This is a genomic window from Streptomyces bacillaris (genome assembly GCF_003268675.1).
Classification (GTDB): Bacteria; Actinomycetota; Actinomycetes; order Streptomycetales; family Streptomycetaceae; genus Streptomyces; species Streptomyces bacillaris.
In genome coordinates this window covers 4,701,983-4,758,972 of the sequence record NZ_CP029378.1, presented here as the reverse complement: position 1 = coordinate 4,758,972, position 56,990 = coordinate 4,701,983, and the positions used below count along the sequence as shown (strand labels likewise).

Here is a 56,990-nt window from a genome sequence, read left to right as displayed (position 1 = left end):
GGCCTTGTCGAGGCTGGGCGTCTTCGCGCCCTTGGCGTCGGTGCTCTCCGCCGCCTCCGCGCCCTTACGGGCCTTGCGGCCCATGACCCGCTTGCCCGCGAAGCCCAGCAGGGCCGGGACGAGGGTGAGGGCGATGACCACGGCGATGGCGACCGTACCGGCGGCGGCGAAGCCCATCTTCGTCAGCATCGGGATGTTGACGACGGCGAGGCCCACCAGCGCGATGACCACGGTCAGACCGGCGAAGACGACGGCCGACCCGGCGGTGCCGACGGCCCGCCCGGCCGCGTCCTCGCGCTCGCGGCCGTCGGCCAGCTCGGCGCGGTAGCGGGAGACGATGAAGAGGGCGTAGTCGATGCCGACCGCGAGGCCGATCATCGAGGCGAGGATCGGGGTGGTGGAGCCCAGGTCCAGCACATTGGCCAGGGCCGTGATGAGCGAGACCCCGATGCCGACGCCGATGAGCGCGGTGACCAGCGGCAGTCCGGCGGCGATCAGCGAGCCGAAGGTGATGACCAGGACGATCGCCGCGATGACGACCCCGATGATCTCGGCGGTCCCGGTGTGCGGCATGACCTGGAGCGCGTCACCGCCGATCTCCACCTTCATCCCGCTGCCCTGCGCGTCCTTGCCCGCCTCTTCCAGGGCGTCCCGGGTCTGGTCGGTCAGCTCCATGGAGTTGACCTTGTAGCTCACCGAGATGTACGCGGTCGAACCGTCCTGGCTCACCGCCTGCGCCTCGAACGGGTCGGCCACCTGGGCGACCTGGTCGGAGCCGGAGCGCAGCTCCTTCACGATGCCGGTGATCTCGCCCTTGTTGGCGGCGTCGGTGACCTTCTCGCCCTCGGGCGCCTTGAAGACGACCCGGGCGGTGGCCCCGTCGGCACTGGCACCGGGGAAGCGCTGTTCCAGCAGGTCGAAGGCGCGCTGCGCCTCCGTACCGGGGATGGAGAAGGAACTGGAGGTCGCGGTGGACGCGGAGGCCGCACCGAATCCGGCGAGCGCCAGCAGCGCCACCCAGATCAGGGCGACGAAGCGGCGGCGGCGGAAGGTGAGCCGTCCGAGCTTGTAGAGGAAAGTGGCCACGGGGGCGTACTCCCGGTCAGGTCGTATGAGTGGAAACTGGGCGTGAGGTGCCGGCCCGACGACGAGAGCGGCGTGTCAGGTACGAGTGATGCGTCGGGGAGAGGGCCGTACGGTGGCGGAGCCCTGGGGAGGGGCCCTACCGGGGACGTCGGACTCCGGGGCCGGGGAGAGCCACGGAGCCGCGTGCGGTCAGACGCCGAGGGCGGGGAGCACCACGGAGTCCACGTAGTCGGTGAGGAACGCCCGGTCGACCGGGCGGTCCTCGATCAGCTGCCGGGCGGCCAGCGCGCCGATCAGCATGTGCGGGATGTACTTCAGCGCCGGGTTGTCCGCGCGCAGTTCGCCCCGGGCCACCGCCCGCTGGAGCATCTCGTCGAACCCGTTCATCTCCGGTTCGATCAGAAGCTCGCGCAGGGCCTGGAGCAGCTCGGGGTACTCGTGGACGGCATGGCTCAGACCCCGCATCAGCGCGGCGTCCTTCTCCATCTGGCAGTCGTCGGTCCGGCTCAGCACGGTGTGGAAGTCGCCGCGCAGCGAGCCGGTGTCGATGTCGGAGAGGTCTCCCGGCTTGTTGTGCCGGAGCGCCTTGGCGACCAGCTCGGGCTTGGAGCCCCACTGGCGGTAGAGGGTGGCCTTGCTCGACCGGGTGCGGGCGGCGATGGCGTCCATGGTCAGGGCGTCGTAGCCGACCTCGCGGAGCAGATCGAGGACGGCCTCGTACAGCTCGCCCTCACGCTCGGGTGTCAGCCTGGTGCGTGCCATGGGCCGACCTCCTTCGCTCACTCACGCGTATCCGTCGTTCCGGTCACGGATTATGCCGCTCCCGGTCCGTTCCGCTCACCATCGAACGAAACTGTTTCGTACAGCAGAACCGTACCCCCTTCCCCCAGCGAAACGAAATCGTTTCGCTTGTGGGCTGCACCACAAGTTGCCCCGGGCCCTGCGCGCGGAAAGCATTGGGGGGTGAGTGACGACGTCGCGTATCTCCGGTTCCCGCACCTCCACCAGGACATGCTCTGCTTCGCCGCCGAGGACGATCTCTGGGTCGCCCCCCTCGCCCCGGCGGGCCACCGGCCGGGGCGGGCCTGGCGGGTGACCGTCGACCGGACCCGGGTCAGCCACCCCCGCTTCTCGCCCGACGGCACCTCCATCGCCTACACGACCTGGCGCACGCTCGACCCCGAGATCCACCTCGCCCCGGTCGACGGCGGCCCGGCCCGCCGGCTCACCTACTGGGGCTCGACCGACGCCCGGGTCTGCGGCTGGACCCCCGATCCGCCCGACGCCACGCAGATCCTCGCCGTCTCCTCGCACAACCAGCCGTTCTCGTACTTCTCCTGGGCCTACAGCGTCCCCACCGACGGCGGCCCCGGCGGGCGGCTCCCCTGGGGCCCGGTCTCCGACATCGCGGTGGCCGACCTGGACGGCGAGCGCCGCACCCTGCTCCTCACCGGCACGCCCCCGCACGAACCGGCCGCCTGGAAGCGGTACCGGGGCGGGGCCATGGGCCGCCTCTGGCTGCACGGGGAGCGGCTGCTGCCGGACATCGACGGGCACCTGGCCTCCCCGATGTTCGTGGGGCGCCGGATCGCGTTCCTCTCCGACCACGAGGGCGTCGGCAACCTCTACTCCTGCCGGACCGACGGCACGGACCTGCGCCGCCACACCGACCACGACGCGTTCTACGCCCGGCACGCCTCCAGCGACGGCCACCGGGTCGTCTACCAGTGCGCCGGAGACCTCTGGCTGGTGGAGGACCTGGAGTCGCCGGACGCCACCCCGCGCAAGCTGGAGGTACGGCTCGGCGGGCCGCGCACCGGCCGCCGCTGCCACCAGGTGCCCGCCGCCAGCAACGTCGACTCGCTCTCGGTCGACGAGACGGGCCGGGCCAGCGCCGTCACCGTACGCGGCAGCCTCTACTGGCTCACCCACCGCGACGGCCCCGCCCGCACCATCAGCGACACCCCCGGGGTGCGGGTGCGGCTGCCGGAGATGCTGGGGAGCGGGGGCCGGGTCGCGTACGTCACCGACGCGGACGGCGAGGACGCGGTGGAGATCGCCTACCTCCCGCGCGCCAGCGGCGACCGGGCCCCGCGCCGGCTCGCCTCGGGGCAGCTGGGCCGCGTACAGGAGATGGTCTCCGACCCGGACGGGGAGCGGCTGGCCATCGCGTCGAACGACGGCAGGCTGCTGCTCCTGGACACGGGGGAGCCGGAGGAGACGGGGGCGGCCGCGACGACAGGGGCGGCCGACGGGGCCGAGATGGCTGAGGTGACCGAGGAGACCGAGGAGATCCGGGAGCGCCCCCGTACCGGCTCCACCCGGGCCGACCTCTACGCGGCCACGGGCGCCGCCGTCCCCGAGAGCATCACGGCGCCCGTCGACGAGCACCCCGGCCTCACCGAGCTGATCCGCTCGGTCAACGGCCCGGTCCGCGATCTGGCGTTCTCGCCCGACGGCGACTGGCTGACCTGGTCGCACCCGGGGATCGGCCGCTCGCTGCGCCAGATCAAGCTGGCCCGGATCTCCGGCCCCGGCGCCCCGGTGATCGTGGACGTGACCAACGGCCGCTTCGAGGACGAGAACCCGGTCTTCACGGAGGACGGCCGCTATCTGGCTTTCCTCTCCTGGCGGGGCTTCGACCCGGTGTACGACGTCCACACCGGGGACCTCTCCTTCCCGCTGGGCTGCCGCCCGTATCTGGTCCCGCTCTCCTCGGCGACCCCGTCCCCCTTCGCGCTCTCACCGGACGGGCGCCCGGCGGCGGGTGGCCTGGACCCGATAGACGTTCCGGAAGCGGGGAGTACGGGTGAAGGCTCCACGGTCATGGTGGAGTTCGAGGGCCTGGAGAGCCGGGTGACGCCGTTCCCGGTCTCCGCCTCCAAGTACTCGGCGCTGCACCCGGTGAGCGGCGGCGGTCTTGTCTGGCTGCGCTGGCCGATCTCGGGGGCGCTGGGCGAGACGTTCGCCAACCCGGCCGACATGTCGGGGCGGCCGACGCTGGAGCACTTCAACATCGCGAAGGCCCGGAAGACCGAACTGGTCGACCACCTCGACTGGTTCGCGGTCAGCGGCGACTGTTCGCGCCTGGTCGTGATGGACGACGGCGAGCTGCGGGCCGTCCCCGCCACCGAGCCGGGCGACGGCGACTCCACGGTCTACCTGGACCTGCGCCGCATCCTGCACGAGGTGGACCCGGGGGCGGAGTGGCGGCAGGCGTACGGGGAGGCGGGCCGGATCATCCGCTCCTACTTCTGGGAGCCGGACATGTGCGGCATCGACTGGGACGGCGTACTGGACCAGTACCGCCCGCTGATCGAACGGGTCGCCTCCCCCGACGAGTTCGCGGACCTGCTGCGCGAGGTGCTGGGCGAGCTGGGCACCTCGCACGCGTACGTCTCCCCCGCCCGCCGTAACGAGGGCCCGCCGCACTACCAGCGGGCGATCGGCCTGCTGGGCGCCAACCTGGTCTGCCGGGAAGGGTCTTGGGTGGTCCAGCGCATCCTCCCCGGCGACTCGTCCGACTCCAAGGCCCGCTCCCCGCTGGCCGGTACGGGCATCCGCGAGGGCGCGGTCCTGACGCATGTGGACGGCCGCCCGGTGGACCCGGTGACGGGCCCGTACCCGCTGCTGACGGCGGCCGGGGGCACCACGGTGGAGCTGACGTTCACCCCCGCGGGAGGCGGCCCGTCCCGCCGGGTGGCGATCCTTCCCCTGGTCGACGAGCGCCCGCTGCGCTACCAGGACTGGGTGGCCAAACGGCGTGACGTCGTACGGGAGTTGAGCGGCGGCAAGTGCGGCTATCTGCATATCCCGGACATGGGCGGCTCGGGCTGGGCCCAGTTCAACCGCGACCTGCGCCTGGAGGTCTCCCGGCCCGCGCTGATCGTGGACGTACGGGGCAACGCGGGCGGCCACATCAGCGAGCTGGTGGTGGAGAAGCTCACCCGCAAGATCCTCGGCTGGGACCTGACCCGTAACGCCCAGGCGGTGAGCTACGCCTCCAACGCCCCGCGCGGCCCGGTCGTCGCCCTGGCCGACGAGGCGACCTCCTCCGACGGCGACATGATCACCGCGGCGTTCCGGCTGCTGAAACTGGGCCCGGTGGTGGGCCAGCGGACGTGGGGCGGGGTGGTCGGCATGACCGGCCGCCACCGGCTGGGCGACGGCACGGTGATCACGGTCCCGATGAACGCGGCCTGGTTCGACACCTACGGCTGGTCGGTGGAGAACCACGGCGTGGAACCGGACGTGAAGGCCCTGCGCACCCCCCTGGACTGGGCGGAGGGCCGCTACGCCGTCCTCGACGACGCGGTCCGGGTCGCCCTGGACCTCCTCGCCGCCCACCCGGCCTCGACCCCACCCACGTACGACACCGCCCCGAACCTGCGCCGGCCGCCACTGCCGCCGAGGAGGTCCTGAGGAGGTCTCCCTGAGGGCCAGGGGCCCAAGGCGTCAACGAGGCGTCGTACGGCGCTCGTAGAGGGTCACCCGGCGGCCGCGGGTCTGGGTGTCGGTGACGATCCTGAAGTGGTTGCGCAGGACGGAGCGCTTCATCCGGTCCCGTTCGGTGGCGGGCGGGCGGGAGACGGCGGGAGCGTCCGTCACCAGGAGGATGCGGCGGTGGGTGAGCATCGCCGCCCGTATGCGGGCCGGTTCGGCCTCCACGCCCTTCAAGGTGCCGGACCGCTCCGGGGTGCGGGCCAGCGCTATGTCCTCCAGGCCGGAGAAGGCGTCCGGGGAGACCAGCCGGGTGTCGCGCCGGGCCGACGGGAAGAAGAGCACCGCGTCCCCGGGCCGCTTCAGCCGTCGTACGTCGTCGGCCGCCGCGAGGACGTCGTCGACCCGGCTCGCCGGGGAGCGCTTGGCGAGCGCCTGCGGGAGCAGGGCCACCGCCGCCACGGCGACGATCGCCGGAAGGAGCCACCAGCCCGCTCGCGGGAGCCGCCGTGACACCGTCCGGACCGCCACCCCGATCGCCGCGCCGATCAGCAGCGCCAGGCCCAGCAGGCTGAAGAGGACGTACCGGTCCAGGAACAGCGGCTGGATCAGGGAGAGTCCGGCGAGGCCGAGGTGGGGCACCACGAGCAGCGGCAGTCCGACGGCCGCCGCCGAGGGGCCGTCCGGCCGGTGCGGGGACCGTCGGTCCAGCAGTGCGCCCGCCCCGCCGACGGCCAGCAGGACCGCCGGGCCGATCAGCATGTGCCAGGTCAGCGGCGGTATCCACGACACCTGCGCGGACTGGCTCCGGCTGAACAGGACCAGCGGGAGCACACAGGCCACGGCGGCCACGGCGGCGGCCGCCCAGCGTTTCCCGAGTCCGGCGGACCCACCGGACCCGCCGCGTCCGCCGGGTTCTCTGGATTCTCCGGGTTCTCCGGGTTCTCCTGGTCCGCCGAGATCGTGGCCGCTCCGGCCGCCCCGGCCGCCCCGGCCGTTCCTCCCGCTGAGCAGCAGCGTCAGCAGATGGGCCGGGAGGATCATGAGCGAGAGCCAGTTCAGCAGGCCGCACAGCGCGACCGTCCCGCTGTACGCGATCCAGTGCACCGCCCTCCCCCGCCCCTCCAGCAGGGTGACCAGGAGCAGCGTGGAGACTCCGGCCCCGGCCGCCACCAACGCGTACGGCCGCCCCTCCTGGAGGTAGAACTGCACGGCCGGCAGCAGCCCCAGGGCCACTCCGCCGCCCAGCCCGGCCCATGGGCCCGCCAGCCGGTGGCCGAGGGCCGCCACGCAGGCGGCGGCCACCGCCGTGGCCACCACCGAGGGCAGCCGCAGCACGGTGGTGCCGGGGCCGAACAGCTCGAACAGGCCGTGCATCAGCAGGTAGTAGAGCCCGTGCACGACATCGACGTTGCCGAGCAGTTGCACGATCTCGGCCGTGGAGCGCCGGGCCACCTGCCAGGTCGCCGCCTCGTCCCGCCACACGCTGTTCTGCCGCGAGAGCCCCCACAGGCCGAGGGCGGAGGTCCAGAGCGCCGCTGCCGACGGGACGAGGAGACGGACAGTGCGAGCTGTGAACACGGAGGAGCTTCCCGGGGTGACGGCTGTCGTGCAGGGCAGGGCGGGAAACCCCTGCGGCCCCCCACCGACCCTGCATCGTACGCACCATTGTTCGATTGACGATCAAACGTGTGCCCCGGACCCGGCTCCGTACCACAAGTCCGTTACGACAATCCCCGTACGGCGATCCCGGTGCGGCAAGCTCCGTACAACAAGTCCGTACAGCAAGAAGGAGGCGCATCCGGTCACCCGGATACGCCTCCTGACGCGACGCGCACGCACGCGCACAGCGCAGCGCGCACGCGTCACACCTCAGCGACCGTCAACGGTCAAAGCGCTCCCGCGCCTGCTCGGCCGCGTCACGGGCCTGCTCCTGGGCCTGGCGCCCGCGCTCCTGACCCTGCTGGCCGCGCTCCCGGGCCTGGTCCTTGTCCTGACCGGCCTTCTGCTTGGCCTGGTCCGCGAGCTCCTGCGCCTTGTCCTTGAACTGGTCTGCGATACCCATGCTGTTCACTCCTGTGGGATGCGTGGGGTACGTGTGGGATGGCCCCCAGCGGGGCCGTGCCCAGCGTTGCACGCCCCGACATCCCGCGCATTTCGGACCGCTACCCACCGTGACGCCCGCCGTGAGGCCCCGCCGTGACGCCTCACCGCGAGCCCCCCTCCGCTACGTACGCTCCGCCCGCGCGTCCTGGTCCGCCGCTCCCCCGGCCCCCACCAGCCCCTTCGGCACGGTGTGCAGGCGCGGTTCGAAGCGCCGCATCTCGCGCTGGCCGCCGATCGCGATGACCGAGGGCAGATAGCCCCGGACCGACTGCATCCCGCGCAGCCACCACTGGGCGTACACATGCGGGGAGCGCCGGGCGATGCCGTCCACGATCCGGTCGACGGCCGGGCCGAGCGGGTACGTGCGGTTCATCGGCCACGGCAGCCGCTGCCTCAACTCCCGCATCACCTCGTCCTGATCGGCGCCGCGCACCATGTCCGTGTCGGTCCAGGAGAGGTATCCGACGCCCACCTTCACGCCCTTGTAGCCGACCTCCGCGCGCAGGCTGTGCGCGAACGCCTCCACACCCGACTTGGAGGCGCAGTACGCCGTCATCATCGGCGCCGGGGTGATCGCGGCCAGCGAGGCTATCTGGAGGAAGTAGCCGCGGCTCTCCATCAGCACCGGCAGGAACGCCCGCCCGGTGACCGCCCCGCCGATCAGGTTGACCTCGATGACCCGCCGCCAGGCGTCCGGGTCGGAGTCGACGAACGGGCCGCCGGCGGCGACGCCCGCGTTGGCGACGACCACGTCGACCTTGCCGAACCGCTCCTTGACCTCGCGCGCCACCCGGGCCATCGCCGCGTGGTCGGTGACGTCCGCGAACCAGTGGTCGCTCTCGCCGTGCAGCCGGTCGGAGACCTGCTTCAACTCGTCCGGCTCCAGGCCGACCAGCGCCAGCGTCGCACCACGCGCCGACAGCTTGCGGGCCAGCAGCTCGCCCACACCCCGGGCCGCGCCGGTCACGACGACGACCTGGCCCTCCAGACTCCGCCTGCTGCTCATGCGACATCCTCCTTCTCGGACGTGGCGGCCGTGTTCGCCTCGGTGACCTCGGTGGTCGCGACGTACCGGGTGGTCAGTTCCCTGAGCTTCGCCGTGACCGCCTCCGGGGCCTCCACCGGCGTCATGTGCCCCATGCCCGCCAGCTCGGTGAGCCCGAGGCCGACCGGGAGCGCAGCCGCGATGGCCCGCGCGTGGACCGGCGGGGTGAGCCGGTCGTCCGTACCGGCGATGACCGCCGTCGGCACCCGCAGCTCGCGAACCTCGGCCGTCACCTCCAGCTCCGCGAGCACCTGCCCCCATCCCACCCTCGCCCGGCGCGGGCAGGCGTGCACGATACGGGCGCAGGTGTCGACGCGGCCGGGGGCCGAACCGGCGCCCATGGTCGCGTACTTGAGGATACGTTTCGACACCGGATTGACCGGCCCCAGCGGCGCCTTCGCCCCCAGGATCGCGGTCGTCAGCCGGGTCCGGAACCCGCTCGGCCGCAGCGGTACGACGGTGGCCTCGGCGGTGAGCCGGCCGCTGCCGGTGGAGCAGAGCAGGACGGCGGCGGCGTGCTCGCGCAGGCCCGGGCGGCGGGCGGCGGCCATCAGCGTCATCCCGCCCATGGAGTGCCCGGCCAGCACCGCCTTCCGCCCGGGGGCGAGGGTGGCGGCGAGCACGGCTTCCAGGTCGTCGGCGAGGGCGTCGACGCTGTAGCCGCCGGGGCCGGGTTCGGGGGTGAGGCCGTGGCCGCGCTGGTCGTAGGCGATGACGCGGTGGTCGGCGGCGAGGTCCCGGATCTGCGCGGCCCAGAAGTGGGTGTTGCAGGTCCAGCCGTGGGCGAGGACCACCGCGGGGGCGTCCTCGGGGCCGTACAGCTCGACGTGGATGCGGGAGCCGTCGGCCGACGTGACGAAGAGTTCACTCGCGGGGACGGGCGGAGCACCGTCGCGGTGGAGGAGCCGGCTCATCGGACGGCCTCCTCGGCCGTGACGCGGTACGGGAGGGGACACACGGCGGCCTCCCCGGCTGTAACGCGGCACGGAAGGCAACGCGCGGCCGCCTCCGTACCCGTATCGCGCTGCGAAAGTCGGCTCATCGCGCAGCCTCCTCCGCCACCGCGTCCCCCGCGGCGACCGTCTCGCGCTCCCCGCGCCCCGGCTGCTCCGGTACGAGCCCGCTCCCGGTGAGCCGCCCCGCCTCACCGGCTCGCACGCCCCCGGCCGCGCCCGGCGTCCCGGTCGCCCGGATGACGTCGTACTCCGCGAGGTCCACCGTCCGCGTCTGGCGCCGGAACTCGCCCGTCGTGCCCGGCCAGACCGTGGTGTTGCGGCCCTCGGCGTCCAGGTACCAGCTGGTGCAGCCGCCGGTGTTCCACACCGTGCGCTTCATCCGCTCCTGGACCTTGTCGTTCCACGCGGTGACGGCGGCGGAGCGGGCGCCGAGCGCGGCCCGGCCGCCCAGCACGTTCAACTGGCGCAGATAGTCGGCCATGTAGTTCAGCTGGGACTCGATCATCAGGATCATCGAGGAGTTCCCGAGGCCCGTGTTGGGGCCGATGATCGTCATCCAGTTGGGGAACCCGGCGGCGGTCGCGCCGCGCAGCGAGTTCATCCCGTCCTTCCAGGTCTCCGCGAGGGTGATGCCCTCCTCGCCGACGACCCGTTCCGCGATCGGCATGTCCGTCACATGGAAGCCGGTGCCGAAGATGATCGCGTCGACCTCCGCCTCGCTGCCGTCGGCGGCGACGACGGTAGAGCCGCGTATCTCGCTGAGCCCGGAGGCGACCACGTCCACATTGGGCTGGGCGAGGGCCGGGTAGTAGGTGCTGGAGAGCAGGATGCGCTTGCAGCCGATGCGGTAGTCCGGAGTCAGCTTGGCCCGCAGCGCCGGGTCCTTGATGGCCCGTGCCATGTTGGCCTTGGCCAGCTTCTCCACCAGGCCCAGTTGGTCGGGGTGCTTGGTGAAGGCGCTCACCTGCAACTCCCGTATGCCCCAGAGCAGTCCGCGGCGGGCGGTGCCGGTCGCGGGTATCGCCCGGTGGAGCGCGCGCTCGGCCTTGCTGATGGTGCGGTCCATGCGCGGCATGACCCACGGGGGCGTGCGCTGGAAGAGCGTGAGCTTCGCCGTCCTCGGCTGGATGGCCGGGACGATCTGGATGGCGGAGGCGCCCGTTCCGACCATGGCGACCCGCTTGCCGGTCAGGTCGTAGTCGTGGTCCCAGCGGGCGGAGTGGAAGACCTTGCCGGGGAAGGAGTCGAGTCCGGGGATGTCGGGCATCTTGGGGTCGGAGAGCGGCCCGGTGGCGGAGATGACGACGTCCGCGCGCAGGGTGGTGCCGCCCGCGGACTCGATCACCCAGTACAGGTTCTCCCTGTCCCAGCTCATCAGCTTCACCTCGTGGTTCAGCCGGATGTGCGGGCGGAGCCCGAAGGTGTCCGCGACCCGCTCCAGATAGGCCCGGATGTGCTCCTGGCCGGAGAAGGTGCGCGGCCAGTCGGGGTTGGGCGCGAAGGAGAAGGAGTAGAGGTGGGACGGCACGTCGCAGGCGCAGCCGGGGTAGCTGTTGTCGCGCCAGGTGCCGCCCACGGAGTCGGCCCGCTCCAGGACGACGAAATCGGTGATGCCTTCGCGGCGCAGCCGGACGGCGGCCCCCAGGCCCCCGAATCCGGTACCGATCACCGCCACACGTACGTGCTCCTGCTGGGCCATGCTGCCGCCTCCCGCGGTACGTCACGCGACTCCGCCAGCAATCACTGGCATGGTTCGGAGAGTAGAGCAGGGCCGTACTGATGGGTAGGGGTCCGACCGAGGAAAGTTACTGGCGGTACAACATAGGGTGCCCCTGTGGCTGACGGACGCGAGCACCGCGAATACCGCATGGAGGAGCTGGCCAAGGAGGCCGGGATCACCGTGCGGACCCTGCGCTTCTACCGGGAGCGCGGCCTGATCCCGCCGCCCCGCCGCGAGGGCCGGATCGCCTGGTACGACGACCACCACCTGGCCCGACTACGGACGATCGCGGCCCTGCTGGAGCGCGGTCACACCCTCAACGGCATCGCGGACCTGGCCGCCACCTTCGAGAGCGGGCGCGATGTGGCCGAGGTGCTGGGGCTCGGCGAGCCGACCGAGGAGACCCCGGTCCGGCTCACCCCGGAGCAGCTCGCGGACTACTTCGAGGGCGAGGTCACCCCGGAGAACCTGGCCACCGCGCTGGACCTGGGCTATCTGGCCACCGACGGCGACGAGATCGTCCACATCAGCCGCCGCCTCCTGGAGGTGTCGGCGCAGCTCGTACGGGAAGGGGTGCCGCTCGCCACGGTGCTCTCCTCGGGCCGACGCGTCCGCGAGCACGCGGACGCCCTCGCCGAAATCTTCGTACGCGTACTGCATGCCCACGCCCAGGAGACCGAACCGGCCCAACTGCGGCCACTGGCCCGCGCGGTGGTGGACGCGGAGCTGTCGATGGCGCTGGACCGGAGGCTGCGCCGCGAGGACGGCACGCAGCCCCCGAAGGCCGGCTGAGCGCGCGGGACCACCACCCGTGGGCGACGGCCCGGCCTACCGCTCGTAGACCACCGTCACCGGCGCGTGGTCGCTCCACCGCTCGCCGTGCGTGGCGGCCCGCTCGACCCACGCCTTGACCGCGCGCCCGGCCAGCCCCGGCGTCGCGACCTGGTAGTCGATGCGCCAGCCGGCGTCGTTGTCGAAGGCGCGCCCCCGGTAGGACCACCAGCTGTACGGCCCCGCCACATCCGGGTGCAGCCGCCGTACGACGTCGACGTACGCGGCCTCCTCGAAGACCCGGGTCAGCCAGGCCCGCTCCTCGGGCAGGAAGCCCGAACTCTTCTGGTTGGCCTTCCAGTTCTTCAGGTCGGCCTCCTGGTGGGCGATGTTCCAGTCGCCGCAGACCACGACCTCGCGCCCGTCGGCCGCCGCCCGCTCCTTCAGCCCCTGGAGGTAGGGCAGGAAGGCCGCCATGAAGCGCTCCTTCTCCTCCTGCCGCTCGGTGCCGACCTCGCCGGAGGGCAGATACAGGCTGGCCACGGTCACGCCGGGGAGGTCGATCTCGGCGTACCGGCCGCTCGCGTCGAACTCCTCGGCCCCGGGCACACCGAACCCGCCGAAGCCGATCTGGGTCCGCTCCGGCGCCTGGCGGGAGTAGAGGGAGACCCCGGCGCGCCCCTTGGCGGCGGCGGGGGCGTGGACGGTGTGCCAGCCCTCGGGGTCACGGACCTCGGCGGCCAGCTGGCCGGGCTCGGCGCGGACCTCCTGGAGGCAGACCACATCGGCGTCGGTGCCCGCCAGCCATTCCACGAAGCCCTTCTTCGCGGCGGCGCGGAGGCCATTAACATTCACAGATGTAACAGTCAGCATCGGAAAACAGTACCTACCTCACCCGAACTCATAGATATACGATACTCAGCATGAACATCCGCCCGTGCCGCTTCGACCACCCCGACGCCGTCAAGCTCAACGACCAGGTCCAGCTCGAATATGCCGAGCGCTACGGCGACGAGGGGGACGTCACACCGCTCGACCCGGCCATGTTCGACCCGCCGCACGGTCTGTATCTGCTCGCCTACGACGAGCAGGAGCGCCCGGTGGCGACCGGCGGCTGGCGGACGCAGGACCGTAACCCGGAGGGGTACGAGGACGGCGACGCCGAGATCAAGCGGATGTTCGTGATCCCCGAGGGCCGTGGCCGGGGCCTGGCGCGCCGGATGCTCGCCGCCCTGGAGGAGGACGCCCGCGCGGCGGGCCGCACCCGGATGGTGCTGGAGACGGGTGACCAGCAGCCCGAGGCGGTCGCGCTGTACACCTCGTGCGGCTACACGGTCTGCGAGGTCAAGTTCGGCCACTACCGGACGTACGACAGCAGCATCTGCATGACGAAGCCGCTCCGGCAGCCGTAGCTCCCGGGGCGCTTCGGCGACGGGCACTAGCGCGGCGTGGCCAGCACCTGGGTCCAGTAGGGCCCGCGCGGCGAGTCCGCGATCCCCACGCCCACGTGGGTGAAGTCGCAGTTGAGGATGTCGTTGCCCTGCCCGGAGCTGCGGCGCCACTCCTCGACGACGGCGGCCGGGTCGGTGTTCCCGGTGGCGATGGTCTCGCCCACGGCGGACCAGAGGTAGCCGGAGCCGGTCACCCGGTCGCCCGTGGCCCGGCCCGTGGAGTCGGTGTGGCCGAAATAGGCCTGTTCCGCCATGTCCTCGGAGTGGTGCTGGGCGACCTCGGTGAGCCGGGGGTCGGTGGTCAGCTGCGGGCAGTGGTTGCGGGCGCGCAGGGTGTTGACCTCCGCCACCAGGCGCGTCTGCGGACGGGGCTGCGCCCGCGGTGCCGGGCTCGGGGAGGCCGCCAGGGCCGTGGTGGAGGGCGAGGCGCTCGGGGCGGCGGTGCTCGGCGTGGGCGACGGCGTGGGGGTGGGCGTCGGCGAGGTGGGCGGGGTGGCCGCCGTGGTGACCGGCCCGGGCGCGGGGAGCTGGGTCGTACCGCCTTCGGCGCGGGGCGCGGGCGGGGCGGGCGCGGAGGGCCACAGGAGTACGGCGATGGAGACGACGGCGGCCCCGGCGGCGACGAGCCCCGCCGCCTTGCCCGCCGAGAACGCGGCCGGGGCCACGGCCGGGGCGACAGCAGCGGCTGCGTGCTGGCCCCCCTCGTACAACGGCACCACCAGAGCCAGCCCGGAGAGCAGCCCCTCCGGCGGTACGAGCCCCGAGCTGCCGGCCGAGCAGGAGGCGCAGCCGCGTATGTGCCGGGCTATGCGCTTGCGCCACAGCGGCGTGGGCACCCCGTCCCAGTCGGCCACCAGGTCGGCCAGGAAGGGGCAGCGGGGCTCGGCGGCCAGCGCCCGGACGACCGCGCGCCCGACGTCGAGCTGGTTCTTCACCCGCTGGACGCGGACGGCGGCGTGCTGGGGCGGGAGCCCGAGGGCGTCCGCCAGCTCGGCCCGGGTCAGCTCACCGGTGGTTTCCAGCCACCAGAGCGAGAGCACATCGCGCTCCGCCTCGTCCAGCCAGCGGGTGGCCTCAGCGGTCTCGCGCCGCTGCCCGGAGAGCTCCAGCCGCAGGATGGTCAGATCGACGAAGTCGGCGGCCGGGTCGGCGGGCTCGTCGGTCTCCTCCAGGGCGGCGGGCCGGTGGCCGAGGACGGCCCAGCGGGTGCGGACCTGGTTCATGGCGATGGCCACCAGCCAGGACCGGAACCGGGTGGGATCACGCAGCGAGGAGAGCCCGGAGAGCGCCCGGAGCATGGTCTCCTGCACCACGTCGTCCACGTCCGGGTGGCCGTTGAGGGCACGGCCCACGACGTTGTAGACCAGCGGCAGATAGAGGGCGGCGAGCCGCTCCCCCGCTGCCTGGTCCCCGTCCCTGGCCGCGACGACCAGAGCGGTGACGTCCACGCCGTTCACGCTGTTCACCACGTGCTCACTTCCTCGGGCCGTACGGAGGACGCCGGGCGGTGCCTCCCGGGAGTGTGGGGCAGGTCACTCCCGGGGGTTTTGTTATCCGGTCCCTCTCCGGTGGTCAACCAGTATGCGGGGGCCTGACGGGTACCCCGCGGCGGGAGTGCCGGGTGCACCGGGTGAGTGCGGGGATGCGGGAGGGACATGTCGAGCCGAATGGAAGCCGGCGTCGGGCCGCCGGACGCCGAGGGCGCCCCGAGCGCCACGAGGCCAACGAGAACCACGAGCGCCCGCGACCTGCGTACGGCGCTGAAGGCGGGGGCGCCGGGGGACGCCGGGGCGCCGGAGGGCACCCCCACCCCCGCCCCCGACGCCTTCCCGGCCGCGCTGCGGGAGGCGCTGGGCCGACGCGGCCTCTCCCTGGAGCGGGTCAGCGAACGGCTGCGGGCGCGCGGGATCGGGGTCAGCCAGGCCACGTTGAGCAGCTGGCAGCGCGGCCGGAGCCAGCCGGAGCGGGCCCGTTCGCTGCGGGCGGTGGAGGTGCTGGAGGAGATCCTGGAGCTGCCGGGCGGGGCCCTGCGCTCGCTGCTCGGCCCGCGCCGCCCGCGCGGCCGCGTCGCACCGGCCCGGGGCGAGAGCGCGGCCCTCCAGGTGCTGGGCAAGGACTCGGTGGTGGAGAAGGCTCTCGGGGAGCGGTTCCGCCACTTCAACCAGGCGACCGGCTCGCTGCTGATCCACGACGTGGTGACGCTGGGCGAGCGCGGCACGCTCGGCAACCTCACCACGACCAATGTGCTGCGGGCCAGCCGCGCCGGGGCCGACCGCGCGCTGTTCGTCCTCAGCTTCGACGACGAACAGGCCGAGCCGCTCGACATACGCGTCACCAGCGGGCGGCTGGGCGAGGCCACGTACCTCAAGGGGCTGAAGTCCCTGGTACTGGAGATCCACTTCGGCCGGGAACTCGCCAAACTGGAGACGACGGTGGTGAGTTACGCGGTCGACGTGAGCCCGTCCCGGGAACCGGCCACGCACTACGAACGGTGGTCGCGGGCGAATCTGCACGAATATCTTCAGCAGGTCTTCTTCCATCCGGACGCGCTTCCCTCGGGCTGCCGACGGTACTTCCGGGACCAGGTGGGCTCCCCGCCCCGCGGGCAGCGACGCATTTCGATGAACGATCCCCACAGCACCCATGTGCTCGTCTCCCGCTGCAAACCCGGAGTGCACGGAGTGGCCTGGGATTTCGGCACACCGGAATGACGGACAACGGATGACGCATGGCAGTCGGCGGAAATGATGGAAACGGGAGACCGCCCAGGGTCAGTGGACGGTCTCCCGCGTATGCGGCACCTTCACCCGGTCGGGGCTACTTGGTGTTGAGCGTCAGCCCGTAGTACTTGAGGGCGTCGTCGAGCGGCTGGAAGTACGACGAACCGGGCGAGTTCACCTGGCCGTTGCACCGCTGGCCGATCGGCCCGCCGGAGGTCAGGCCCTGGGCCTGGTTGCCGGAGACGTAGGCGCCGCCGCTGTCGCCGCCCTGAGTGCAGACGGAGGAGCTGGCGAGGCCGGTCACGACGGTGTCGGGGCCGCCGTTCTCGTCGGTGTAGGTGACGCTGACGTTGTACGAGCCGACCTTGCCGCAGGTCCAGCCGGTGGTCTGGCCGGACTTGCAGAGCGCCGAGCCCTGCGGGGCCCGCTGGCTGCCCCGGACGGCGACGGTGCCCGCCTTGCCGTACGTGGTGATGTCCAGGCCGATGGAGTGGCCGGCGTCCACGGTGGCGATGCCCATGTCCACGCTGCGGGTGCCGAGCGCGAACCGGGTGTGGGTGCCCTTGGCGAACCGGGTCCCGTTGTACGCCAGTGCGGGCAGGTCCTCGATGCAGTGCCCGGCGGTGACCAGCACCTGCTTGCCGTTGCGGTCCTTGGCGCCGTAACCGACGGAGCAGAGGTAGCCGTTGAACGTCATGCGGCTGCCCGGCGGCACGACGGCCTGCGTCTCCAGCTTCTCCTGGCCCTGGACGACCCGTACGGCGTCGCCGTTGCTCTTCGCGGCCTTGAGGAAGTCACGGGTGGCGGCGTCGGACGCCCCGTTGACCTCGACGGTCACGGTGTCGGAGGCAAGGTCCACGGACCAGGCCGAGACGCCGGCCGGGGCGCTCTTGAGGGCCTTGGCGTCGAGCTGGGCCTTGATCCGGTCCAGCTCGCTCTCGCCGCGCTCGGGGACCCGTGCTGCGAGCCCCGCCGCCTTGACCTCCTTCGCGGCCTCGGCGTCGGCCGCGTTCACGACGAGCGTCCCGTCCTTGGCGAAGAAGGCCCCGAGGGTGGAGACCTTCTCGGCCCGCAGCTTCGCGAACCGCTCCTGCTGCCCGGCCTCCTTGTCGAGCCGCACCACGGCCGCCTGCTCACTCACGCCCAGGGTGGTGGCGAGAGCCCGGACCATCTCCGGCTGGTACCGCAGCGGCGCGGATTCCTCCGTACCGGCGTAAGCCCCTGTGGCGACTCCGGCCGACAGGAGGGCGCCGATGGTGGCCGCCACGATGTATCTGCGCGCGTTCTTCTTCTTTCCGTGCTTCACGCGGTTCCTTCCGCTACACGGGCGGAGTGTCCAGACAATGGGGGGGTGGCCACACCGCGCTTGGGGACGCGCGATGTGTTCCATGGACACTGCCCGGCGGCGATGACATGTTCCTGTCGCCGCGTCCCGAACTCTCGCGTAAACAGAACTCCCGCGACAAGGACCGGAGATGGGGCTCTTTTCTACAGAACTGGCCGAGAACTGTAGTGAAACGCGGCAGAAACAAACGGGCCCCTCCCTCACCGGGGACGACGACACCCGCCCCGCGCACCGCACGCCGGAGAAGGCCCGCACACACGCCCAGGCCGCCCGGGCACACCCGGACGGCCAGGAAAGGAACGCCTACGAGCTCCCGTCACCTGCGGCGGCAGACGACGGGACGACCACCGACCGGACCGGTCGGGCCGATCAGGCCGGCTGGCAGTACGCGATCGGCACGTCGAAGCTGAAGTCGCAGCCGTCACCGGCGAAGCTGGTACCGGCGAACCCCAGCGAGAAGAGCGCACTGAGCGCGAGAACCGTCAGGGACTTGCGGACGACGGACATGATTCCCCCTCCACACAACGGCAGGGTGGCCGCCCGGTCGAGGGCCGCCCCGGCAGCACGGCGGGCGCCGCGCGGCAGGGGAAGCGTAGAGCCGGCGGAGATCCGGAGGCAGAGGGCAGACGCAGAAATCCCGCCCGATCAATGTGATCGGACGGGATTTCCGTCAACCGCCTGCGAGCTGAATCGCGAGACAGTTTGTTGTTGTGGACCTGTGGGGATTTGAACCCCAGACCCCCTCGATGCGAACGAGGTGCGCTACCAGACTGCGCCACAGGCCCTTGCAACGAGTGAAACTCTAGCACCCTCACGGGGGTGCTTGGAAATCCGTTCCTCCGCTGGTCAGCGGTGTCGGAGTTCCGGGGGTCTCACTCGTTGGCCGCGCGGGGCCGGTCCTCGTCGTCGTACTGGTCGAAGAGGGGGGTCCGGCCCCGGTCGCGGGTGCGGCGGGACTGGTTGGTGCGCTGGCGCGGGGCCGGGTCCACCGTGGGGTGCGAGGTGCCCGTGCGGGTGGGCTCGGCGGTGCTGGAGCGGGCCGCGCTCCAGGTCTCCGGGTCGCCGACCTCGACGCCGCCGGTGGCCCGGGGGGCGACGGGGGCGGTGACATAGGTGGGCAGCGGTACGGGGACGGGCTCCCAGCTGTCGCCCTGGACCCGGTCGCGGTCGCGCTGCTGGTCCACCCACTCCGCGTGGTCCGTCTGCTCGACGAGGGCGCGGCGGCCGGCCTCCTGGGGGGAGACCGTGGGGGTGGGTTCCGGCGCCGGGTGGTGGGCTTCGGAGTCGTCGTCCTGCCCGGCGGGGGCCGAGGCGGCGGGCTGGTGCCCGCGGGGCCGGTTCTCGCGCAGCCGCTGCGCCGCGACCTCGGCCCGGCGGCGGTCCATGGTGAAGGCGAACCGGCGCCGCTCCTGGGCCCGCAGATGCACGATGTACGTGCTCAGCAGGACGGCGGGGACGGCGGGCGCCCAGAGGAAGCCGAGTCCGCCGACCGCCGCCACGATCGCGCCGAGGGTGAAGGCCAGGAAGAGGACGATCGTCGTCCGTCTGCGCCGTGCCAGAACCTGGGAGCGCTGGGCGCGCCGGGCCCGCTCGGCGTCGGCGGCTCCGGTGCGCGGTCGGCGCTGGGCCGGGGGGCCGCCGGCCGACGCGGGGCGCTCGCCGGACCGGCGGTCGTGCGCCTGACGGTCCGACGGCTGCCGCTGGTCCGGGGGCTGATGGGGCGTCCGCCGGTCGTGCGCCTGGCGATCGGAGCCCTGGGGGCCCGGGGCGCGCTCGGGAGCGTGCGCCGGGTCGTGCACCCTGGCTTCCGTATGCGCCGGAGGCGCGGCAAAGGCCCGGACGTCCACGGAATCCATACGGTCCGTCTCGGCGTCCGGGTCGACGTCGGGCCCCGCCTCCTCGGCGGTGCGCTCCCGCAGCTCCCTGGCGTACCGGCGCTCCATCGCCGCCCGTCCGGACAGCAGCCGGATGGCCGTGCTGAAGCGTTCCGTCGGACGGGCTTCGTTCAGCTCGTCCTGCCTGCGGAGCCACATCGGCACCAAGTAGGCGGCCCAGGCCCCGACGATGACTGCGTAGATGAGGCCGCTGCTGCTCACGCTCACACCGTAGAGGGGTTTACGCGGAGGCATCCGCCAATTGGCCCGGTGTGTCGCACGATCCGGCTGATATCACGGACTTTTTTTGTGATTGATCGGATCAACAGATGGCGACAGGGCGACCCATCGCGGTCATCCGGCGATCAAATTCGAACATTTATTTTATTCGGCCGGACTGTCCGGGCTCGGACCCGGACTCGAACCCGGGCTGGGGCTCCGACCCGGGCTCGGACCCGGGCTCCGGGGTGCCGTCGGCCGCGTCCGCCGCCAGCGCCGGAGCATCCCCTCGGGGACCTCCTCGGCCGTGAGCGCGAAGATCAGATGATCCCGCCAGGCCCCGTCGATATGCAGATAGCGCGGGCGTACGCCCTCGGAGCGGAACCCGAGCTTCTCCACCACCCGGCGGCTCGGCGCGTTCTCCGGGCGGATGCAGACCTCGATGCGGTGCAGCCCCACCGAGCGGAAGCAGTGGTCCACGGCGAGCGCCACGGCCGTCGGCATCACCCCGCGCCCGGCGACGCCCTGGTCGACCCAGTAGCCGATGTGGCCCGAGCACATCGAGCCCCAGGTGATCCCCGCGACCGTGAGCTGACCGACGAGCCGGCCCTCGTACTCGATGGCGAACGGCAGCATCCGCCCGGCGTGCGCCTCGGCGCGCAGATGACGGACCATCTGCCGGTACGTGGGCCGCTGTGCGACCGGGCCGCCGGGCGCGGGCGGCGGGACCGTGGCCTCCCAGGGGCGCAGCCAGTCGCGGTTGCGCCGGTTGACCTCACGCCACACCCGCTGGTCGCGCATCTTTATCGGGCGCAGGACGATCTCGCCGTCGGTCAGCGTCACCGGCCAGGTCGCGATGTTCAGCTCGGGCTCCCCGGTCGGGGGTGGTCTCCGCCTCGGAGCTGGTCGACCGCGTGCACCAGGAGCCGGGCGAGGACGGAGAGGCCGTCGCGGACCCCGCCGGTGGAGCCGGGCAGGTTGACGATCAGCGTGCGGGAGGCGACGCCCGCCAGGCCCCGGGAGAGCGCGGCGGTGGGGACCTTGGCGAGCCCCTCGGCCCGGATCGCCTCGGGGATACCGGGGATCTCGTGGTCGAGGACGCGGCGGGTGGCCTCGGGGGTGGCGTCGGTGGGCGAGATGCCCGTACCGCCGGTGGTGACGATCACGTCGTACCCGGCGGCCACGCCTGCCCGCAGGGCCGCCTCCACCGGATCGCCGTCGGGGACGACCTGCGGTCCGTCTACCGTGAAGCCGAGGGCGGTGAGCCCTTCGGCGATCAGGGGGCCGCCCTTGTCCGCGTACACCCCGGCGGAGGCCCGGTTGGAGGCGGTGACGACGAGGGCGCGGTAAGTGGGGGTGGGGGTGGGCTCGGGTGTGTGGGCGGCGGCGTGCGAGGGTGCGGGCGTGGCGGCGTGCGCGGGGGTGGCGTGGCCCGGCTCGTGTGCCGACTGCCCCTGCCCCGGCTCTCCGTGGCCCGGCGCGTGCTCCGGCGTGCGCCCCGGCTGTTCGTGGCCCGGCGCGTGCGCGGACTCCCCCGGCTGTTCGTGGCGCGGCGTCCCCGGGCCGTGCGGCGGCGTCATGCGGTCGGCCCCGCTGTCGGTCCTGTCGTCGGGGCTGCCGTCGGGCCCTCCGGTGCCGGGCGTCGGTAGTCGCCGGACTTGCCGCCCGACTTCGCCTCGACCCGTACGTCGGTGATGACCGCGCTCTTGTCGACCGCCTTCACCATGTCGACCACCGTCAGGGCCGCCACCGAGACCGCCGTCAGGGCCTCCATCTCGACGCCCGTGCGGTCCGTCGTCTTCACCGTGGCCGTGATCTCCACCGCGTCGTCGGCCACGCCCAGATCGACGTTGACCCCGGAGACGGCCAGCGGGTGGCAGAGCGGGATCAGGTCCGGGGTGCGCTTGGCGCCCATGATCCCGGCGATCCTCGCGGTGGCGAGGGCGTCGCCCTTGGGGACGCCCTCGCCCCGGAGCAGTTCGATGACGCGCGGCGAGACGAGGACCCGGCCGCTGGCGCGGGCGACGCGCGTGGTGACGTCCTTCTCGGAGACGTCCACCATGCGGGCCGCACCCGCCTCGTCGATGTGCGTCAGCCTGTTCTGCGTACTCAACTCACTCCGCCTAGCGGTAGGGGCGCCGATCGGCCCGGCCCGGAGAGGGTCCTCCGGAAGGCACGGCGGCAGATAGTACCGCCACCGGGTGGCCGTCAGCGGAGCAGGATCACGTCCGTCTCCGTGCCGGGCTCGGCGGAGGTGGTCTCCTCGGGCAGCACGATCAGCGCGTCCGCCTGGGCGAGAGCGGCGATCAGGTGGGAGCCGGAGCCTCCGACGGGGGTGACGGTGCCCGCCTCCTCGTCGTACCTGCCGCGCAGGAACTGGCGGCGGCCGGCGGGCGAGGTCAGCGCCTTGTCGGTGCTCAGCCGGGCCCGGACCGTGGGGCGGTGGAGGTCGTCCGTCAGGCCCATCAGGGCGCGGATGGCGGGGCGGACGAACAGCTCGAAGGAGACGTAACTGGAGACCGGGTTGCCCGGCAGGGCCAGCAGCGGGGTGTGGTCGGGGCCGATCGAGCCGAACCCCTGCGGTTTGCCCGGCTGCATGGCGAGCTTGCGGAACTCGATCCCGCTGCCCGGCTCGTCCTCGTCCCCGACGGAGGAGAGCGCCTCCTTGACGACGTCGTACGCGCCGACGCTGACGCCGCCCGTGGTGACGAGGATGTCCGCGCGGATCAGCTGGTCCTCGATGGTGGCGCGCAGGGTCTCGGCGTCGTCGGTCACCGCGCCGACCCGGTAGGCGATGGCTCCGGCGTCGCGGGCGGCGGCCGTGAGCGCGAAGCTGTTGGAGTCGTAGATCTGGCCGCCGGTCAGCTTCTCGCCGGGCTGGACCAGTTCGCTGCCGGTGGAGAGGACGACGACGCGGGGACGGGGCCGTACGACGACGGTCGAGCAGCCGATCGCGGCGAGCAGCCCGATCTGCGGCGGGCCCACGATCGAGCCCGCGCGCAGGGCCAGATCGCCGGGCCTGACGTCGCTCCCGCGCTCACGGACATGGGCTCCGGCCTCGACGGCCCGGTGGACGCGGACCTCCCCGGTGGCGCCCTCCGGTGCGTCGGAGTGGGCGCGCATGGCGGCGGCCGGGCCCTCGCCCGTACCGCCGTCCGTCCACTCGACCGGGACCACGGCCTCCGCTCCGGCGGGCAGCGGGGCGCCCGTCATGATGCGGGCGGCCTGCCCCGGCCCCACGACCTGGCCGTCGGCGAGCCCGGCGCTGCCCGCGGCGACGTCACCGATGACCGTGAGGACGGCGGGGAACTCCTCGCTCGCCCCCTCGACATCGGCGATCCGCACCGCGTAACCGTCCATCGAGCTGTTGTCGAAGGGCGGCAGGGCCACCTCCACGACGACGTCCTCGACCAGGACGCAGCCCTGGGCGTCGGGCAGCTGCAGCTCGATGGGTTCGAGCGGCCTCACCGTGGCGAGGATGTCGTCCAGATGCTCGTCCACCGACCAGATCGTGCTGCTCACAGCGGTTACATCTCCTCGGTGACGTACGTACGGAGCCAGGTCCGGAAGTCCGGCCCCAGGTCTTCACGTTCGCACGCCAGTCTGACAATGGCCCGGAGATAGTCGCTGCGGTCCCCGGTGTCGTAGCGGCGGCCCTTGAAGACGACGCCGTGCACCGGGCCGCCGATCTTCTCGTCCTGGGCGAGCAGCTGGAGGGCGTCGGTGAGCTGGATCTCGCCGCCGCGCCCCGGCTCGGTGTGTCGCAGTATGTCGAAGACGGCGGGGTCCAGGACGTACCGGCCGATGACGGCGAGGTTGCTGGGCGCGTCCGCCGGCTCGGGCTTCTCGACCAGGCCGGTGACCCGGACGACGTCGCTGTCGACCGTGGCGTCCGCGGCGGCGCAGCCGTACAGGTGCACCTGGGCCGGGTCGACCTCCATCAGCGCGACGACACTGCCGCCCTCGCGCTCCTGGATCTCCACCATGCGGGCCAGCAGCGGGTCGCGCGGGTCGATCAGGTCGTCGCCCAACAGCACGGCGAAGGGCTGGTCGCCCACGTGCGGGGCGGCACAGAGCACGGCGTGACCGAGGCCCTTGGGGTCGCCCTGGCGCACGTAGTGCATGGTGGCCAGGTCGCTGGACTCCTGGACCTTGCCCAGCCGGTCGGCGTCACCCTTCTTCTGAAGGGCCGACTCCAGCTCGTAGTTGCGGTCGAAGTGGTCCTCCAAGGGACGCTTGTTCCGGCCGGTGATCATCAGTACGTCGGAGAGTCCCGCCGCGACGGCTTCCTCGACGACATACTGGATCGCCGGCTTGTCGACGACAGGCAGCATCTCTTTGGGAGTGGCCTTCGTGGCGGGCAGGAACCGGGTGCCGAGACCTGCTGCCGGGATGACGGCCTTGCTGATCCTGGAGGGCGACTGAGTCATGCGCAGCACCATAACGGGTGCACACGCTCAGAAGATGAGCTGCCACTAAGTTTGCCCTTAAATATGCCCATACGAGAACTGTGTGAGTCTCTGGTGAACACCGAAAAGTCCGGAAAGAGCCCTGTACAGGTGCCCGGAAAAGCCTCTCTCCGGCGCGAACTGCTCGCCACCCGGGCCCTCCTGAGCACGGAGGACGTCACGGCGGCCGCCACGGCTCTCGCGGCCGGCGCCCTGGCGCTCCCCGAACTGGCCGACGCCCGGACGGTCGCCGCGTACGTCTCCGTGGGCCGCGAACCGGGCACCCGCGCCCTGCTGGACGCGCTGCGCGAGCGGGGCGTACGGGTGCTGCTCCCGGTGCTCCTGGCCGACAACGATCTGGACTGGGCGGTGTACGGGGGCGCGGAGCGCCTGCTGCCCGCCGGGCGCGGGCTCCTGGAGCCGGACGGGGACCGGCTCGGCCCGGCGGCCGTGGTGGAGGCCGACGCGGTCCTGCTGCCGGGGCTGGCCGTGGACGGGGCGGGGATGCGGCTCGGGCGCGGCGGCGGCAGCTACGACCGGGTGCTGGCCCGGCTCTCGGCGGCCCGGGCCGATCCGGCGCTGATCGTGCTCCTGTACGCGAACGAGGTGGTCGCGCGGGTCCCTGTGGAACCGCACGACCACCCCGTGGACGCCGTGGTCACCCCGGCCGGAGCCCGGCGCTTCACCGCCTGAGCCGCAGCTACGGCTCAGGCGGCAGCGTGCCGACAGCTACGGCTTCAGTGTCAGCGTGTCGACCGTGGACTCGCCGACCGCCTCCGTGCCGAAGGACCAGTCGAGCAGTTCGCCGTTGGCCCACTTGTCGGTCTGGTCGGTGTAGTGCGCGTTGAACGCGTGCCCGGAGGCGCCGGTGAGGTTGATCCAGCGGGACTTGTCCCAGTCCCCCACGTTGACGACCATCCGCATCGACGGCACCCAGACGACCTCGTAGCCGCTCGCCGCGTTCCAGCCGGTGGCGTTGACCGCCGCCTCGCCGCCGCCGAGGTTCCAGGGACCCCGGTTGAGCGCCCGCTTGAGCAGGTCGGGCCCTTCGGTGCCGAGGGTCTGGTTGGTCAGCGTCAGGCGGTGCAGCCGGCCCCAGCTCCAGGTGGAGATGTCCTTGCCGAGCTTGGCGGCCAGCTCCCAGCGCGCGTCCTCCAGCGCCCGGGCGAAGAGGTCGTCACGGTTCTCCAGCGCCTCCTCGCGGCCCCGGGAGGGCGCCTTCCACCACTCGTTCTCCTGGTCCTTGACGATGTCGCGGACCACCTGGAACCAGCGGTCCCCGCCGTCGGGCTGCGCGGAGTCGCCGTCGCGCTGGCCGCACTCCCGTACGAGCTTGTGCTGCTGGTCGACCGGGCCGCTGTTCCTGGCCGGCGGCACGTTGATGCAGTCGCCCTTGACCCGCAGCTCCTTGGGGAGCTTGTTGCCGAAGGCGAGCTTCAGGATGTTGCGCCAGACGCCGTTGAAGTACGCGGCGGCGGCCGAGTCGGGCTCCTGGGTGTAGTCCCAGCCCTCCAGCAGCTTCTGCGCCTCACGCACGCTCGGGTCGGAGATGTTGATCTTCAGCAGTTCGGGCACCAGCAGCGCGGCGATCTCGCTGGTGTTGTCCATCTGCATCTTCTGCATGTCGTCGGTCGAGACCTTCTCGCCGCCCTTGATCTTCTGGGCGATGAGGTCGTTGATCCGCTGACTGCGGGTGCCGTAACCCCAGTCCTTGGTCAGCAGGTGGGGGTACTTGCTCTCGTCGATCACGGCCTGGTTGGCGGTGACGATGTAGCCGCGCTCCGGGTTGTACTCGTAGGGCAGCTCGTCGAACGGGACCGGCTCCTTCTTCCAGCCGTACGCCGGGTCCCAGCCGGGGCTGGGCAGTGTGCCGTCGCCCTTGAGGCGGACCGGGACGGTGCCCGGCGCCTGGTAGCCGATATTGCCCTCGGTGTCGGCGTAGATGAGGTTCTGCGAGGGGACCTCGAAGTTCTCGGCGGCGGCCCGGAAGGTGGTGAAGTCCTTGGCCCGGTTGATCGCGAAGACCGCGTCCATGGACTTGCCCGGCTGGAGCGCGGTCCACTTCAGCGCGACGGCGTAACCGTCGGCGCGGTCGGGGGCGGAGTTGCCGACGGGGGCCTTCTGGCCGACCTTGTCCAGTTCCCTGCTGCGGTCGGATACCAGGGGTCCGTTGTTCGTCTCACGGACGGTGATCTTCCGGTCCTTGCCGCCCGCGACCTTGATGGTCTCCTCGCGGGTGACGAAGGGCTTCACCTTGTTGTCGTACAGATAGCCGTCGCCGGAGACCTTCTCCAGGAAGAGGTCGGTGACGTCCGCGCCGAGGTTGGTGAGGCCCCAGGCGATGTCCTTGTTGTGGCCGATGACCACACCGGGCATCCCGGAGAAGGTGTAGCCCGCGGTGTCGTACTGGCAGGACTTGGAGACCTCCCGGCAGTGCAGCCCCATCTGGTACCAGAGCGAGGGCAGCATCGGCGCCAGGTGCGGGTCGTTGGCCAGCAGCGCCTTGCCGGTGGTCGTGTGCTCGCCGCTGACGACCCAGGAGTTGGAGCCGATGCCGTTGCCGTTCGGGCCGAGCAGGGCGGGGATCTCGTCCAGGGTGTCGGCGAGCGCGGAGAGCTGGGTGTTCAGGCCCTCGGTGGCGCCCTGCGCGGTCTGGGAGCCGATGGTGTCGGACGGGGCGGCGTCGGGGTCGAACTTCCCGGTGACCGGGGAGACCGCGCCGCGGTCGACGATCGGCTGGTGCGTCTTGTACGGGTAGTCCGGGTACAGGTCCCGGATCTGGGCCTGGTCGAGCCGGCTGGTCAGCAGCGAACGGTCGATCTCGTCCTGCATGTTGCCGCGCAGGTCCCAGGCCATCGCCTTGAGCCAGGCCACCGAGTCGACCGGGGTCCACTCCCCGGGCTTGTAGTCGTTGGTCAGCCCGAGCGCCGCGTACTCGACCGAGATGTCCCGGCCTTCCTTGCCCTTCAGATACGCGTTGACACCGTCCGCGTACGACTGGAGGTTCTTCTTGGTCTCGCCGTCCAGGACCTTGTCGTACTCCTCCTGCGCGACCTTCCGCCAGCCCAGCGTGCGCAGGAAGGCATCGGTCTCCACCTGGCCGGAGCCGAACATCTCGGAGAGCCGGCCCGCCGTCATATGACGCCGTACGTCCATCTCCCAGAAGCGGTCCTGGGCGTGCACGAAGCCCTGGGCGCGGAAGAGGTCGGCGTCGGTGTCCGCGTAGAGCTGCGGAACGCCGTACGCGTCCCGCTTGACCTCCACGTCGCCGGAGAGGCCTTCGAGCGTGACCGTCCCGGTGGTCTGCGGGTACGAGGCCCGCACCGTCGAGACGGACCAGTAGGCGCCGAACCCGACACCCGCGACGAGCGCCAGCACCAGGACGAGCAGAAGAAGGCGGACTCGGCGCCCCTTCTTCCTACCGGGCTTCTTCGCGTCGGAAGGGGCGGAAGAGTCGGTTGTATTGGCGGGCATCGCTGTCCTTCGAGGGGCAGGGTGGTCCTGGGGGTGCAGGAGCAACCATAGGCGCAGCCGAGAAGCCACTCGGACGCGGTATAGGGATGCATCCATTTGCGCGTATCCCTCGTACGGGCACGCGAAGCCCCACCGGCCTCACCGGGCACACACGGAAGCCGTCACGGACGAACGCGCAAACCACCGGGAACGAACGCACAAGCCGTCAAGAACGAACGCCGAAGCCATCAAGAAAGCGTTAAAGATTAGGTAAGGTAACGAAGTACTGGCTGCCGGAGGACGATCCGGCCGGCGTACGCAGGGAAGGAACGGACCCTGACTGTCCACGCGCTCAACGAACTCCTGCTCGTCTGCTCGCTCGTCCTGCTCGTCGCCGTGGCGGCGGTACGGATCTCCTCGCGCAGCGGGCTGCCCAGCCTGCTCCTGTATCTCGGCATCGGGATCGCCCTGGGGCAGGACGGCATCTTCGACGTCAAGTTCGACAACGCCGAGCTGACCCAGGTGATCGGCTACGCCGCCCTGGTCGTCATCCTCGCGGAGGGCGGACTCGGAGCGAAGTGGAAAGAGGTCAGGCCCGTCCTGCCCGCCGCCGCGGTGGTCTCCACCGTCGGCGTCGGCATCAGCGTGGGCATCACGGCCGCCGCCGCGCACTACCTGGTCGGCCTGGAGTGGCGCCAGGCCCTGATCATCGGCGCGGTCGTCTCCTCCACCGACGCCGCGGCCGTCTTCTCCGTGCTGCGCAGGGTCCCGCTGCCGTCCCGGACCACCGGCGTCCTGGAGGCCGAGTCCGGCTTCAACGACGCCCCCGTGGTCATCCTCGTCGTCGCGTTCTCCGCCGTCGGCCCGGTCGAGCACTGGTACGTCCTGATCGGCGAGATCGCCCTGGAGCTGGCCATGGGCGCCGCCATCGGCATCACGGTGGGGTGGCTGGGCTCGCTCGGGCTGCGCCATGTCGCCCTGCCCGCCTCCGGCCTCTACCCGATCGCCGTCATGGCCATCGCCGTGATGGCGTACGCGGCCGGAGCCATGGCCCACGGCAGCGGGTTCCTGGCGGTCTACCTGGCCGCCATGATCCTCGGCAACTCCAAGCTGCCGCACTGGCCCGCCACCCGGGGCTTCGCGGACGGGCTGGGCTGGCTGGCCCAGATCGGCATGTTCGTGCTGCTCGGCCTGCTGGTCACCCCACACGACCTGGTCGACGACTTCTGGCCGGCCGTCGTGGTGGGGCTGGTGCTGACGGTGGTGGCCCGGCCGCTGTCGGTCTTCCTGAGCCTGGCGCCGTTCCGGCTGCCGGCCCGCGAGAAGGCGCTGATGTCATGGGCCGGGCTGCGCGGGGCCGTGCCCATCATCCTGGCGACCATCCCGATGGTCTCCGGGGTGGAGGGCAGCACCAGGATCTTCAACATCGTCTTCGTGCTCGTCATCGTCTACACCCTGATCCAGGGCCCCACCCTGCCGTGGGTCGCGGCCAAGCTGAAGATCGCCGACGACCAGGCCGAGGCCGACGACCTGGGCGTCGAGTCCGCCCCGCTGGAGCGGCTGCGCGGCCATCTGCTGTCGGTGGACATCCCCGCGAAGTCCCGGATGCACGGCGTCGAGGTCGGCGAGCTGCGGCTGCCGCCCGGGGCCGCGGTCACGCTGGTGGTCCGCGAGGAGCAGAGCTTCGTGCCCTCCCCCACCACGGTCCTGCGGCGCGGCGACGAACTGCTGGTGGTGGCGACCGACCCGGTGCGCGACCAGGCGGAGGCCCGGCTCCGGGCGGTCGACGAGGGCGGCAAGCTGGCCGGCTGGCTGGGCACGGGCAACAGCCCCGTACGGAAGGCCGGACTCGCGGACGACACCCCCCGCGCGGGCGCGCGCCAGCAGTAGGCATCACCTGTAGTACGCCCGCACCTCCCCTCCAGGCCTGCCCATCCCTATAGAACGCGTCCCTACAGAACGCATCCCTTATAGGACACTGATCACAGGCCCACCAGGAAGCTCTGTGCACATTCACAGGCGCCCAGGGCTTCCTGGCCTGTACGATAAAGGCACATTGATCGACCAACTCTGTCTGATGCAGAGCTGGCGCGACCGTATGGCGGTCGTGGTGTCTCTTCGCCCGGCGTTTCTCCGCCGCTGGCAGCGAGTCGCCCGGCATCTACCGCAGTTCCGCGCGAAGAGGACAGCTCTCGGCCGCTTCCGTCCGGCCCGCCCCACAAAGGCGCCAGGAAGCAGCGCTACCAGGCGGCAGAAAGGCAAGGACCGTGGCGACCACGGTCACCGACCGCCCCGGTTACGGGCAACTGCTCCGCACCCCCGGTGCGTGGACCTTCCTCCTTCCGGGCTTCGCCGCACGGCAGCCCTTCGCGATGCTGACCATCGGCATCGTGCTGCTCGTCCAGCACACCACCGGCTCCTACGGCAGCGCCGGGGCCGTGGCTGCGGTCGCGGGCGTCTCCATGGCGCTGGTGGCCCCGCAGGGCGGCAAACTCGCCGACCGGTTCGGCCAGCGGGCCGTGCTGCTGCCCGGCGTCCTGCTGCACGCCGCCTCCGGCGGTGCGCTGGTGGCCCTGGCGCTGGCGGACGCGCCCCTGTGGGTGCTGTTCGCCGCCGCGGTGCCCACCGGTGCCTCGGTCCCGCAGATCGGCCCGATGGTGCGGGCCCGCTGGGCCGCGATGCTGGGGGCCACCCCGGACCGGCCCGCCTCCCCGCTGATGTCCACGGCCGCCGCCTTCGAGTCGGTGACGGACGAGTTCACCTTCGTCCTCGGGCCGGTGATCGCGACCGCGCTCTGCACCGGCGTGCACCCGGCGGCCGGACTGATCACCGAGGCCGGCCTCACCCTGGTCGGCGGTCTGCTCTTCGCCGCGCAGCGCGCCACCGAGCCCACCCCCCGCCCCGCCGCCACGGCGGATCGGCCGCACACCTCGGCGCTCTCCGTGCCGGGCGTCCGGGTCCTCATCGTCGCCTTCCTGGGCATCGGCGCGGTCTTCGGCGGTATGCAGGTCTCGCTGACGGCGTTCACCCAGGAGATCGGCCACCCCGGCATGAACGGTCTGCTGTACGGGATCTTCGCCGCGGGCAACATGCTGGCCGGCATCGTCTGCGGTGCCGTCGCCTGGAAGAGCAGCCCGCAGCGCCGCCTCGTCGTCGGCTATGTGGCGCTGACCCTCATGGCCTCCGGCCTCTGGGCCGTGCACTCCGTACCGCTGCTGGCCGGACTCGGCCTGCTCGTGGGCCTCTGCATCGCCCCGGCGCTGATCAGCGGCTACACGCTGGTCGAATCGCTGGTCCCGGCCACCGCCCGTACCGAGGCCTTCACCTGGCTGACCGGCGCCGTGGCGCTGGGCCAGGCGGCCGCCGTGACCGTGGCGGGCCAACTCGCCGACGCCCGCGGTGCGAGCACCGGATTCCTGGTCCCGCTGGCCGGTACCGTACTGGCGCTGGCGACCCTGCTGGCCCTGCGCTCGCGGCTGGCACCGAAGTCCGCGGGCCGCACGGTGGCACGTGGGATCGGTCACCGCGAGCCGGTCACGGTGGACTGATCCCGCGGAATACGTCAGTATGGAGCGTCGTTAGCACTCATTGAGTGAGAGTGCCAGGAGGAGCAAGTGCCGACCTATCAGTACCAGTGCACCGAGTGCGGCGAGGGCCTCGAGGCGGTGCAGAAGTTCACCGATGATGCCCTGACCGTGTGCCCGAGCTGCGACGGACGCCTGAAGAAGGTGTTCTCTGCGGTCGGCATCGTCTTCAAGGGTTCCGGTTTCTACCGGAACGACAGCCGCGGCTCCTCGTCGAGCAGCACGCCGGCCTCGTCGACCTCGAAGTCGTCCGACTCGGGTTCGTCCTCGTCGACGTCGACGGGTTCGGACACGAAGTCGTCCGCCTCCTCGTCGTCGGCCCCCGCGCCGGCCTCGTCGTCGAGCGGTACGTCGGCCGCCTGAGCCCGCGTACGCCCCACCTGCACCACCTGCTTTTCACCGGACCCCGCCGAGACCACTCGGCGGGGTCCGGTCGTGTGTGGACCTCTGTGTGCACACACGGTGGGTCCGGTCGGCGGGTCCCTTCGCGTCTGTCCCGGAAATCGCTCCTCCGGATACGGTGATCACATGGCGAACGCACATACGGAAACGGGCTCCGGTACGGGTACCGAGGGTTCCGCGGAGATCGGTGTCATCGGCGGCTCGGGCTTCTACCCCTTCCTGGAGGACGTCACCGAGGTCACCGTGGACACCCCCTACGGCAAGCCCAGCGACTCGGTCTTCCTCGGCGAGATCGGCGGCCGCCGGGTGGCGTTCCTGCCCCGCCACGGCCGCGGCCACCACCTGCCGCCCCACCGCATCAACTACCGGGCCAACCTCTGGGCCCTGCGCGCCGTCGGGGTCCGCCAGGTGCTGGGCCCCTGCGCCGTCGGCGGGCTGCGCCCGGAGTACGGACCGGGCACGCTCCTCGTCCCGGACCAGCTGGTGGACCGCACCAAGAACCGGGTGCAGACCTACTACGACGGTGAGACCCGCGCCGACGGGACCGTGCCCGCCGTCGTGCACCTGGGCTTCGCCGATCCGTACTGCCCCGAGGGCCGTAAGGCGGCGCTGGCGGCGGCGCGCGGCCACGACTGGGAGCCGGTGGACGGCGGCACCCTGGTGGTCGTCGAGGGGCCCCGCTTCTCCACCCGGGCGGAATCCCGCTGGCATGCGGCGATGGGCTGGTCGGTGGTGGGGATGACCGGGCATCCGGAAGCCGTACTCGCCCGGGAACTGGGGCTCTGCTACACCACGATGACCCTCGTGACCGACCTGGACGCGGGCGCCGAGGCCGGTGAGGGCGTCTCCCACGAGGAGGTGCTCCGGGTCTTCGCGGCCAACGTGGACCGGCTCCGGTCGGTGCTGTTCGACGCGGTGGGCGGGCTGCCGGCGACGGGGAGCCGCAACTGCATCTGCGCCCATGCGCTGGACGGGATCGACACGGGGATCGCGCTGCCGTAGGGCAAGTGCCGCTGGATCACGGGGGAGGGCCGGTCCACCGGATCGGGTGACGGAGTTTTCCACAATCCCGGGGTTGTCCACAGGCCCCAGCGGGATGTGCGCGGATCGTGGATCGTGAGGGGAGTTCGGCCGGGACCTCCGGCCGGACTCCCCTCGTCGCGTCCGATCGCAGGTGAAGCCATGTCTCCGCCCTCCTTCCCCCTCCCCGACCACACCACTCCCCCAGGTGCCTCCGGCCGTGTGAAGCCGCCGCCCAGGCCCCCGGCGCCGCCGCCCGCGCCGTGCGGGGTGGGGCCGTTCGCGCCCCTGCGGGTGCGGGGCGGCGGGGCGTACCGGCTGCGGCGGATCCTGCGCAGGCGGCGGCGCACGCTCGCCACGGGGCTCGCCCTGGCGGGCGCGGCCCTGGCCACGACGGGCGGCCTGAGCAGCGCCGGTTCCGGCGCGGGCGCCCCGGAAGCGGCGGCCTCGGACACGGCATCCCCGAGCACGGGGGTCTCGGGGATGCCGGTCCCTGGCGCGGCTGCGCCCGGTGCGGCGTCCGATACGACGGTGGGGGCCGGGCGGCCGTCCGCTCGGCTCGTCTCCGCGCCGGTGCGGATCGCCGACGCGGCGACGGTACGGCTGCTGCGCCCGGGAGACCGGGTCGATGTGATCGCGGTCGGTGAGGCGGGCGACGACGCCCGGCTGGTCGCGCGGGACGTGCGGGTGGCCCGGGTGCCGGGCGGGGCCGCCGACGGGGGCCCGGCGCCCGACGGGGCGCTGGTGATGCTGTCGGTGGAGCGGTCCACCGCCACGGCGCTGCTGGGGGCGGGCGCTGCGGGGCGGCTGGCGGTGGCGGTGTCCGATGCGAACTGACGCGCTCTCAAGTCACCCGTGCGCATTACCGGATTGGACAGTTTCGCCTTCTCCCGCCTTAGGTGGCGGAGCAGTTTGCTCCCCTCACCGCACATGCGAAAGAAGGCTCACCTGTGAGCGAGAAGAAGGTCAGTCTCCTGGAGGGCTTCAAGGCCTTCCTGACGCGCGGCAATGTGATCGATCTGGCGGTGGCCGTCGTCATCGGCGCCGCGTTCACGAACATCGTGAACGCGTTCGTCAAGGGCATCATCAATCCGCTGGTCGGCGCGTTCGGCACGCAGGACCTGGACAGCTACAGCTCCTGCCTCCGGGGCCCGTGCACGACGGATCCGGCCACCGGCGAGATGGACGGGATCGAGATCCTGTGGGGGTCCGTGCTCAGCGCCGCCCTCAGCTTCCTGATCACCGCCGCCGTCGTGTACTTCCTGCTGGTGCTGCCGATGGCCAAGTACCTGGCCAGGCGGGCGCAGATGCAGGCCGCGAAGGAGGGCGTGCAGGAGACGCTGGAGGTCAGCGAGCTGGAGGTGCTCAAGGAGATCCGCGACGCCCTGGTCGCGCAGCGCGGTGGTGGCGGCGCGGCCGGTGTCGGCGGACCCGGTGTCGGCGGACCTGGTGCCGGGGGCGCCGGTGGGCCCGGCGAGAGCGGCGGGGCGCTGCCGGGCCGGGACTAGCTGCGGTAGTCCGCCGGTCACCGGTTCAGATGTGGTGGGGCGGCTTCTCGTCGAGGAAGCGGGCGAGGTCGGCGGCGCCGGAGCCGCCCGAGGGCCGCTCGCCCCATCCCCGGTCCGTGTCGTCCGCGGACTGCTGGTCCAGCGGATCGTCGAAGATCAGAACCGGCTTGGGCTTCGGTTCCCGCGGCGGCTGTACCTGTGGCTGCTGTGCCTGGGGCTGCTGCTGCTTCGCGTCTCGCGGACCGGGGGCGGGGGCGGCACTCATGGTTCCAGGGTACGGCCGTCGGCAGTCGGGTCCGGGCGACGGCCGTCGAGGGCGGCGGTCAGCGGTCCTTCGGGTCGAGCAGCCAGATGGCCAGCACGGCGAGGAACGACAGGCAGAGGAAGCCGGCTCCCCACCAGGCCGTGCCGGTGTTGCCCTCCATCCACTCGTCGATCAGCACGGTCAGCCCCCAGAGCTGGCCGACGACCACGGTCATCGCCAGCGCGAGGCGCGCCGTGAGCTTCGAGGAGCGCTCGGGTTCCTGGTCGGTGCCCGCGCCGGGGCCGGGCCCGGTGCGGCGGACGCGCGGGTCTCCGTACCCGCTGGTGGGGCGGATCTGGGGATACCGCTCATGGACGGGCCGGTTCAGCGCGGGGTCGGCGCTGCCCGGGTGGTACGTCGGGTAGTGGCTGCCCGGGGGCGGCAGCGGCTGCTCGGGGTGCGGGGCGTCGCTCATGCCCGCCCGCCCGGCGTCTCGGTGGCATCGGCGGTGGGGGAAGCCCCGGGGCCCGGTGCCCGGGGCGGGGCTTCGGCGCCGCCGCCGATGTCGGGGCAGCCGATACGGGCGGCGAGGTCGGGGCGCTCGCCCCCGAGCCGGCGGCAGAGACCCGCCTCGACGCTCTCACCGGAGCGGGTGGTCCCGATCGCCCAGATGCTGCCGTCCTCCTCCTCGATGACGACGACCTTCGGCAGTCCGCGCGGGGGCGGGCCAGCGGTCACCTCACCGGAGCGGGCGTCGAAGACGCCCTCGTGGCAGGGGCAGTACAGCTCGCCCTCCCGCCCCCGGTCCTTGCGCCACAGGACGGCGCAGGCGAGGTGGGTGCAGACGGCGGAGTAGCCGACGAGGGTGCCGTCGTCGAGCCGTACGGCGACGGCCCGGTCCTCCTCGCCCGGGTAGCGGAAGGCGATGGACTCGCCGGGCGGGAGCTGCTGGGCGATGCGTCTGGCCTCGGGGGCCTTGCCGTCCTCGTCGTCGCCGTGGCGGTGCAGGATGCCCGCGGCCACGCCGATGCCGCCGAGGGCGAGGCCGCCGGAGACGGTGGTGACGATCCGGAGGTAGTCGCGCCGGGTGGTGAGGGAGTCGGCGGCGATCCGGTCCTGGAGCGCCTCGCGCGGGTCTCCCCCGGCCGGGCGCTCGCCGCCCGGCTGCTGTTCGGTGACGCTCATCGGCGGACGTCCTTCCCGTTGATCTCGACGACGGGCAGCCCACCGGGGACCGGCCACTGCACCTTCTCGGCGGGGACGACCATGGCCACGCCGGTGCGGACCTCGGTCTCGCCGAAGACGAAGGTGTCGGCGACCTGGACGCCGGGGCGCTCGGCCTGGAGCTCCTCGACGGTCCCGTAGAAGAGGGCGCCGGTCGGGCAGACGGTGGCGCACATGGGGGCGAGGCCGTAGGCGGTGCGGTCGTAACAGAGGTTGCACTTCAGCTGGAGCTTGGCGCCGAGGTCGATCTTCGGTACGCCGAAGGGGCAGGCGTTGACGCAGTTGGCGCAGCCGATGCAGCGGGTGGTGTCGGCCTGCTGCACCACACCGTCGGCGGTCACCAGGATCGCGTCGGCGGGGCAGACCTCGGCGCAGGGGGCGACCGGGTCCTCGCAGTGCATACAGACGGTCGGAAGGGAGGCGACGGAGTGACCCTCGTCGGTGTAGTCGAGATGGATCATCGATTTGCCGCGGTGCGAGTCGCATTCGCGGCAGGCGGAGACACAGGCCTGGCAGCCGATGCAGCGCCCCGGGTCGATGAAGATCGTTCTGCCCATCATGGGCCTTCAGCTCCTCTCCGAGGTGCCACGGCCCTGGGGGGACGTGGGCGGCAGCGGGTCGGTACGCGAGACCTGGGTCTCCGGGTAGGCGACATGGCCGGGGGCGACCGGCGGGGCGGGGACCTCGTCGATCCGGTCGGCGTGCTCGATGCGGCAGGCGCACACCTTGTACTCGGGGATCTTGGAGCGGGGGTCGAGCGCGTCGATGGTGAGGGCGTTGGCCGCGGTGGGGACGGGCCAGTGGTAGGGGACGAAGACGGTGTCGGGGCGGATCGCCTCGGTGACCAGGGCGGGGAAGACCTCGCTGCCGCGCCGGGTCACGATCCGTACGGGCTCGCCGTTGCGGAAGCCGTGGGAGGGGTGGATCTCGGCCCAGGGGCGCGGGGTCTGCTCCACGAGGGCGCCGAGCCTGCGGGTCTGGTTGCCGGAGAGGAAGTGGGCCACGGTCCGGCCGGTGGTGAGCGACATGGGGAACTCGTCGTCGTACGGGTCCATCGGCGGGTGCCACTCGACGACCTGGAGGTGGATCTTCCCGTCGGGGTGGTAGGTCTTCCCGTCCTCGAAGAGGCGCGGGGTGCCGGGGTGGTCGGTGGAGGGGCAGGGCCAGGCGATGCCGCCGGTCTCCTCCAGCCGTTCGTAGGTGATGCCGTAGTAGTCGTTGACGGTGCCGGCGGAGGCGGTGCGGAGTTCCTCGAAGACCGCCCGGGAGTCGGGGAAGGCGAATTTGTCGCCGGCGCCGAGGCGGCGGGCGAGTTCGCACATGACCCAGGTGTCGGTGCGGACGCCGGGGGGCGGGTCCTGGGCCTTGTTGTGCTTGACCACCCGGGCCTCGGCGTTGGCCATCACCCCTTCGTCCTCGGCCCAGGTGGTGACAGGGAGGACGACGTGGGCGGCGGCGGCGGCGGTCTCGGAGAGGAAGAAGTCGAACTGGGCGTGGAACTCGGTGGCGTCGTACCCCTCCTTGACCACCCCGTAGTTGGGGAGGGAGACGAAGGGGTTGTTGCAGATGCCGATCAGGCCGCGGATCTCGCGGCGCCGCATCTGCCAGACCATCTCCATCATGGAGGTTCCGGCGGGCGGGAGTTCGGACTCCTCGATGCCCCAGATCTCGCAGATCTGACGGCGGTGCTCGGGGTTGGTGATGGAGCGTCCGCCCGGGAGGAGGTCGGACTTCTGGCCGTGCTCGCGGCCGCCCTGCCCGTTGCCCTGGCCGGTGATGGTTCCGTATCCGGCACCGGGTTTGCCGATGTGGCCGGTGGCGGTGCACAGGTTGATCACGGAGAGGCAGTTCTCGACGCCCTGCGAGTGGTGCTCGATGCCCCGGGCGTGCCAGGCCATGGCCTTCGGGGCGCGGGCGAAGGCGCGGGCGACCTGGACGATCTGCTCGGCGGAGACGCCGCAGATGGCGGCGGCGCGGGACGGCGGATACTCGGCGGCCTTGGCCTTGACCTCCTCCCAGCCGGTGGCGTGGGTGGCGAGGTAGTGCTCGTCGGTGAGCCCTTCGGCGATGACGACGTTCAGTACGGAGGTGAAGAAGGCCGAGTCGGTGCCGGGCTTGAGGGCGACGTGGATGTCGGCGGTCCGGGCGATGGCGGTCTCGCGCGGGTCGACGACGATGAGGCTCGCCCCGCGGTCCCGGGCTCCCCAGACGTACTGGGTCATCACGGGGAAGCACTCGCCCACGTTGGAACCGGCGATGAGCAGGCAGTCGGTGAGGAGGATGTCGGAGAAGGGGTTGCCGGCCCGGTCGATGCCGAAGGCCAGCTTGTTGGCACCGGCCGCGCTGACCATGCAGAGGCGGCCGTTGTAGTCGACGTGCCGGGACTTGAGGGCGACCCGGGCGAACTTGCCCACCAGATACGTCTTCTCGGAGAAGAGGCTGGCGCCGCCGAGGAGCCCGAAGGCGTCGTTGCCGTAGGTCCGCTGGATGCGCTCGATCTCGGAGACGGTGAAGTCGAGCGCCTCGTCCCAGGAGACCTCGCGGAACTCCTCGTCGCGGGAGCGGCGCATGAGCGGGGCGGTGAGCCGGTCGGGGTGGTTGACCTGCTGGTAGGCGTTGATGCCCTTGGGGCAGAGCCGCATCCGGTTGATGTCGTGGTTGCGGGGTTCGACGCCGAAGACCTTGCCGCCGCGGTCCACCCGCAGATACATCCCGCACTGGACGCCGCAGAAGCAGCAGTGGGTGGGGACGAGCGTCTCGCCGTTCTGGTCGGCGTGCCACTGGTCGGCCGGGATGCCACCGGCGTCGCGGAAGGCGCGGGTACCGGGCGGGGCGAGGGAGGGGTCGAGCGGGATGAAGGTGCGGCGGTCGGCGGCGGCTCGCGGTTCCGCGGTCACTTGAAGCCCTTCTTCACATGGGAGAGATAGGCACTGCCGCGCAGCACCCGCTTGCAGCGCGGGCAGTACTCGGCCCAGGCGTCGAAGTCGAGGCTGAGGTCGCGCATGGTGCCGCGCAGGTTCTCGACGTACGGGCCGGTGTCGATGGGTTCCTCGCAGCGGCGGCAGGCGAAGACCTTGTCGTCCTGGCGGCCGGTGTACTTGAACAACTGCATCCCGACCGCGGCCGGGCGCTGGACGATGTGGAAGAACTTCCCGAACGGGATGTAGATGAGCGTGAAGACGACCGAGGCCATGTGGAGGATCGCCAGGAACTGGTAGCCGCCGCCGTGCAGGAAGATCGACGAGAAGGTGAGCAGCAGCCCGGTCACGGAGATGACGATCAGCGCGATCAGCGGCACCAGGTCGTAGGCGAAGCGCTGGCCGGTGGAGGCGCCGCGGTCCTTCATCCGGCGCCAGAGGAAGTACGAGGCGCCGGGGATGACGAGCACGGCGGCGATGTCGAGACCGTGGAACATCAGCCAGCCGAGTAGGGAGAGCGAGTCGAAGCCGAGGATCTTGAAGCCCCAGATCCGCATCTCGTAGCCGGGCCCCGATCCGCTGCCCGAGGTGAAGGTGAACCAGCCCCAGGTGAGCGGGAAGGTGATCAACGCGGCGAGGATGCAGCCCCAGAAGATCAGCTGGTGGGCGGCCCAGCGCGCGTGGGACCGGGCGCCGAGGAACTTCTGGAAGCCGAGGTAGGTGGCGATCATCTCCGGCAGGGCGGTGGGGGCCCTGCGGAGGTTCTCGTACGAGAAGAGGCTGCGCCACCCCTGCTTGAAGAGGCGTCGGGCGCCGGGGGCGGAGATCCAGACGGTGTAGCGGTAGGCGACGCCGAAGGCGAGGAAGACCGTGGCGACGGCGTACGGGAGGAGCGCCGAGTCGAAGTTCCGCAGCATGCGGCTGCCGAGCACGATCGCGAGGATCAGCAGGGCTGAGACCACGGCCCCGGCCAGGCTCGCCCGGACGGTGACCGACCGGAGGCCGGTGGCGTTGCGGGACGCGCCCCCGGCCTCGGCACCCCCGGAGGGAGGCGGCTCGGCGGCGGGGGCGGAGGCGGGGGCGGGGGAAGCCGGGGTGGAGGGGGTTGCGCGGGCTGCAGGGGGCTCTGGCGGCTCGGTCACTCGGCCACCGTAGGGCGGTTTGCTGCACTTGGTTCTTTTTTGGGCGATAAGGGGGTGAGGGGGTCGCCCGGACAGATGCAGGGGGCGGGGTGGGGGCGCGTGCCGGAGGTGCGGGGGTGGGTGGGGAGGGGAGGGGGGCGGGGGGGAGCCCCCCAAGGAGGGTGGTGGGGAGGTTGGGGTGGGGACAGGCGCAGGGGCGGCGGTACGTTCGGGGCGTGGGTACGAGGCTGCGCCTGCTTGCGGGCGCCGAACCGAGGAGCGCGCCATGACCGCCGAGGAACCTCAGCCGCTGTCGCCGGATGCCCCGGGCCCCTCGGACGCCCTGAGCGCCTCGTCGCCGCATACCCCGGGCACCTCGGTGCCGGATGCGCCTGGCGCCTCGGCGGTGGATGCCCCGGGTGCCTCGGCGGTGGGTGCGCGGAGTGGCTCGGTGCTGGATGCGCTGACCGATGTGGCGGGGATTCGGGTCGGGCATGCGGAGGTGGCGGGGGCCGGGGCGTTGAGCGGGACGACCGTGGTGCTGGCGCCGGAGGGCGGGGCGGTGGCCGCCGTGGACGTGCGGGGCGGCGGGCCGGGGACCCGGGAGACGGACGCGTTGGACCCGCGCAACCTGGTGCAGCGGGTCGACGCGGTGGTCCTCACGGGCGGCAGCGCGTACGGCCTCGACGCCGCGTCCGGGGTGATGGGCTGGCTGGAGGAGCGGGGCCGGGGCGTCCGGGTCGGCCCTGAGCCCACCCAGGTGGTCCCCGTCGTCCCGGCTGCCGCCCTCTTCGACCTCGGGCGGGGCGGTGACTGGCGGGCCCGCCCCGACGCGTCGACCGGCCGCGCCGCAGTGCAAGCCGCCGCCGCCTCCGGCCCGGGGGCGCCGGTGGCCGAGGGGAGCGTGGGCGCGGGCACGGGTGCGGTGGCCGGGCAACTGAAGAGTGGCATCGGCACGGCGAGCGTGCGGCTCCCCTCAGGGGTCACCGTCGCCGCCCTGGTCGCGGTCAACGCGGCGGGCTCGGTGCTCGATCCCCGTACCGGAGTGCTGTTCGGGGAGTACGGGGCCGGGGAGCCGCCCGCGTACCCGGCGGCCGCGACCCATGCGGCGGCGGTGCGGCGGCTGGAGCGGGCCCGGGAGGCGAGGGAGGCGGCCGCCGGCGGGGTCCCGCCGTTCAACACCACGATCGCGGTCGTCGCGACGGACGCGGCGCTCGTCCGGGCCCAGGCGCAGAAGCTGGCGGGTACCGCCCACGACGGCATGGCCCGCGCGGTGCGCCCGGTCCATCTGCTGACCGACGGGGACACCGTGTTCGCGCTCGCCACGGGCCGGGTGGCGGTGGAGTCGGAGAACCCGGCCGCGGTCAACGAGATCCTCGCGGCGGGCGCCGACGTGCTGGCCCGCGCGATCGTGAAGGCCGTTCGCGCCGCCCGGAGCGTCCAGGGGCCCGGCGGCACCTTCCTCGCCTACACCGACCTCTATGGGCCGGGGGGCGGGCCGGGGGACGGGGGCGGGGGCAGCCCTGGCCGGAGCGGCGGCGCCTGAGGCCGAACCCGCACAACCGGCCCCGCGCCACCGGGCCCCTCGCCACCGAACCCCGCACGACCGGACCCCTCACCACCGGACCCCTCACCACCGGACCCGCTCCGGCCCTGCGCCACCGAACCCGCCTCCGCCTCGCCCCCACCGAACCCCGCTCGGCGGGGGCGCGCGGCGGTCCGGGGAGGGGCGCGCGGGCGCTCGACTCGCAACCGTGGCACGGGAGTTCACCCCCAACCACCCGAATTGCACCGGGAACAGACGGGGAACTTATCTCGTACGCCTTACGTTTTTACGAACCCCGGTCACGATGTCAGACCCAGGGACTACGTTAAGCACGCACCAAGTAACACGCGGCGACGGCCTGGAGACAGCACCTTGAGCGATCCGTACGAGACAACCGAGCAACACCTCGACCGACTCCTGCGACGCGCCCTCAACTCTTTCGACCTTCCCGACAGCACGGTCGACCTGCTCGGTTCGGCGCTGGCGCACAGCAGTTCGCTGTACTCCTCGCACCACAGCCCCGTCCTGCACCGGGAGACCTACCGCCACACCTTTCTCCTGGCCGACGGCTCCGATCTGACCCTGTGGGAGCTGGTGCACAGCGGCGGCCGAGACGAGCAGGAGTCCCGGCGCCACGAGTTGTACGCCGACGAGGGCGACGCCCACATCGCCGCCGCCCGGCTGGCCGGGAGCCTCTCGGACGCCCCCGCCTTCGGCGACGAGGCGGGCCGCGGGGACATGGAGACCCTGACGGTCCTGATGTCCGCTCCCCCGGCCCCGACACCCCGGACGTACGCCCCCGACAACTCCGCCGACCACGCCCGCCGGGTCCTGCGCCGCGCGGAGAACGGGGACCGGCCGGGCGAGGAGAAGGCCCGGCTGCTCCGGGCCGCCTTCGCCCACCACATCACCCAGGTCTTCGGGCGCCAGTGCGAAGTCGACGGCCAGAAGGCCGGGTTCACGCTCTACGAGCACGCGTTCCTGCTGCTGGACGGCAGCGAGACGAGCCTGTGGGAGGTCGAGCACACGGCGACCCCCGACGGCCGTCACATGTGCGAGGTGTACGAGGACGAGGAGACCGCCCGCGCGGCGATGGAGAGCCGCACCGGAATCTGCTGACCCGGGACGGACCCCGGACCGGACGGGCCCCACGAAGGGGCCGCCACCGCCATGAAGCCGTTGCCGGGCCGCCCCGCCACCAGACTCGCCTGGCCACCGGGCCGCCCACCACGGCACCCGCCCGGCCACCGGACCGTCACCCCGCCATCGCCGAGCAGGCCTACGGCCCTCCGGCTCAGACCTTCAGTACCGGCTCCGTCGTGAGCGGGGTGTCGTCGGGTGCCCCCGCCCCGCCCTCCACGTGGGCCTTCGGCCGGGCCGGCAGGGCGAACATCAGCAGGAAGATCACCGAGAGCACCCCGGCCACCCACCACAGCGACTGCTGGAAGGCGTCCACGAAGGCCGGGCCGATCTCCTGCGGTGCCAGCCGGTCACCGATCGCGCCGAAGAAGACCACCGAGACCAGACCGAGGCCGAGCGCGGTGCCCATCTGCTGCACGGTGTTGATCAGCCCGGACGCCGAACCGGCGTGCTCCTTGGGCACTTCGGAGAGGATCGCGTCGGTCAGCGGGGCCACGATCAGCCCCATCCCGACGCCCATGACGACCAGCGGGACCGCCATCTGCCAGGAGGTGATGGCCATGCCGTAGTGCTCGGCCTCCCAGAGGTAGATCAGCAGCCCGGCGACCATCAGGAGCGCGCCCGCCTGGAGGACCTTGCGGCCGAAGCGGGGCACCAGCTTCTGTACGGAGATCCCGGCGGCCACCGAGACGGCGACGGAGAACGGGATGCCCGTCGTACCGGCCCGCAGCACGCTCCAGCCCAGCCCCATCTGCATGTAGAGGGTCCAGACCAGGAAGAAGATGCCGAGGCCGACACCGAAGGTGAGCTGCACGGCGATGCCCGCGGCGAAGCTCTTGACCCGGAACAGGGACAGCTCGATCAGCGGTGAGCCGTCGATGATCGCTTTCTGCCGCTGGTGCCGTACGAGGAGGGCGAAGACGAAGAGGCTGCCCACCATCGAGACGTGGCCCCACAGCGGCCAGTCCAGCTCGTGCCCGCGGGTGAGCGGGTAGATGAGCATCAGCATCGCGAGCGTGACCAGGCCGACGCCGACGAGGTCCAGCCGCATGGCCCGGGGCGCCTTGGACTCGGTGATGAACTTCGCGCCGAGGATCAGCCCCGCGATGCCGACGGGCAGGTTGATCAGGAAGATCGGCCGCCATTCGAGGCCGAAGAGGTTCCACTCGGTGAGCAGCGCGCCCAGCAGCGGGCCGGAGACCGCGCCGAGGCCGACGACCGCGCCGAAGAGGCCGAAGACCTTGCCGCGCTCGTGCGCCGGGAAGGTGGCGTGCACGATCGAGAGCACCTGGGGCACCATCAGCGCCGCTGTCGCACCCTGGAGGATGCGGGCGGCGACGAGTATGTCGGAGTTGGGCGCGAGGCCGCAGAGGGCCGAGGCGACCGTGAACCCGGCGATGCCGATGAGGAAGAGCCGCTTGCGCCCGTAGATGTCGCCGAGCCGTCCGCCCGTGATCAGTCCGGCGGCGAACGCGAGGGCGTAGCCGGCGGTGATCCACTGGATCGCGGAGACGGAGGCCCCGGTGTCCCGGGTGATGCTGGGGATCGCGATGTTGACGATCGTGACGTCGACCAGGTCCATGAAGGCCGCGGTCATCACGATGGCGAGGGCGAACCAGCGACGCCGGTCGGCGGGGGCAGGGGCGGAGTTCGCTGCCGGGTTCGGCAGCGCTGCGGAGGAAGACATGGGAAGAACCTAGATCTCTTTTAGGTCTGATCCTGTCCTGTTGGGGTCGCATCCTGGTTTTCATGACCGACACCACCCCGGCACGCCTGCTGAAACTGCTGTCACTCCTCCAGACCCCGCGCGAGTGGCCCGGCGGGGAGCTGGCCGAGCGGCTCGACGTCACTCCGCGCACGATCCGCCGCGACGTCGACCGGCTGCGCGAACTGGGCTACCCGGTCGAGGCCTCGCGCGGCTCGGCCGGTGGCTACCGCCTGGTCGCGGGGGCCGCCCTGCCGCCGCTCGTACTGGACGACGAGGAGGCGGTCGCCATCGCCGTGGGGCTGCGGGCCGGGGCCGGGCACGCCATCGAGGGCGTCGACGAGGCCTCCGTACGGGCGCTGGCGAAGCTGGAGCAGGTGCTGCCCGCACGGTTGCGGCACCGGGTCTCGTCCCTGCAGAACGCCACGGTGCCGCTGGCCCGGGGCGACGGGTCCACCATCGATCCGCGGACCCTGACGACGCTCGCCTCGGCGGCCACCGGACAGGAGCGGCTGCGGTTCGCGTACCGCAGTGGCGACGGTACGGAGACGAGGCGGCAGGTCGAGCCGTACCGGCTGGTGAGCACGGGGCGGCGGTGGTACCTGGTGGCGTACGACCTGCTGCGGGAGGACTGGCGGACGTTCCGGGTGGACCGGGTCTCCGAGCCGTTCGCGACGGGCGCCCGGTTCACGCCCCGGCCGCTCCCTGGGGAGAGCGGGGGCGGGGCGGAGGACGCGGCGCGCTACTTCGCCCGGTCGATGGCGGGCAGGCAGCCGGAGTTGCGGCTCGATGTGTGGTTCGCGGCTCCGACGGAGTTCGTGGTGGCCCGGCTGCCGCCGACGCTCGGGGTGCCGGAGCCGGTGCCCGGGCCGGAGGGGGAGAACCCGGGCGGGGAGGACTCCGGGAGCGGCTGCCGGTTGCGCTCCTCCTGCACGGACTCGCTGGAGTGGGTGGCGCTGCGGCTGGCGCTGGTGGACTGCGAGTTCACGGTGCAGGGGCCGCCGGAGCTGGTGGAACACCTGGAACGCCTGGGCGCCCGGTTGACCCGCGCGGCGGGCGCGCCCCGTTGATGCGCGCGATGCGTGCAGCAGACGCACCCCGTTCATGCGCGCGGCGGGCGCGTCCCGTTCATGCGCGTGATGCGCGCGGCGGGCGCGCCCGGTTGACCTGTGACGCGCCCGGTTGACCTGTGAGGGGGGCGGTTGACCTGTGAGGGCGGCGGAGTGGCCCTGCGCGTCGGACCCCAAACATGGACGAGCCCCGGCGCCGGGGGGGGTGGGCGCCGGGACTCAGTTCCGGGGACCGGCCGCGGGGGCCGGTCGGGGTGACCGGGGTGATCCGGTCGGTCGGCCGGGGTGAACCGGCTTGATGGGGAGGCTAGCGGGTTATCCGCTCACGCCACAGCGTCAAAGCCCGTGTCGTGTGCCATTCGCTTCAATTCGAGCAGAGCGTGCTTCTCAATCTGACGGATCCGCTCCCGGGTCAGACCGTGCTGCTTGCCGACCTCGGTCAGCGTCCGCTCGCGGCCGTCCTCGATGCCGTACCTCATCTTGATGATGGAGGCGGTCCTGTTGTCGAGCTTGCCGATCAGGTCCTCCAGCTCCTCGCTGCGCAGCAGCGACAGCACCGACTGCTCGGGCGAGACGGCGGAGGTGTCCTCCAGCAGGTCGCCGAACTGGGTGTCCCCGTTGTCGTCGACGGACATGTTGAGGCTGACCGGGTCGCGGGCCCAGTCCAGGACGTTGCCCACGCGCTCGGCGTTGGTGTCCAGCTCGGCGGCGATCTCCTCGTGCTCGGGATCGCGGCCGTTCTCCCGGTTGAACTCGCGCTGGACACGGCGGATCCGGCCCAGCTCCTCCACCAGGTGGACGGGGAGCCGGATCGTGCGGGACTGGTCGGCTATGGACCGGGTGATGGCCTGGCGGATCCACCACGTCGCGTACGTGGAGAACTTGAAGCCCTTCGCGTAGTCGAACTTCTCGACCGCGCGCACCAGGCCCGCGTTGCCCTCCTGGATCAGGTCGAGCAGGGGCAGCCCCGCGCGGGGGTAGCGCCGGGCCACGGCAACGACGAGGCGGAGGTTGGAACGGATGAATATGTCCTTGGCGCGCTCGCCCTCGGCGACCAGCGCCTCCAGCTCCTCACGCGTCGCACCACCGGCTTCGCTCTCGGCCTCGCCGTCGAGGATCTGCTGGGCGTAGACGCCCGCCTCGATGGCCTGGGAGAGGTCGACCTCCTTGGCGGCGTCGAGCAGCGGCGTACGAGCGATCTCGTCCAGGTACATGCCGACCAGGTCGCGATCGGCGATCTCCCCGCCCACGGCGCGAACACTGCTTGCCCGGTCGGTCCCACCGGAGGTGGTGGACGAACGACGGGCGACGGCACGGGTTGCCATGCGTGCTCCCTTGCTGAGTAGGTCGCGACACCCTTCCGGGTGCCCTGCATCCGATGGAAACAACGACTGGAATCCGGACAGAATTCCCATGCCGCCCATTCATTTTCGCGATCATGCAGTACCCTGTCCGGCGCCGAACGGCGGGCGCCGGGTGCGAGTACCCCCGTAAGCGCAGGTCAGGGCCGGTTTCGCAGGCGTACCGGAGGCCCTGGCGGGGCCGGTGACAACCGATCCGGTGAGACGGCGCTCACCGGATGCCACACCCTTGGGGCAGAACGCCACGCCCGGATCGCCCCGGAGTCCCGGGCCTCCGGGGGCCACGGAACTCCCGGGGGCGCCTCGGGCGCTCCGACCTCGCGTCTACCCAGGAAGACGATCCGTATCGCCTCGGGGTTGCTCGCGTCACCCCCGGGTCCGGGTCACAGACGGGTCCTGGTCACCTCCAGGTCCGGGTCACACCCTCCGGCCTCGGCGGTAGGCCCTAGGTCCCGAGGCGGAGGTCCGTCCTCCGCCGACCGGGACCTCAGCCCGATCCGCCGGGCCGCCCGCGCCCCTACCGTGAGATCCATGACGGACACCCAGCGCAACCACGTGGTCACCCCGGCGGACAGCCACCGGAACGGGGACGGTCGTCGGAGCCCCGCACCCGACGCCCCGGGCACCCCCGAGACCTCCGGCGCCCCCGACACCTCGGGCACCCTCGACGAGGCCCTGGAGCGCATCCATCTTGCGGGGCCCGAGCGCGACGGCTGGCTCAGCAACCACGCCCCGATGGCCGTCGAGGCCTTAGTGCGGCGCGGGCAGGCGCCGGCCGTGCACCGCTGGCTCGACCAGTACCGCTCCAGGCTGGAGGACATGCCGGGCTCCGTCGAACCGGTGACCTCCGGGAACTGGCACGAGGCCCTCGGCGACATCGACCGCGTCGGTGACTGGACGGTGTTCTTCGAGCGGGAGACCGACAGCCGCCCCTGGCGTGCCGTCCTCGCCGAGTGGTGGCCCCGGCTGCTGCCCGGCATCGCGGGCGGCGCCACCCACGGGGTGATCCGGGTCGGCCACTCCGTAAAGACGCTGGTGGACGACGAGGAGACCGCCCCGCGCGTACGGGAACTGGCCCACGCCCTCGGTTACTGGGCCGCCCGCTTCCAGCCCCTGCCCCCGCTGGAACGCCTCGCCGGACCCGCCGACGCGGCCGGTGCCCTGGACCGGGTGCCGCTGATCGCCGAGCAGGACGGCGAGATGCTGGCCCGGCTCGGCCGGCTCACTGCCTTCCCCGACTGGCCCGGCGGGCTCCCCCAGGGGCCGGAGGCGGCCCGTACCGCACTCGAGGAACTCGTCACGGCCGCCACCCACCGTTACGCGACCCATGGGCACGCCTCACCGATCATGCTGGTCCACGCGGCTACCGCACCCAACGCGGTCCTGCGCACCCTGCCCGCGCTCCCCGACTCGCTGTGGGTGCCGAGCCTGCACGCGGCCTGGGCGGCGAGCGCCGCGGTGACCTCCGCCTACGGGCCGCGCGAGGGGGTGCCGGTGGCGGACCTCCGGAGCGGGCCGCAGGATCCGCAGGAGGTGTTCGAGCGGGCGGTGGCGCACGGTGACGACCACACGATCAAGTTCGCCGACACGGCGCTGGACGTGGGTGACGCGACCGCGCTCGTCGCCGCGGGGCGCGCGGCCGAGCTGAACACCCCCGTCTGGTGAACGCCCGGCCTCCGTCCGCCGCCCCGGTCCCGGCGGGCCGACCGCCGCCGCGCCGCGCAGCCCCGTCGACCCTGGTCGGACCGGGCCCGGGAGGGACCGCTTTCCCCGGACCGGACGCGACCCGACCGGGCCCGGGAGGGACCGCTCCACCCGGACCGGACGCGACCCGACCGGGCCCGGGAGAGTCCGCCTCCCCCGGACCGGACGCTCCCGGGCCCGCCTCCCTCGGACCGGACCATCCCGGACCGGACTCAGCCGAACTGCACCGAGCGCTTGGCCAGCCCCATCCAGAAGCCGTCGATGACGCTCCGCCCCCGGTCCAGCTCCTCCTCGGCGGCGCCCAGCGTCACGAAGAGCGGGGCGAAGTGCTCGGTGCGCGGGTGGGCCAGCTTTCCGGCGGGGGACGTGTGCTCGAAGTCGAGCAGGGCGTCGATGTCCTGGGCCCGCAGCGCGCGGTCGCCCCAGTCGTCGAACTCCGCCGACCAGCCGGGGACCCCGCCACCCTGGTGGCGCAGGGCGGCCAGGTTGTGGGTGAAGAAGCCGCTGCCGACGATCAGCACGCCCTCGTCGCGCAGCGGGGCGAGCTTGCGCCCGATGGCCATCAGCTTCTGCGGGTCGAGCGTCGGCATGGAGATCTGGAGTACGGGGATGTCGGCGTCCGGGAACATCTCCACCAGCGGTACGTAGGCCCCGTGGTCCAGCCCCCGGTCCGGGATGTTCTGGACCGGCGTACCGGCTCCGCGCAGCAGCTTGCGGACGCTGTTGGCCAGCTCCGGGGCGCCGGGGGCGTCGTAGCGCACGGTGTAGTAGTGCTCGGGGAATCCCCAGAAGTCGTAGACCAGCGGGACCGGCTCGACGGCGCCGAGCGCGAGCGGGGCCTCCTCCCAGTGGGCGGAGACCATCAAAATCGCGCGGGGCCGGGGCAGTCCGGCGGACCAGGCGGCGAGCTGGCCGGGCCAGACCGGGTCGTCCGCGAGCGGCGGGGCGCCGTGCGAGAGGTAGAGGGCGGGCATGCGCTCCGTGGTGACGGTCATGGCGTCTCCCCATCCACTGGACACTGGAATCGGATCGGATCCGATCATGGATCCGGAAGGCACTTGAGAGATGCTTGAGATTTCAAGTTCCTACCTCCGGAGACCTTAGCCCTATCTAGTTCAACTTTCAAGAAAAGGTCGTACAGTGGAGTACATGACCACGGCATCCCCCAGCGAGACCCGCTGGCTCACCGACGAGGAGCAGCGCGTCTGGCGTGCCTATCTGCATGCCACCACGCTGCTGGAGGACCACCTCGACCGCCAGTTGCAGCGGGATGCGGGCATGCCCCACACCTATTACGGACTGCTCGTCCAGCTCTCCCAGGCTCCCCGCCGCCGGATGCGGATGACCGAGCTGGCCAGGAACGCGAAGATCACCCGCTCCCGGCTCTCGCACGCCGTCGCCCGGCTGGAGAAGAACGGCTGGGTGCGGCGGGAGGAGTGCCCCTCCGACAAGCGCGGCCAGAACGCGGTGCTCACGGAGGAGGGGTACGCGATGCTCAGCCGGTCGGCCCCGGGCCATGTCGCCGCCGTACGCCAGGCGCTCTTCGACCGGCTCACGCCCGAGCAGGTGCGCAGCCTCGGCGACATCATGCGGGTGCTCGCCCACGGCCTCGAACCGGAGGGTACGGACGCGGACCTGCCCTGGCTCCGCTGAGCGGCGGAACCAGGGCAGGGAAACCGGGCAGGGGCCGCCTCAGTGGGCGACGACCGGGATCCGGAACTCGTCCTCGGCGCCCTCGGTGTTCCCGTCGGGGGCGCCGCCCGTACCACCGGCCGCGCCCGTCCCCGGCCGGCCGGTGTTGATCAGTACGGCCGCGACGGCGGCGGCGACGACCAGGATGCCGACCGCCCACCAGATCGCGCTGGCGAAGCCGTTGACCATGGCCTGGAGCTCCAGGAGCTTCGGGTCCGTGGCACGGGCCGCGTGGTCGGCGATGTACGCGGTGGTGGCACCGGCCGCGATGGTGTTGAGCAGGGCGGTGCCGATGGCGCCGCCGACCTGCTGCGAGGTGTTGACCATCGCGGAGGCGACCCCCGCGTCCCGCGGCTCGATGCCGTGCGTGGCCAGGGACATGGCCGGCATGAACGCCGTACCCATACCGAGGCCGAGCAGCAGCATGCCGGGCAGGATGACGGCCGCGTAACTGGTGTTCAGGTCCAGCTGGGTGAGGAGCAGCATGCCGACGGCGGCGACCAGGAAGCCGGGGCCCATCAGCAGCCGCGGCGGGACCCGGGTCATCAGCCGGGTGCCGATCTGGGTGGAGCCGGTGATCATGCCCGCGATCATCGGGAGGAAGGCGAAGCCGGTACGGACCGGGGAGTAGCCCTTCACGATCTGCAGGTAGTACGTCAGGAAGAGGAACAGCCCGAACATCGCGATGATCGCGAGCCCCAGCGAGAGGTAGACCCCGCCGCGGTTGCGCTCGGTCAGGACGCGCAGCGGCAGCAGCGGCGACCGTACGCGCGACTCGGTCACGACGAAGGCCAGCAGCAGGACAGCGGCGGCGATGAACATGCCGACGGTCAGCCCGTCCGACCAGCCGGCCGACTCGGCGCGGGTGAAGCCGTAGACCAGGGCGACCAGGCCGAGGGTGGAGAGGACGACGCCGGGGATGTCGAGCGGCGAGCGGTTACGGGCTCCGGACGGCTCGCGGATGACGAAGTACGCGCCCGCGGCGGCGATCACGGCGAACGGGATGTTGACGAAGAACGTCCAGCGCCAGTTCAGGTACTCGGTGAGGAAGCCGCCGAGGATCAGCCCGACCGCGCCACCGCCACCGGCGATGGCGCCGTAGATGCCGAAGGCCTTGGCGCGCTCCTTGGCGTCGGTGAACATCACGGCGAGCAGGGAGAGGGCGGCCGGGGCGAGCAGGGCGCCGAAGACACCCTGGAGGGCCCGGGAGCCGAACATCATCGCCTCGTTCTGGGCGGCCCCGCCGAGCGCGGAGGCCAGGGCGAAGCCGATCAGCCCGACGACGAAGGTGCGCTTGCGCCCCCACAGGTCGGCGATGCGGCCGCCGAAGAGGAGCAGACCGCCGAAGGCGAGGGCGTAGGCGGTGATGACCCACTGCTTGTTGCCCTCGGAGATGCCGAGGTCGGTCTGGGCGGAGGGCAGGGCGATGTTCACGATGGTCGCGTCGAGCACGACCATCAGCTGGGCGAGCGCTATGAAGGCCAGCGCCTTCCAGCGGCTGGGATCGGGAATCCGGGGTTCGGCTGCCTTGGACAGCGGTTCGGCTGCCTCGGACAGCGGGGTGTCAGCGGTTTTTGACATGGGAGTAGCCACCTAGGGACTGACGGGAGCGCCGGGAACGGCGTGAGCGACGGATGCGTACGTAAAAGGACGTGGAAAGCGACGTGGGAAGTAGCGACGTGGGAAGTAAGGCCAGCGGCCCGCGACTTACGGACTACGGGCTACGAGTTACGAGTTACGGAACCGGAGTGGGCGTCAGTCGCGGCGCCTCAGGTTCTCCAGGGTCGCCGCCGATCCGGGCAGCTCCGAGCGGGCCGGTGCCTCCAGCCCGTCCAGGAACAGCTGCAGATGGCGGTGGGTGAAGCGGTCGATGTCCAGGCAGGCGATGCCGGGCAGCGGCCGGGTGAGCTGGGAGAGGGCGACGAGCACGTCACCGACGGCGATGTCGGTGCGCAGCCGCCCCGCTGACTGGGCGCGCGACACGAGCCCTTCGACGGCCTCTTCGAGACGGTCGCGCTCGGCGAGCAGATCGGGGTGGTCCCGGTCGAAGACGCCGGAGAGCATCGGGCACAGGGCGCCGATCCGTTCGTCGGCGGCCGCGTGCACGAAGCGGCTGAGCGCGGCGAACGGGTCGGCCTCCGCGGCGACGGCCTCCTCGGCCCTCCGGGTGGTCCGGGAGGTGACCGCGAGCACGACCTCATGGGTCAGGGCGGCGCGGTCGGGGAAGTTCCGGTAGAGCGTGGCGTTGCCGACGCCCGCACGGCGTGCGACGTCGTCGAGCGGCACGTCCGGCCCGAACTCGACGAACAGCTCGCGCGCGGCCGCGATGATCCGCTCGCGGTTGCGCAGCGCGTCGGCCCGCGGCTTGGGCGTACGGCGCGGGGCTGCCGCCTGTGCGGTGGTGGTGTCGGCGACGGTCTCCACGACTGCGGCCTCCCCTCTCTCCGGCGGGACGGTACGTAGCTGAACGATGCGTAGCTGGACGACCCCCACCCGTAACCGGGGACCATCTCCCCGCTTCAAGGGGACACGGGTGCAAACGGGGAACGGCTCCCCGCTTATTTCCACCCAGCGATGTGACCTGAGTCACATCACTCCACGGCGAAAACCCACCGATCGGCGCACCCAGCGAGCGCCCCGGGACCGCCCGGCAGAGGCTGATCGCCAGAGCGCAGTCAGGGTCGGCCGGCTGCCGCGGACCCCGAAGGCGCCTCTATGCAGCAGCCCCGCCACCGGATACGCAGTCACCGCCGCCCCGTCGCCCTGGCCGGGGTGACCGCCCTGGTCATAGCGGCCATGGCCTCGGCGAGCACCACGCTCCCCGGCACCGGCCGGGCCACGGCGGGTCCGGCCGCCACCACCGAGGACTCCGCGGTCGCCCCGTGCCGGATCGCCGCCGCCATGGGCGTCCAGATGTCGCTGGGCATGCCGACCCCGCCCGGTTACGCCCGCTCCACCGGCGAGGTCAGGGCGCTGAACCTGATGATCGACTTCCCGGACGCGGAGGCGACGGAACCGGCGGAGGACCGGCTCGCGGAGTTCTTCCCGCAGACCTCCGACTGGTTCACGACCAGTTCCTACGGCCGCCTCGACTACCGCCCCGAGGCCCCCGTCAAGGAGTGGCTGCGGATGCCGCTGCCCTTCGCGGAGTACGGGATCGAGCGCGGCTCCCCGTTCGAACCGGGCTACCGGCAGCTGGTCGAGGACATCGTCGCCGCGGCCGACCCGAAGGTGGACTTCTCCACGTACGACCTGGTCAACGTGCTGGTCACGCCGAACGCGGGCCCCTCCGCCCTGGACACCGTGCTCTCGGTGACCTTCTCCGGCAACGGGGACGCCCCGCAGGCGGACGGCGTACCGCTGGCCAACACGTCCTTCGTCTACAGCCGCCAGGACGACGGCTCGGGGTCGTACGCGCAGACGGGCTACCGCGTCCTGCCGCACGAGAACGGCCATGTCTTCGGCCTGCCCGACCTCTACACGATGGAGGGCGGCGGCTCCGTCGGGCACTGGGACATCATGTCCGAGGACTGGGGCGCCAACAACGACTTCCTGGGCTGGCACAAGTGGAAGCTCGGCTGGCTCGACAACGAGCAGATCAGCTGCGCCTCCCAGCCCGGCGTCAGCGAACACACCCTCGGCCCGCTGGCCACGGCGGGCGGCACGAAGCTCGCCTTCGTCCCGCTGAGCGCCCAGTCCGGCTACGCCGTGGAGGTCCGTACGGAGGCGGGCAACGACGAGGCGGTCTGCCGCCCCGGGGTGCTGATCTACAAGGTCAGCTCGGACGTGGACACCGGCCAGGGCCCGGTCTCCGTCGCCGACGCCACCGAGGACAGCGGCGGCTGCACCCGCCGCCCCAACGTCCACGCGGAGCTGTCGGACGCCCCGTTCCGCCCCGGCCAGACCTTCACGGACCGGGCGAACGGCGTACGGATATCCGTACTGGACGAGGACGGGAACGGGAACTACCGCATCCGCGTCACCCGCCCCTGACCGCGCCCCTGACCTGCCCCGCTCCGGACGCGCCCCGACCCGTTCCGGCTCTCACTCCCCCGCCCGCCCGACGACGGTGACGCCGCCTCCGTGCCGCACGGCGAGATCCCCCGTACGGAACCAGCCGCCGTCGAACGCCTCGGCGGTGGTCTCCGGGTCCCGCCAGTGGCCACGCGGGGCCGACTGCCCGCGCACCCACAGCCGGCCCCGCTCCCCGTCGGGGACCGGCTCGCCACAGGGCCCGGTGACCCTGAACTCGGTTACGGGGGTGGGCTCCAGCTCGTACGGAACTCCCTCCCCGCCCTCCGTCTCCGCCGACACGACGGAACCCCCCACAGCCATCGCCCCGTAGACAGCGGCCAGGGCAACGGGGCAGGAGAACGGAAACGCGACCGGGGTCTCCGGAACGGGCCCCAGCCCCGGAACGGCTCCCCGCGCCAGCGCGGCGGCGGCAGCCCGGTAGCGGGCATCGAGCGCGGCCCCGGCCTGGGCGAGATGAGTGGTCACGGCCCCCTGGGCACCACCCCCGTAGAGGATCACGGAGTCGTCCTCCGGCCGGGGCTCGACGTCCGGGGGCGCGGCCCACGGATCGGGCGCGGGAAAGTCCGCGTACCGCTCGACGTGCACCCCGCCCGGAAGCCGCCCCTCCGCCCGGCCCTCCCGGAACAGCACCACACGCACCCCATCCCGCCGAGCCGCCCGCTCCCCCACCCGTTCCAGCCACTCCCCGTCGACGAGCAGCACCCCGGGCGCACAGTCGTCGAGTACGGCCCCGAGCGCGTCCCCGTCGACCCGCCCGTCCCCCCGCACGTCGAGCGGCACGGCGACGAGTCCGGCCAACTGGGCGCCCCAGAAGGCGATCTGCCACTCCGGAAGGCTCCGCGTGCCGACGACGGCCCGGTCCCCGGGGCGCAGCCCGTACCGCTCGCTCATCCGGACGGCCAGCGCGGAGGCGGCGGCGAAGAACTCCCCGTACGACCAACGCCGTTCACCGTCGACGAGAAAGACGGAGTCCCCGTAGGCCCACGTCGTCTCCACGAACTCCCGCAGCGTACGAGGCCCGTCGGCATACTCCGGCGTTCCCCCCTCCCCCCGCACGACGGCGAAGGGCGCCCCGGGAGCGGTGAGCCGGGAGACGATCCCCTCCCGCCCCTCCCGGTCGGAAGGCCGGCCGGTCACGGGCAGGGACGGCTCGGTGTGCGGCACGGGCGACGGCCTTTCTCACGCTGACTCGGCGGGGCGGAGGCTACACGGGCAGCGACACCACCGGACCGTCCGGCACGGGGCCGGGGAGCGGGAAGCGGGCCGTCAGCGTGTAGTGCCCGGAAGGATACGGGCCGTGGGCCAGCACGCCGCCGACGACGACGATCCGCTCGGCAAGGCTGCGCAGCCCCAGCCCGGGCCCCACTCCCGGCCCACCGGCAACGCCCCTGCCACCCTCCTCGCCCTCCCTGGAATCCCTGGAATCCCCGGACTCCCCGGGACCCCTGGAATCCTCGGAACCCCCGGCCGCCGTGGGCGCAATCGGCCGTTCCGCCCCGCACACCCCGTCGTTCGTCACGGTCAGCACCACCTCCCCCGGCGGTGCGTCCACCGCTATCCGGCAGACGCGGGCGCGGCTGTGCCGCAGCACGTTGGCGGACGCCTCCCGGACGGTCGTGGCCAGGACCGTCTGGAGGAGCGGGGGCAGCGCGACGCCCGCCGGTCCCTGTTCCGCCTCGGCGCGGACACCGGCTGCCTCCAGCAGGCCGCGGACGGACTCGATCTCCGTGTCGAGGGAAAGGCAGTGGTAGCCGTGTGCCACCCGCCGGGCCTCCTGCTGGATCTCCCGCATTCCGGAGAGCGCCTCGGCCAGCCGGCTGCGGGCCGACTCCGGTGTGCGGTCCATCAGGCGCAGGGCCAGCTCGCACTGGAGGGTGATCGCCAGGAGCCGCGGCCCGAGCAGGTCGTGCAAGTCGCGGGCGAAGCGCACCCGTTCCCGTACGGCGATGCGCCGCCGGAGAGCGTCGGCCGCGGCTGTACCGGCGTCTTCCGCCGCCCGCGCGGACGGTACGTGCAGGGCCTGCGCCATGTCGTCCCCTTCCGGGAGGAGTCTGCCTCCAGTGGTGGTGACAGAGCCTCACCGGCCCCGCTATCACTCGGCTATACGAGCCCCGCCGCCCGCGCCCTCCCCGGTGGTACACAGGGCGCCGGAGTCGCAACGGCCCCCCTCGTCGGGAGGGCCTGGACGGACAACGGGGGTACCCATGCAGAGGATCGTGCTGGCCGAGGACATGCACATGATCCGGGTGGCGCTGGCCGCGCTCCTGGAGATGGAGGAGGACATGGAGGTGGTCGCCCAGGTCGGCCGCGGCAGCGACGTGGTGCCCGCGGTGATCCGGACGGAGGCGGACACGGCGGTGCTCGACATCGACATGCCGGAGATGGACGGCATCACCGCCGCCGGTCTGCTGCGGGACCAGGTGCCCGGCTGCCGGACGCTGATCCTCACCGGTGTCGCCCTGCCCGGCCAGCTGTGGCGGGCACTGGACGCGCAGGTGAGCGGCTTCCTGCCGAAGCACGCGTCGCCGGACGAACTCGTCGAGGGCGTCCGCAGGGTGGGCGCGGGCCGCCGGGTCATCGACCCCGAACTGGCCATGTCCGCCTGGGAGATCGGGGACAACCCGCTGACCCGGCGGGAGGTGGAGGTGCTGGGGCTCGTCGCGGCGGGGGCGGAGACCGGACAGATCGCCACCGCCACGAACCTGTCCGTGGGGACGGTCCGCAACTACCTCACGACGATCGTGAACAAGCTCGGCGCCCGCAACCGCATCGACGCCCTGCGCACGGCCAGGGAGAACGGCTGGCTGTGAGGCCGGCCGCGGCGGACCGGGACGCCCTCCCCGGCGTATAGGGCCTTTATCGGAACGCGCGCTGTACTCCCGCCATGCCAAGGAGACCACGTGCGCGGAAGCAGGGCCCGGTGGAGCCGGAGGAGGCACCCTCCGGCGGGCCGCCGCCGCACGCGCTGCACGCCCAGGACCGCACCGCGCCGCACTGGGCCCTGGACTACGCGCACCGGCTCGCCGAGCGCCACCCGCCCCACCACCGCATCCTGATCCAGACCAGCATGTCCCCGAGCGGC

At 72.2% G+C, this 56,990-nt stretch carries 50 protein-coding genes and 1 tRNA gene (2 of these 51 running past the window's edge); 19 read left to right on the top strand and 32 right to left on the bottom strand.

Annotated features, from left to right (window positions below; translation table 11 throughout):
* Together DJ476_RS20650 and DJ476_RS20645 are read right to left on the bottom strand one after the other, a co-directional pair.
* Window positions 1–1,086, bottom strand: the beginning of a protein-coding gene (locus DJ476_RS20650) for an MMPL family transporter (protein ID WP_112491256.1). The gene continues 1,245 nt to the left of window position 1, outside the view; the window shows 1,086 of its 2,331 coding nt (coding positions 1–1,086); the start codon lies at window positions 1,084–1,086; its stop codon lies off the left edge, out of view.
* A gap of 189 nt (window positions 1,087–1,275) precedes the next feature.
* Complete coding sequence (locus DJ476_RS20645) at window positions 1,276–1,848, bottom strand: TetR/AcrR family transcriptional regulator (protein ID WP_019762286.1); 573 nt, start codon at window positions 1,846–1,848, stop codon at window positions 1,276–1,278.
* Between the two features lie 201 nt (window positions 1,849–2,049).
* Between DJ476_RS20645 and DJ476_RS20640 the strand changes: the two genes are divergently transcribed.
* A complete protein-coding gene (locus DJ476_RS20640) occupies window positions 2,050–5,508 on the top strand; it encodes a S41 family peptidase (protein WP_112491255.1) in 3,459 nt (1,152 codons plus the stop codon).
* A gap of 33 nt (window positions 5,509–5,541) precedes the next feature.
* On the opposite strand, the gene DJ476_RS20635 is transcribed toward DJ476_RS20640, so the two are convergent.
* The 5 genes from DJ476_RS20635 to DJ476_RS20615 form a co-directional block, all read right to left on the bottom strand.
* A complete protein-coding gene (locus DJ476_RS20635; protein WP_112491254.1) occupies window positions 5,542–7,107 on the bottom strand; it encodes a glycosyltransferase family 39 protein in 1,566 nt (521 codons plus the stop codon).
* A gap of 301 nt (window positions 7,108–7,408) precedes the next feature.
* On the bottom strand, window positions 7,409–7,591 hold the full coding sequence (locus DJ476_RS20630) for a hypothetical protein (protein WP_070203610.1): 183 nt from the start codon (window positions 7,589–7,591) through the stop codon (window positions 7,409–7,411).
* 162 nt (window positions 7,592–7,753) lie between these two features.
* Window positions 7,754–8,638, bottom strand: a complete 885-nt coding sequence (locus tag DJ476_RS20625) for an SDR family oxidoreductase (RefSeq protein ID WP_103421121.1) — start codon at window positions 8,636–8,638, stop codon at window positions 7,754–7,756.
* On the bottom strand, window positions 8,635–9,591 hold the full coding sequence (locus tag DJ476_RS20620; protein ID WP_103421122.1) for an alpha/beta fold hydrolase: 957 nt from the start codon (window positions 9,589–9,591) through the stop codon (window positions 8,635–8,637). The genes DJ476_RS20625 and DJ476_RS20620 overlap by 4 nt, the downstream gene beginning before the upstream one ends.
* 124 nt (window positions 9,592–9,715) lie before the next feature.
* Window positions 9,716–11,332, bottom strand: coding sequence for a flavin-containing monooxygenase (locus tag DJ476_RS20615; RefSeq protein ID WP_112491253.1), 1,617 nt, complete (start codon window positions 11,330–11,332; stop codon window positions 9,716–9,718).
* Between the two features lie 168 nt (window positions 11,333–11,500).
* Here DJ476_RS20615 and DJ476_RS20610 point away from each other — a divergent pair, with 168 nt between their 5' ends.
* Window positions 11,501–12,145, top strand: coding sequence for a MerR family transcriptional regulator (locus DJ476_RS20610; protein ID WP_029394932.1), 645 nt, complete (start codon window positions 11,501–11,503; stop codon window positions 12,143–12,145).
* A 36-nt stretch (window positions 12,146–12,181) separates the two neighbouring features.
* Here the strand turns inward: DJ476_RS20610 and DJ476_RS20605 are convergent, their stop codons facing one another.
* Entirely contained in the window at window positions 12,182–12,997 is an 816-nt protein-coding gene (locus tag DJ476_RS20605; protein ID WP_103421124.1) for an exodeoxyribonuclease III, read from the bottom strand.
* A 50-nt stretch (window positions 12,998–13,047) separates the two neighbouring features.
* On the opposite strand from DJ476_RS20605, the gene DJ476_RS20600 reads away from it, so the two are divergent.
* Complete coding sequence (locus DJ476_RS20600; protein ID WP_112491252.1) at window positions 13,048–13,536, top strand: GNAT family N-acetyltransferase; 489 nt, start codon at window positions 13,048–13,050, stop codon at window positions 13,534–13,536.
* A gap of 26 nt (window positions 13,537–13,562) precedes the next feature.
* Here the strand turns inward: DJ476_RS20600 and DJ476_RS20595 are convergent, their stop codons facing one another.
* Entirely contained in the window at window positions 13,563–15,044 is a 1,482-nt protein-coding gene (locus DJ476_RS20595) for a sigma-70 family RNA polymerase sigma factor (RefSeq protein ID WP_112491251.1), read from the bottom strand.
* A gap of 198 nt (window positions 15,045–15,242) precedes the next feature.
* Here DJ476_RS20595 and DJ476_RS20590 point away from each other — a divergent pair, with 198 nt between their 5' ends.
* Window positions 15,243–16,286 carry a helix-turn-helix transcriptional regulator gene (locus DJ476_RS20590; protein WP_112491250.1) on the top strand — a complete coding sequence of 348 codons (1,044 nt, stop codon included), beginning with the start codon at window positions 15,243–15,245 and terminating at the stop codon, window positions 16,284–16,286.
* Window positions 16,287–16,392: 106 nt separating this feature from the next.
* On the opposite strand, the gene DJ476_RS20585 is transcribed toward DJ476_RS20590, so the two are convergent.
* The 9 genes from DJ476_RS20585 to galU all read right to left on the bottom strand — a co-directional run bounded on the left by DJ476_RS20585 (window position 16,393) and on the right by galU (window position 24,163).
* Window positions 16,393–17,601, bottom strand: a complete 1,209-nt coding sequence (locus tag DJ476_RS20585) for a S1 family peptidase (RefSeq protein WP_112491249.1) — start codon at window positions 17,599–17,601, stop codon at window positions 16,393–16,395.
* 408 nt (window positions 17,602–18,009) lie between these two features.
* A complete protein-coding gene (locus DJ476_RS34590) occupies window positions 18,010–18,147 on the bottom strand; it encodes a hypothetical protein (RefSeq protein ID WP_157841099.1) in 138 nt (45 codons plus the stop codon).
* Window positions 18,148–18,351: 204 nt separating this feature from the next.
* Window positions 18,352–18,425, bottom strand: a tRNA-Ala gene (locus DJ476_RS20580).
* 87 nt (window positions 18,426–18,512) lie between these two features.
* The gene (locus tag DJ476_RS20575; RefSeq protein ID WP_112492576.1) at window positions 18,513–19,736 is read right to left on the bottom strand and encodes a gephyrin-like molybdotransferase receptor GlpR; all 1,224 of its coding nucleotides are present in this window, start codon (window positions 19,734–19,736) and stop codon (window positions 18,513–18,515) included.
* Between the two features lie 162 nt (window positions 19,737–19,898).
* Entirely contained in the window at window positions 19,899–20,576 is a 678-nt protein-coding gene (locus DJ476_RS20570; RefSeq protein ID WP_240676592.1) for a GNAT family N-acetyltransferase, read from the bottom strand.
* Between the two features lie 17 nt (window positions 20,577–20,593).
* Window positions 20,594–21,037: a molybdenum cofactor synthesis domain-containing protein gene (locus DJ476_RS35700; RefSeq protein WP_103420970.1), complete on the bottom strand. Its 444-nt coding sequence runs from the start codon at window positions 21,035–21,037 to the stop codon at window positions 20,594–20,596.
* A 272-nt stretch (window positions 21,038–21,309) separates the two neighbouring features.
* Window positions 21,310–21,846, bottom strand: coding sequence for a cyclic pyranopterin monophosphate synthase MoaC (gene moaC, locus DJ476_RS20560; RefSeq protein WP_112491247.1), 537 nt, complete (start codon window positions 21,844–21,846; stop codon window positions 21,310–21,312).
* A gap of 95 nt (window positions 21,847–21,941) precedes the next feature.
* Window positions 21,942–23,255: a molybdotransferase-like divisome protein Glp gene (gene glp / locus DJ476_RS20555; RefSeq protein ID WP_070203598.1), complete on the bottom strand. Its 1,314-nt coding sequence runs from the start codon at window positions 23,253–23,255 to the stop codon at window positions 21,942–21,944.
* Between the two features lie 5 nt (window positions 23,256–23,260).
* Window positions 23,261–24,163 carry a UTP--glucose-1-phosphate uridylyltransferase GalU gene (gene galU, locus DJ476_RS20550; protein ID WP_112492575.1) on the bottom strand — a complete coding sequence of 301 codons (903 nt, stop codon included), beginning with the start codon at window positions 24,161–24,163 and terminating at the stop codon, window positions 23,261–23,263.
* Between the two features lie 93 nt (window positions 24,164–24,256).
* Between galU and DJ476_RS20545 the strand changes: the two genes are divergently transcribed.
* A complete protein-coding gene (locus tag DJ476_RS20545; RefSeq protein WP_103420871.1) occupies window positions 24,257–24,874 on the top strand; it encodes a 5-formyltetrahydrofolate cyclo-ligase in 618 nt (205 codons plus the stop codon).
* A gap of 36 nt (window positions 24,875–24,910) precedes the next feature.
* Here DJ476_RS20545 and DJ476_RS20540 read toward each other — a convergent pair whose 3' ends face one another.
* Window positions 24,911–27,655 carry a penicillin acylase family protein gene (locus DJ476_RS20540; RefSeq protein ID WP_112491246.1) on the bottom strand — a complete coding sequence of 915 codons (2,745 nt, stop codon included), beginning with the start codon at window positions 27,653–27,655 and terminating at the stop codon, window positions 24,911–24,913.
* Window positions 27,656–28,030: 375 nt separating this feature from the next.
* Between DJ476_RS20540 and DJ476_RS20535 the strand changes: the two genes are divergently transcribed.
* From DJ476_RS20535 to DJ476_RS20510, 6 genes are all read left to right on the top strand, one after another.
* Window positions 28,031–29,524, top strand: a complete 1,494-nt coding sequence (locus tag DJ476_RS20535; protein WP_241565741.1) for a potassium/proton antiporter — start codon at window positions 28,031–28,033, stop codon at window positions 29,522–29,524.
* 377 nt (window positions 29,525–29,901) lie between these two features.
* A complete protein-coding gene (locus DJ476_RS20530) occupies window positions 29,902–31,182 on the top strand; it encodes an MFS transporter (RefSeq protein ID WP_103420877.1) in 1,281 nt (426 codons plus the stop codon).
* A 66-nt stretch (window positions 31,183–31,248) separates the two neighbouring features.
* Window positions 31,249–31,581, top strand: coding sequence for an FmdB family zinc ribbon protein (locus tag DJ476_RS20525; protein WP_103420879.1), 333 nt, complete (start codon window positions 31,249–31,251; stop codon window positions 31,579–31,581).
* A gap of 165 nt (window positions 31,582–31,746) precedes the next feature.
* Complete coding sequence (locus DJ476_RS20520) at window positions 31,747–32,622, top strand: S-methyl-5'-thioadenosine phosphorylase (protein WP_112491245.1); 876 nt, start codon at window positions 31,747–31,749, stop codon at window positions 32,620–32,622.
* A gap of 180 nt (window positions 32,623–32,802) precedes the next feature.
* Window positions 32,803–33,477: a hypothetical protein gene (locus DJ476_RS20515; RefSeq protein WP_404827522.1), complete on the top strand. Its 675-nt coding sequence runs from the start codon at window positions 32,803–32,805 to the stop codon at window positions 33,475–33,477.
* Window positions 33,478–33,590: 113 nt separating this feature from the next.
* A complete protein-coding gene (locus tag DJ476_RS20510; protein ID WP_112491243.1) occupies window positions 33,591–34,148 on the top strand; it encodes an MscL family protein in 558 nt (185 codons plus the stop codon).
* Window positions 34,149–34,173: 25 nt separating this feature from the next.
* Here the strand turns inward: DJ476_RS20510 and DJ476_RS20505 are convergent, their stop codons facing one another.
* Genes DJ476_RS20505 through DJ476_RS20480 form a run of 6 tightly spaced genes read right to left on the bottom strand, consistent with a single transcriptional unit; the run spans window position 34,174 to window position 39,676 of the window.
* Window positions 34,174–34,413, bottom strand: coding sequence for a hypothetical protein (locus DJ476_RS20505; RefSeq protein WP_053560843.1), 240 nt, complete (start codon window positions 34,411–34,413; stop codon window positions 34,174–34,176).
* Window positions 34,414–34,471: 58 nt separating this feature from the next.
* The gene (locus DJ476_RS20500) at window positions 34,472–34,867 is read right to left on the bottom strand and encodes a hypothetical protein (RefSeq protein WP_103420887.1); all 396 of its coding nucleotides are present in this window, start codon (window positions 34,865–34,867) and stop codon (window positions 34,472–34,474) included.
* Window positions 34,864–35,577: a Rieske (2Fe-2S) protein gene (locus DJ476_RS20495; RefSeq protein ID WP_112491242.1), complete on the bottom strand. Its 714-nt coding sequence runs from the start codon at window positions 35,575–35,577 to the stop codon at window positions 34,864–34,866. Before DJ476_RS20495 ends, DJ476_RS20500 begins: the two co-directional genes overlap by 4 nt.
* Window positions 35,574–36,176 (bottom strand): 4Fe-4S dicluster domain-containing protein, encoded by a 603-nt coding sequence (locus DJ476_RS20490; protein ID WP_015609150.1) that lies wholly within the window; start codon window positions 36,174–36,176, stop codon window positions 35,574–35,576. The genes DJ476_RS20495 and DJ476_RS20490 overlap by 4 nt, the downstream gene beginning before the upstream one ends.
* A 6-nt stretch (window positions 36,177–36,182) precedes the next feature.
* On the bottom strand, window positions 36,183–38,513 hold the full coding sequence (locus DJ476_RS20485; protein WP_112491241.1) for a molybdopterin oxidoreductase family protein: 2,331 nt from the start codon (window positions 38,511–38,513) through the stop codon (window positions 36,183–36,185).
* Entirely contained in the window at window positions 38,510–39,676 is a 1,167-nt protein-coding gene (locus DJ476_RS20480; RefSeq protein WP_103420895.1) for an MFS transporter, read from the bottom strand. Before DJ476_RS20480 ends, DJ476_RS20485 begins: the two co-directional genes overlap by 4 nt.
* A gap of 265 nt (window positions 39,677–39,941) precedes the next feature.
* On the opposite strand from DJ476_RS20480, the gene DJ476_RS20475 reads away from it, so the two are divergent.
* Both DJ476_RS20475 and DJ476_RS20470 read left to right on the top strand, forming a co-directional pair.
* On the top strand, window positions 39,942–41,201 hold the full coding sequence (locus DJ476_RS20475; protein WP_318294753.1) for a P1 family peptidase: 1,260 nt from the start codon (window positions 39,942–39,944) through the stop codon (window positions 41,199–41,201).
* Between the two features lie 372 nt (window positions 41,202–41,573).
* On the top strand, window positions 41,574–42,320 hold the full coding sequence (locus tag DJ476_RS20470) for a DUF6227 family protein (RefSeq protein WP_103420897.1): 747 nt from the start codon (window positions 41,574–41,576) through the stop codon (window positions 42,318–42,320).
* 175 nt (window positions 42,321–42,495) lie between these two features.
* On the opposite strand, the gene DJ476_RS20465 is transcribed toward DJ476_RS20470, so the two are convergent.
* Window positions 42,496–44,028, bottom strand: a complete 1,533-nt coding sequence (locus DJ476_RS20465) for an MFS transporter (protein ID WP_103420898.1) — start codon at window positions 44,026–44,028, stop codon at window positions 42,496–42,498.
* A 62-nt stretch (window positions 44,029–44,090) separates the two neighbouring features.
* Here DJ476_RS20465 and DJ476_RS20460 point away from each other — a divergent pair, with 62 nt between their 5' ends.
* Window positions 44,091–45,116: a helix-turn-helix transcriptional regulator gene (locus DJ476_RS20460; RefSeq protein WP_112491240.1), complete on the top strand. Its 1,026-nt coding sequence runs from the start codon at window positions 44,091–44,093 to the stop codon at window positions 45,114–45,116.
* 323 nt (window positions 45,117–45,439) lie between these two features.
* Here DJ476_RS20460 and DJ476_RS20455 read toward each other — a convergent pair whose 3' ends face one another.
* Window positions 45,440–46,441: a sigma-70 family RNA polymerase sigma factor gene (locus DJ476_RS20455; protein WP_029395668.1), complete on the bottom strand. Its 1,002-nt coding sequence runs from the start codon at window positions 46,439–46,441 to the stop codon at window positions 45,440–45,442.
* A gap of 567 nt (window positions 46,442–47,008) precedes the next feature.
* Here DJ476_RS20455 and DJ476_RS20450 point away from each other — a divergent pair.
* Window positions 47,009–48,142 (top strand): questin oxidase family protein, encoded by a 1,134-nt coding sequence (locus tag DJ476_RS20450; RefSeq protein WP_103420902.1) that lies wholly within the window; start codon window positions 47,009–47,011, stop codon window positions 48,140–48,142.
* A gap of 251 nt (window positions 48,143–48,393) precedes the next feature.
* On the opposite strand, the gene DJ476_RS20440 is transcribed toward DJ476_RS20450, so the two are convergent.
* Window positions 48,394–49,176, bottom strand: coding sequence for a dioxygenase family protein (locus tag DJ476_RS20440; RefSeq protein ID WP_112491239.1), 783 nt, complete (start codon window positions 49,174–49,176; stop codon window positions 48,394–48,396).
* Between the two features lie 145 nt (window positions 49,177–49,321).
* On the opposite strand from DJ476_RS20440, the gene DJ476_RS20435 reads away from it, so the two are divergent.
* A complete protein-coding gene (locus DJ476_RS20435; RefSeq protein WP_103420907.1) occupies window positions 49,322–49,834 on the top strand; it encodes a MarR family winged helix-turn-helix transcriptional regulator in 513 nt (170 codons plus the stop codon).
* Window positions 49,835–49,873: 39 nt separating this feature from the next.
* On the opposite strand, the gene DJ476_RS20430 is transcribed toward DJ476_RS20435, so the two are convergent.
* A complete protein-coding gene (locus DJ476_RS20430; protein WP_318294752.1) occupies window positions 49,874–51,454 on the bottom strand; it encodes an MFS transporter in 1,581 nt (526 codons plus the stop codon).
* A 174-nt stretch (window positions 51,455–51,628) separates the two neighbouring features.
* Window positions 51,629–52,297, bottom strand: a complete 669-nt coding sequence (locus DJ476_RS20425; protein ID WP_019766082.1) for a TetR/AcrR family transcriptional regulator — start codon at window positions 52,295–52,297, stop codon at window positions 51,629–51,631.
* A gap of 291 nt (window positions 52,298–52,588) precedes the next feature.
* Here DJ476_RS20425 and DJ476_RS20420 point away from each other — a divergent pair, with 291 nt between their 5' ends.
* On the top strand, window positions 52,589–53,866 hold the full coding sequence (locus DJ476_RS20420; protein ID WP_112491238.1) for a M6 family metalloprotease domain-containing protein: 1,278 nt from the start codon (window positions 52,589–52,591) through the stop codon (window positions 53,864–53,866).
* A gap of 51 nt (window positions 53,867–53,917) precedes the next feature.
* Here the strand turns inward: DJ476_RS20420 and DJ476_RS20415 are convergent, their stop codons facing one another.
* Together DJ476_RS20415 and DJ476_RS35695 are read right to left on the bottom strand one after the other, a co-directional pair.
* Window positions 53,918–55,072, bottom strand: a complete 1,155-nt coding sequence (locus tag DJ476_RS20415; RefSeq protein WP_112491237.1) for an AMP-binding protein — start codon at window positions 55,070–55,072, stop codon at window positions 53,918–53,920.
* A 40-nt stretch (window positions 55,073–55,112) separates the two neighbouring features.
* Window positions 55,113–55,937, bottom strand: coding sequence for a sensor histidine kinase (locus DJ476_RS35695; RefSeq protein WP_241565745.1), 825 nt, complete (start codon window positions 55,935–55,937; stop codon window positions 55,113–55,115).
* A 175-nt stretch (window positions 55,938–56,112) separates the two neighbouring features.
* On the opposite strand from DJ476_RS35695, the gene DJ476_RS20405 reads away from it, so the two are divergent.
* Both DJ476_RS20405 and DJ476_RS20400 read left to right on the top strand, forming a co-directional pair.
* Window positions 56,113–56,718: a response regulator transcription factor gene (locus tag DJ476_RS20405; protein ID WP_103420913.1), complete on the top strand. Its 606-nt coding sequence runs from the start codon at window positions 56,113–56,115 to the stop codon at window positions 56,716–56,718.
* Window positions 56,719–56,792: 74 nt separating this feature from the next.
* Window positions 56,793–56,990 carry the beginning of a nucleotidyl transferase family protein gene (locus tag DJ476_RS20400; RefSeq protein ID WP_112491236.1) on the top strand. Its footprint extends 1,470 nt past the window's final position, so only the first 198 of its 1,668 coding nucleotides appear in the window; it begins with the start codon at window positions 56,793–56,795; the stop codon falls past the right edge of the window.

Bases quoted from the DNA above. Each gene is read 5' to 3' on its own strand.
- DJ476_RS20630 (WP_070203610.1), bottom strand. From the start codon at position 7,591: ATGGGTATCGCAGACCAGTTCAAGGACAAGGCGCAGGAGCTCGCGGAC.
- galU (WP_112492575.1), bottom strand. From the start codon at position 24,163: ATGACTCAGTCGCCCTCCAGGATCAGCAAGGCCGTCATCCCGGCAGCA.
- DJ476_RS20500 (WP_103420887.1), bottom strand. From the start codon at position 34,867: ATGAGCGACGCCCCGCACCCCGAGCAGCCGCTGCCGCCCCCGGGCAGC.
- DJ476_RS20460 (WP_112491240.1), top strand. From the start codon at position 44,091: ATGACCGACACCACCCCGGCACGCCTGCTGAAACTGCTGTCACTCCTC.
- DJ476_RS20405 (WP_103420913.1), top strand. From the start codon at position 56,113: ATGCAGAGGATCGTGCTGGCCGAGGACATGCACATGATCCGGGTGGCG.
- DJ476_RS20540 (WP_112491246.1), bottom strand. From the start codon at position 27,655: ATGCCCGCCAATACAACCGACTCTTCCGCCCCTTCCGACGCGAAGAAG.
- DJ476_RS20455 (WP_029395668.1), bottom strand. From the start codon at position 46,441: ATGGCAACCCGTGCCGTCGCCCGTCGTTCGTCCACCACCTCCGGTGGG.
- DJ476_RS20520 (WP_112491245.1), top strand. From the start codon at position 31,747: ATGGCGAACGCACATACGGAAACGGGCTCCGGTACGGGTACCGAGGGT.
- DJ476_RS20605 (WP_103421124.1), bottom strand. From the start codon at position 12,997: ATGCTGACTGTTACATCTGTGAATGTTAATGGCCTCCGCGCCGCCGCG.
- DJ476_RS20495 (WP_112491242.1), bottom strand. From the start codon at position 35,577: ATGAGCGTCACCGAACAGCAGCCGGGCGGCGAGCGCCCGGCCGGGGGA.
- DJ476_RS20420 (WP_112491238.1), top strand. From the start codon at position 52,589: ATGCAGCAGCCCCGCCACCGGATACGCAGTCACCGCCGCCCCGTCGCC.
- DJ476_RS20600 (WP_112491252.1), top strand. From the start codon at position 13,048: ATGAACATCCGCCCGTGCCGCTTCGACCACCCCGACGCCGTCAAGCTC.
- DJ476_RS20450 (WP_103420902.1), top strand. From the start codon at position 47,009: ATGACGGACACCCAGCGCAACCACGTGGTCACCCCGGCGGACAGCCAC.
- DJ476_RS20625 (WP_103421121.1), bottom strand. From the start codon at position 8,638: ATGAGCAGCAGGCGGAGTCTGGAGGGCCAGGTCGTCGTCGTGACCGGC.
- DJ476_RS35695 (WP_241565745.1), bottom strand. From the start codon at position 55,937: ATGGCGCAGGCCCTGCACGTACCGTCCGCGCGGGCGGCGGAAGACGCC.
- DJ476_RS20430 (WP_318294752.1), bottom strand. From the start codon at position 51,454: ATGTCAAAAACCGCTGACACCCCGCTGTCCGAGGCAGCCGAACCGCTG.
- DJ476_RS20620 (WP_103421122.1), bottom strand. From the start codon at position 9,591: ATGAGCCGGCTCCTCCACCGCGACGGTGCTCCGCCCGTCCCCGCGAGT.
- DJ476_RS20505 (WP_053560843.1), bottom strand. From the start codon at position 34,413: ATGAGTGCCGCCCCCGCCCCCGGTCCGCGAGACGCGAAGCAGCAGCAG.
- DJ476_RS20590 (WP_112491250.1), top strand. From the start codon at position 15,243: ATGGAAGCCGGCGTCGGGCCGCCGGACGCCGAGGGCGCCCCGAGCGCC.
- DJ476_RS20515 (WP_404827522.1), top strand. From the start codon at position 32,803: ATGTCTCCGCCCTCCTTCCCCCTCCCCGACCACACCACTCCCCCAGGT.
- DJ476_RS20610 (WP_029394932.1), top strand. From the start codon at position 11,501: ATGGAGGAGCTGGCCAAGGAGGCCGGGATCACCGTGCGGACCCTGCGC.
- DJ476_RS34590 (WP_157841099.1), bottom strand. From the start codon at position 18,147: ATGTCCGTCGTCCGCAAGTCCCTGACGGTTCTCGCGCTCAGTGCGCTC.
- DJ476_RS20490 (WP_015609150.1), bottom strand. From the start codon at position 36,176: ATGATGGGCAGAACGATCTTCATCGACCCGGGGCGCTGCATCGGCTGC.
- DJ476_RS20645 (WP_019762286.1), bottom strand. From the start codon at position 1,848: ATGGCACGCACCAGGCTGACACCCGAGCGTGAGGGCGAGCTGTACGAG.
- DJ476_RS20615 (WP_112491253.1), bottom strand. From the start codon at position 11,332: ATGGCCCAGCAGGAGCACGTACGTGTGGCGGTGATCGGTACCGGATTC.
- DJ476_RS20465 (WP_103420898.1), bottom strand. From the start codon at position 44,028: ATGTCTTCCTCCGCAGCGCTGCCGAACCCGGCAGCGAACTCCGCCCCT.
- DJ476_RS20475 (WP_318294753.1), top strand. From the start codon at position 39,942: ATGACCGCCGAGGAACCTCAGCCGCTGTCGCCGGATGCCCCGGGCCCC.
- DJ476_RS20440 (WP_112491239.1), bottom strand. From the start codon at position 49,176: ATGACCGTCACCACGGAGCGCATGCCCGCCCTCTACCTCTCGCACGGC.